Source organism: Serratia sp. EWG9, assembly GCF_019913725.1.
Taxonomy (GTDB): Bacteria; Pseudomonadota; Gammaproteobacteria; order Enterobacterales; family Enterobacteriaceae; genus Serratia; species Serratia ureilytica.
This window is the reverse complement of record NZ_JADNRO010000001.1, coordinates 1-54,435: the sequence shown is the minus strand read 5'-3', so window position 1 is coordinate 54,435 and position 54,435 is coordinate 1. Positions and strand designations below refer to the sequence as shown.

60 protein-coding genes, 2 pseudogenes and 1 riboswitch are annotated in these 54,435 nt (G+C 58.2%); of the genes and pseudogenes, 26 read left to right on the top strand and 36 right to left on the bottom strand.

Annotated elements, in window-relative coordinates:
- Positions 1-81: 81 nt before the first annotated feature.
- Positions 82-1,230 carry a MalY/PatB family protein gene (locus ITX55_RS00305; protein WP_108680915.1) on the top strand — a complete coding sequence of 383 codons (1,149 nt, stop codon included), beginning with the start codon at positions 82-84 and terminating at the stop codon, positions 1,228-1,230.
- Here the strand turns inward: ITX55_RS00305 and ITX55_RS00300 are convergent.
- Positions 1,227-1,793: a VOC family protein gene (locus ITX55_RS00300; protein WP_033643364.1), complete on the bottom strand. Its 567-nt coding sequence runs from the start codon at positions 1,791-1,793 to the stop codon at positions 1,227-1,229. The two genes, ITX55_RS00305 and ITX55_RS00300, sit on opposite strands and share 4 nt — an antisense overlap.
- Before the next feature lie 475 nt (positions 1,794-2,268).
- On the bottom strand, positions 2,269-2,427 hold the full coding sequence (locus ITX55_RS00295) for a hypothetical protein (protein WP_154219869.1): 159 nt from the start codon (positions 2,425-2,427) through the stop codon (positions 2,269-2,271).
- 200 nt (positions 2,428-2,627) lie between these two features.
- Between ITX55_RS00295 and argS the strand changes: the two genes are divergently transcribed.
- On the top strand, positions 2,628-4,358 hold the full coding sequence (gene argS, locus ITX55_RS00290; protein ID WP_033650942.1) for an arginine--tRNA ligase: 1,731 nt from the start codon (positions 2,628-2,630) through the stop codon (positions 4,356-4,358).
- A gap of 64 nt (positions 4,359-4,422) precedes the next feature.
- On the opposite strand, the gene murJ is transcribed toward argS, so the two are convergent.
- From murJ to rimJ, 4 genes are all read right to left on the bottom strand, one after another.
- Positions 4,423-5,958, bottom strand: a complete 1,536-nt coding sequence (murJ, locus tag ITX55_RS00285) for a murein biosynthesis integral membrane protein MurJ (RefSeq protein WP_033643367.1) — start codon at positions 5,956-5,958, stop codon at positions 4,423-4,425.
- Between the two features lie 106 nt (positions 5,959-6,064).
- Positions 6,065-6,985, bottom strand: coding sequence for a Gfo/Idh/MocA family protein (locus ITX55_RS00280; RefSeq protein WP_197752032.1), 921 nt, complete (start codon positions 6,983-6,985; stop codon positions 6,065-6,067).
- Positions 6,978-7,622: a YceH family protein gene (locus ITX55_RS00275; RefSeq protein WP_042784746.1), complete on the bottom strand. Its 645-nt coding sequence runs from the start codon at positions 7,620-7,622 to the stop codon at positions 6,978-6,980. The genes ITX55_RS00280 and ITX55_RS00275 overlap by 8 nt, the downstream gene beginning before the upstream one ends.
- 9 nt (positions 7,623-7,631) lie before the next feature.
- A complete protein-coding gene (gene rimJ / locus ITX55_RS00270) occupies positions 7,632-8,216 on the bottom strand; it encodes a ribosomal protein S5-alanine N-acetyltransferase (RefSeq protein ID WP_033644290.1) in 585 nt (194 codons plus the stop codon).
- Positions 8,217-8,562: 346 nt separating this feature from the next.
- Here rimJ and mdtH point away from each other — a divergent pair, with 346 nt between their 5' ends.
- The 5 genes from mdtH (at position 8,563) to ITX55_RS00245 (ending at position 13,256) form a co-directional block, all read left to right on the top strand.
- Positions 8,563-9,768 (top strand): multidrug efflux MFS transporter MdtH, encoded by a 1,206-nt coding sequence (gene mdtH, locus ITX55_RS00265; protein ID WP_033643370.1) that lies wholly within the window; start codon positions 8,563-8,565, stop codon positions 9,766-9,768.
- A gap of 73 nt (positions 9,769-9,841) precedes the next feature.
- On the top strand, positions 9,842-10,090 hold the full coding sequence (locus tag ITX55_RS00260; protein ID WP_033643371.1) for a hypothetical protein: 249 nt from the start codon (positions 9,842-9,844) through the stop codon (positions 10,088-10,090).
- Between the two features lie 127 nt (positions 10,091-10,217).
- A complete protein-coding gene (gene grxB, locus ITX55_RS00255) occupies positions 10,218-10,865 on the top strand; it encodes a glutaredoxin 2 (protein ID WP_187048123.1) in 648 nt (215 codons plus the stop codon).
- Positions 10,866-10,899: 34 nt separating this feature from the next.
- Positions 10,900-12,540 (top strand): AarF/ABC1/UbiB kinase family protein, encoded by a 1,641-nt coding sequence (locus tag ITX55_RS00250; protein WP_197755882.1) that lies wholly within the window; start codon positions 10,900-10,902, stop codon positions 12,538-12,540.
- Positions 12,541-12,692: 152 nt separating this feature from the next.
- Complete coding sequence (locus ITX55_RS00245; protein ID WP_016927416.1) at positions 12,693-13,256, top strand: lipoprotein; 564 nt, start codon at positions 12,693-12,695, stop codon at positions 13,254-13,256.
- A gap of 57 nt (positions 13,257-13,313) precedes the next feature.
- Here the strand turns inward: ITX55_RS00245 and yebF are convergent, their stop codons facing one another.
- From yebF to cspC, 5 genes are all read right to left on the bottom strand, one after another.
- Entirely contained in the window at positions 13,314-13,673 is a 360-nt protein-coding gene (yebF, locus tag ITX55_RS00240) for a protein YebF (protein WP_033643374.1), read from the bottom strand.
- Between the two features lie 70 nt (positions 13,674-13,743).
- Positions 13,744-14,052: a N(4)-acetylcytidine aminohydrolase gene (gene yqfB / locus ITX55_RS00235; RefSeq protein ID WP_004927562.1), complete on the bottom strand. Its 309-nt coding sequence runs from the start codon at positions 14,050-14,052 to the stop codon at positions 13,744-13,746.
- 39 nt (positions 14,053-14,091) lie between these two features.
- The gene (locus ITX55_RS00230) at positions 14,092-14,415 is read right to left on the bottom strand and encodes a YebG family protein (protein WP_108680921.1); all 324 of its coding nucleotides are present in this window, start codon (positions 14,413-14,415) and stop codon (positions 14,092-14,094) included.
- Positions 14,416-14,503: 88 nt separating this feature from the next.
- Positions 14,504-15,886 carry an ATP-dependent RNA helicase DbpA gene (gene dbpA / locus ITX55_RS00225; RefSeq protein WP_069100687.1) on the bottom strand — a complete coding sequence of 461 codons (1,383 nt, stop codon included), beginning with the start codon at positions 15,884-15,886 and terminating at the stop codon, positions 14,504-14,506.
- A gap of 147 nt (positions 15,887-16,033) precedes the next feature.
- Entirely contained in the window at positions 16,034-16,243 is a 210-nt protein-coding gene (gene cspC / locus ITX55_RS00220; protein WP_004927572.1) for a cold shock-like protein CspC, read from the bottom strand.
- 246 nt (positions 16,244-16,489) lie between these two features.
- On the opposite strand from cspC, the gene purT reads away from it, so the two are divergent.
- Positions 16,490-17,668, top strand: coding sequence for a formate-dependent phosphoribosylglycinamide formyltransferase (gene purT / locus ITX55_RS00215; RefSeq protein ID WP_117187797.1), 1,179 nt, complete (start codon positions 16,490-16,492; stop codon positions 17,666-17,668).
- 34 nt (positions 17,669-17,702) lie between these two features.
- Here purT and ITX55_RS00210 read toward each other — a convergent pair whose 3' ends face one another.
- Together ITX55_RS00210 and ITX55_RS00205 are read right to left on the bottom strand one after the other, a co-directional pair.
- A complete protein-coding gene (locus ITX55_RS00210; RefSeq protein WP_033643378.1) occupies positions 17,703-17,942 on the bottom strand; it encodes a YoaH family protein in 240 nt (79 codons plus the stop codon).
- A 70-nt stretch (positions 17,943-18,012) separates the two neighbouring features.
- Entirely contained in the window at positions 18,013-19,014 is a 1,002-nt protein-coding gene (locus ITX55_RS00205) for a glycosyltransferase (protein WP_033643379.1), read from the bottom strand.
- Between the two features lie 525 nt (positions 19,015-19,539).
- On the opposite strand from ITX55_RS00205, the gene pabB reads away from it, so the two are divergent.
- The 4 genes from pabB to ITX55_RS00185 all read left to right on the top strand — a co-directional run bounded on the left by pabB (position 19,540) and on the right by ITX55_RS00185 (position 25,155).
- A complete protein-coding gene (gene pabB, locus ITX55_RS00200; protein ID WP_197755881.1) occupies positions 19,540-20,913 on the top strand; it encodes an aminodeoxychorismate synthase component 1 in 1,374 nt (457 codons plus the stop codon).
- The gene (locus tag ITX55_RS00195) at positions 20,910-21,488 is read left to right on the top strand and encodes a CoA pyrophosphatase (protein WP_033644292.1); all 579 of its coding nucleotides are present in this window, start codon (positions 20,910-20,912) and stop codon (positions 21,486-21,488) included. Before pabB ends, ITX55_RS00195 begins: the two co-directional genes overlap by 4 nt.
- A 448-nt stretch (positions 21,489-21,936) precedes the next feature.
- Positions 21,937-23,301, top strand: a complete 1,365-nt coding sequence (sdaA, locus tag ITX55_RS00190; RefSeq protein WP_033650934.1) for an L-serine ammonia-lyase — start codon at positions 21,937-21,939, stop codon at positions 23,299-23,301.
- A gap of 267 nt (positions 23,302-23,568) precedes the next feature.
- Positions 23,569-25,155: an EAL domain-containing protein gene (locus ITX55_RS00185; protein WP_033643382.1), complete on the top strand. Its 1,587-nt coding sequence runs from the start codon at positions 23,569-23,571 to the stop codon at positions 25,153-25,155.
- A 16-nt stretch (positions 25,156-25,171) separates the two neighbouring features.
- On the opposite strand, the gene ITX55_RS00180 is transcribed toward ITX55_RS00185, so the two are convergent.
- Positions 25,172-26,716, bottom strand: a complete 1,545-nt coding sequence (locus tag ITX55_RS00180; RefSeq protein ID WP_089191908.1) for a TerC family protein — start codon at positions 26,714-26,716, stop codon at positions 25,172-25,174.
- Between the two features lie 562 nt (positions 26,717-27,278).
- On the opposite strand from ITX55_RS00180, the gene manX reads away from it, so the two are divergent.
- The 5 genes from manX (at position 27,279) to mntP (ending at position 31,448) form a co-directional block, all read left to right on the top strand.
- The gene (gene manX, locus ITX55_RS00175; protein ID WP_042784756.1) at positions 27,279-28,238 is read left to right on the top strand and encodes a PTS mannose transporter subunit IIAB; all 960 of its coding nucleotides are present in this window, start codon (positions 27,279-27,281) and stop codon (positions 28,236-28,238) included.
- 56 nt (positions 28,239-28,294) lie between these two features.
- Positions 28,295-29,095: a PTS mannose/fructose/sorbose transporter subunit IIC gene (locus tag ITX55_RS00170; RefSeq protein WP_033634888.1), complete on the top strand. Its 801-nt coding sequence runs from the start codon at positions 28,295-28,297 to the stop codon at positions 29,093-29,095.
- A gap of 15 nt (positions 29,096-29,110) precedes the next feature.
- The gene (locus tag ITX55_RS00165; protein ID WP_033634889.1) at positions 29,111-29,953 is read left to right on the top strand and encodes a PTS mannose transporter subunit IID; all 843 of its coding nucleotides are present in this window, start codon (positions 29,111-29,113) and stop codon (positions 29,951-29,953) included.
- 54 nt (positions 29,954-30,007) lie between these two features.
- Positions 30,008-30,466 (top strand): DUF986 family protein, encoded by a 459-nt coding sequence (locus ITX55_RS00160; protein WP_033643385.1) that lies wholly within the window; start codon positions 30,008-30,010, stop codon positions 30,464-30,466.
- A 218-nt stretch (positions 30,467-30,684) separates the two neighbouring features.
- A riboswitch (yybP-ykoY riboswitch) is annotated at positions 30,685-30,871 on the top strand.
- A gap of 7 nt (positions 30,872-30,878) precedes the next feature.
- Positions 30,879-31,448 (top strand): manganese efflux pump MntP, encoded by a 570-nt coding sequence (mntP, locus tag ITX55_RS00155; RefSeq protein WP_025159822.1) that lies wholly within the window; start codon positions 30,879-30,881, stop codon positions 31,446-31,448.
- Between the two features lie 62 nt (positions 31,449-31,510).
- On the opposite strand, the gene rlmA is transcribed toward mntP, so the two are convergent.
- Positions 31,511-32,329, bottom strand: a complete 819-nt coding sequence (gene rlmA, locus ITX55_RS00150) for a 23S rRNA (guanine(745)-N(1))-methyltransferase (RefSeq protein WP_223084690.1) — start codon at positions 32,327-32,329, stop codon at positions 31,511-31,513.
- A gap of 161 nt (positions 32,330-32,490) precedes the next feature.
- Here rlmA and pgeF point away from each other — a divergent pair, with 161 nt between their 5' ends.
- Positions 32,491-33,207 (top strand): peptidoglycan editing factor PgeF, encoded by a 717-nt coding sequence (pgeF, locus tag ITX55_RS00145; RefSeq protein WP_033643387.1) that lies wholly within the window; start codon positions 32,491-32,493, stop codon positions 33,205-33,207.
- A gap of 52 nt (positions 33,208-33,259) precedes the next feature.
- Here the strand turns inward: pgeF and cspE are convergent, their stop codons facing one another.
- The 3 genes from cspE to ITX55_RS00130 form a co-directional block, all read right to left on the bottom strand.
- Positions 33,260-33,469, bottom strand: coding sequence for a transcription antiterminator/RNA stability regulator CspE (gene cspE, locus ITX55_RS00140; RefSeq protein ID WP_002221949.1), 210 nt, complete (start codon positions 33,467-33,469; stop codon positions 33,260-33,262).
- 41 nt (positions 33,470-33,510) lie between these two features.
- Complete coding sequence (locus ITX55_RS00135; protein WP_002211058.1) at positions 33,511-33,627, bottom strand: DUF2627 domain-containing protein; 117 nt, start codon at positions 33,625-33,627, stop codon at positions 33,511-33,513.
- Positions 33,628-34,309: 682 nt separating this feature from the next.
- Positions 34,310-35,347 carry an MBL fold metallo-hydrolase gene (locus tag ITX55_RS00130; protein ID WP_223084669.1) on the bottom strand — a complete coding sequence of 346 codons (1,038 nt, stop codon included), beginning with the start codon at positions 35,345-35,347 and terminating at the stop codon, positions 34,310-34,312.
- Between the two features lie 221 nt (positions 35,348-35,568).
- On the opposite strand from ITX55_RS00130, the gene ITX55_RS00125 reads away from it, so the two are divergent.
- A complete protein-coding gene (locus ITX55_RS00125) occupies positions 35,569-35,859 on the top strand; it encodes a hypothetical protein (RefSeq protein ID WP_033643389.1) in 291 nt (96 codons plus the stop codon).
- 40 nt (positions 35,860-35,899) lie between these two features.
- Here the strand turns inward: ITX55_RS00125 and ITX55_RS00120 are convergent, their stop codons facing one another.
- From ITX55_RS00120 to ITX55_RS00110, 3 genes are all read right to left on the bottom strand, one after another.
- Positions 35,900-37,261, bottom strand: coding sequence for an amino acid permease (locus tag ITX55_RS00120; protein WP_033643390.1), 1,362 nt, complete (start codon positions 37,259-37,261; stop codon positions 35,900-35,902).
- A gap of 175 nt (positions 37,262-37,436) precedes the next feature.
- Positions 37,437-37,673: a DUF4060 family protein gene (locus tag ITX55_RS00115; RefSeq protein WP_025303167.1), complete on the bottom strand. Its 237-nt coding sequence runs from the start codon at positions 37,671-37,673 to the stop codon at positions 37,437-37,439.
- Positions 37,674-37,748: 75 nt separating this feature from the next.
- Entirely contained in the window at positions 37,749-38,018 is a 270-nt protein-coding gene (locus ITX55_RS00110) for a phage protein NinX family protein (protein ID WP_223084668.1), read from the bottom strand.
- 201 nt (positions 38,019-38,219) lie between these two features.
- Between ITX55_RS00110 and fos the strand changes: the two genes are divergently transcribed.
- Positions 38,220-38,627, top strand: coding sequence for a fosfomycin resistance glutathione transferase (gene fos, locus ITX55_RS00105; protein WP_089191911.1), 408 nt, complete (start codon positions 38,220-38,222; stop codon positions 38,625-38,627).
- A gap of 38 nt (positions 38,628-38,665) precedes the next feature.
- Here fos and ITX55_RS00100 read toward each other — a convergent pair whose 3' ends face one another.
- Both ITX55_RS00100 and ITX55_RS00095 read right to left on the bottom strand, forming a co-directional pair.
- A complete protein-coding gene (locus ITX55_RS00100; RefSeq protein ID WP_033643394.1) occupies positions 38,666-38,941 on the bottom strand; it encodes a YebO family protein in 276 nt (91 codons plus the stop codon).
- A gap of 81 nt (positions 38,942-39,022) precedes the next feature.
- Positions 39,023-39,181, bottom strand: coding sequence for a PhoP/PhoQ regulator MgrB (locus ITX55_RS00095; protein WP_004927688.1), 159 nt, complete (start codon positions 39,179-39,181; stop codon positions 39,023-39,025).
- Between the two features lie 161 nt (positions 39,182-39,342).
- Between ITX55_RS00095 and ITX55_RS00090 the strand changes: the two genes are divergently transcribed.
- A complete protein-coding gene (locus tag ITX55_RS00090) occupies positions 39,343-39,576 on the top strand; it encodes a YobH family protein (RefSeq protein ID WP_033643398.1) in 234 nt (77 codons plus the stop codon).
- Positions 39,577-39,616: 40 nt separating this feature from the next.
- Here ITX55_RS00090 and ITX55_RS00085 read toward each other — a convergent pair whose 3' ends face one another.
- Positions 39,617-39,856, bottom strand: coding sequence for a DUF2766 family protein (locus ITX55_RS00085; RefSeq protein WP_033643399.1), 240 nt, complete (start codon positions 39,854-39,856; stop codon positions 39,617-39,619).
- Between the two features lie 188 nt (positions 39,857-40,044).
- Here ITX55_RS00085 and ITX55_RS00080 point away from each other — a divergent pair, with 188 nt between their 5' ends.
- Positions 40,045-40,257 (top strand): YccJ family protein, encoded by a 213-nt coding sequence (locus tag ITX55_RS00080; protein ID WP_004927694.1) that lies wholly within the window; start codon positions 40,045-40,047, stop codon positions 40,255-40,257.
- 444 nt (positions 40,258-40,701) lie between these two features.
- Positions 40,702-41,088, top strand: a complete 387-nt coding sequence (locus ITX55_RS00075; RefSeq protein WP_004927697.1) for a helix-turn-helix domain-containing protein — start codon at positions 40,702-40,704, stop codon at positions 41,086-41,088.
- A 25-nt stretch (positions 41,089-41,113) separates the two neighbouring features.
- Here the strand turns inward: ITX55_RS00075 and ITX55_RS00070 are convergent, their stop codons facing one another.
- From ITX55_RS00070 to lysM, 5 genes are all read right to left on the bottom strand, one after another.
- Positions 41,114-41,467 carry a DUF1304 domain-containing protein gene (locus ITX55_RS00070; RefSeq protein WP_046687262.1) on the bottom strand — a complete coding sequence of 118 codons (354 nt, stop codon included), beginning with the start codon at positions 41,465-41,467 and terminating at the stop codon, positions 41,114-41,116.
- 427 nt (positions 41,468-41,894) lie between these two features.
- Complete coding sequence (locus ITX55_RS00065; protein WP_197752104.1) at positions 41,895-42,836, bottom strand: pirin family protein; 942 nt, start codon at positions 42,834-42,836, stop codon at positions 41,895-41,897.
- A 106-nt stretch (positions 42,837-42,942) separates the two neighbouring features.
- Positions 42,943-43,107: a hypothetical protein gene (locus tag ITX55_RS00060; RefSeq protein ID WP_162837199.1), complete on the bottom strand. Its 165-nt coding sequence runs from the start codon at positions 43,105-43,107 to the stop codon at positions 42,943-42,945.
- Positions 43,108-43,130: 23 nt separating this feature from the next.
- On the bottom strand, positions 43,131-43,286 hold the full coding sequence (locus ITX55_RS00055) for a hypothetical protein (RefSeq protein WP_162882310.1): 156 nt from the start codon (positions 43,284-43,286) through the stop codon (positions 43,131-43,133).
- Positions 43,287-43,549: 263 nt separating this feature from the next.
- Positions 43,550-43,996: a peptidoglycan-binding protein LysM gene (gene lysM, locus ITX55_RS00050; RefSeq protein WP_015378169.1), complete on the bottom strand. Its 447-nt coding sequence runs from the start codon at positions 43,994-43,996 to the stop codon at positions 43,550-43,552.
- A gap of 226 nt (positions 43,997-44,222) precedes the next feature.
- Between lysM and ITX55_RS00045 the strand changes: the two genes are divergently transcribed.
- Both ITX55_RS00045 and ITX55_RS00040 read left to right on the top strand, forming a co-directional pair.
- Positions 44,223-44,414, top strand: coding sequence for a YebW family protein (locus ITX55_RS00045; protein ID WP_004934567.1), 192 nt, complete (start codon positions 44,223-44,225; stop codon positions 44,412-44,414).
- 121 nt (positions 44,415-44,535) lie between these two features.
- Positions 44,536-44,760 (top strand): biofilm development regulator YmgB/AriR family protein, encoded by a 225-nt coding sequence (locus ITX55_RS00040; protein ID WP_033643403.1) that lies wholly within the window; start codon positions 44,536-44,538, stop codon positions 44,758-44,760.
- Between the two features lie 80 nt (positions 44,761-44,840).
- Here the strand turns inward: ITX55_RS00040 and ompC are convergent, their stop codons facing one another.
- The 6 genes and pseudogenes from ompC to ITX55_RS00010 all read right to left on the bottom strand — a co-directional run bounded on the left by ompC (position 44,841) and on the right by ITX55_RS00010 (position 52,651).
- Positions 44,841-45,923, bottom strand: a complete 1,083-nt coding sequence (gene ompC / locus ITX55_RS00035; protein WP_046896651.1) for a porin OmpC — start codon at positions 45,921-45,923, stop codon at positions 44,841-44,843.
- A gap of 568 nt (positions 45,924-46,491) precedes the next feature.
- Positions 46,492-47,475, bottom strand: coding sequence for a succinylglutamate desuccinylase (gene astE / locus ITX55_RS00030; protein ID WP_213587640.1), 984 nt, complete (start codon positions 47,473-47,475; stop codon positions 46,492-46,494).
- Positions 47,476-47,485: 10 nt separating this feature from the next.
- Positions 47,486-48,826 (bottom strand): N-succinylarginine dihydrolase, encoded by a 1,341-nt coding sequence (astB, locus tag ITX55_RS00025; RefSeq protein WP_147880038.1) that lies wholly within the window; start codon positions 48,824-48,826, stop codon positions 47,486-47,488.
- A gap of 52 nt (positions 48,827-48,878) precedes the next feature.
- Positions 48,879-50,351, bottom strand: a complete 1,473-nt coding sequence (gene astD, locus ITX55_RS00020; RefSeq protein WP_046896729.1) for a succinylglutamate-semialdehyde dehydrogenase — start codon at positions 50,349-50,351, stop codon at positions 48,879-48,881.
- A pseudogene (astA, locus tag ITX55_RS00015) lies at positions 50,351-51,384 on the bottom strand (arginine N-succinyltransferase). Before astA ends, astD begins: the two are co-directional and overlap by 1 nt.
- A gap of 52 nt (positions 51,385-51,436) precedes the next feature.
- Positions 51,437-52,651, bottom strand: a complete 1,215-nt coding sequence (locus ITX55_RS00010; RefSeq protein WP_015378175.1) for an aspartate aminotransferase family protein — start codon at positions 52,649-52,651, stop codon at positions 51,437-51,439.
- 675 nt (positions 52,652-53,326) lie between these two features.
- Here ITX55_RS00010 and ITX55_RS00005 point away from each other — a divergent pair.
- Entirely contained in the window at positions 53,327-54,301 is a 975-nt protein-coding gene (locus tag ITX55_RS00005; RefSeq protein ID WP_033643407.1) for an alpha/beta hydrolase, read from the top strand.
- Positions 54,302-54,303: 2 nt separating this feature from the next.
- On the opposite strand, the pseudogene ITX55_RS23935 reads toward ITX55_RS00005, so the two are convergent.
- Positions 54,304-54,435 (bottom strand): annotated as a pseudogene (locus ITX55_RS23935) (oligopeptide/dipeptide ABC transporter ATP-binding protein); the annotation flags it as partial.

Genomic DNA, 54,435 nt, shown 5'->3' with positions numbered 1-54,435 from the left:
CAACATACGGCGGCAATTGTTCATTTCTTCATTTCTCACGTAGGCTCATGCTTAGGCATAAACCGGCTCAGGGTTGTAACTATGGCATTCAATTTTGATCAATGGGTAGACCGCAGTCACAGTGACAGCGTTAAGTGGGATAAATATCGCGACCGCGACATCATTCCACTGTGGGTCGCCGACAGCGACTTCGCCTCCCCGCCGGCGGTCATCGACGCCTTGCAGCGGCGCGTGGCGCACGGCGTGTTCGGCTACACGCACCCATCCCCCGATCTTCTTGAGGTTTTTACCCGCCGCATGGTAGAGCGCTACCGCTGGCACATCAAGCCTGAATGGATCCTTTTCCTGCCCGGCCTGGTGTGCGGCTTGAACCTGTGCGTGCGCGCCTTCACCGAAGACCATCAGAGCACGCTCGCGCCCAGCCCCATTTATCCGCCATTTCGCAAAGCGGCCAAATTCGCCGGGCGCAAGCACCTCTCGGTACCGCTGGCGGCAACAGGCCAACGTTGGGTGCTGGATTTTTCCGCGCTGCATGGGCAGCTCAGCGGCAATGAGAAGCTCCTGCTGCTGTGCAACCCGCAAAATCCCGGAGGCACCGTTTATCGTCGAGAAGAGCTGTCGCAGCACCATCAGTTCGCCCGCGAGCACGATTTAATCGTCTGTTCGGATGAAATCCACTGCGAATTGCTGCTTGAACCCGGCGCACGGCATATTCCTTTCGCCACCCTGAACGAAGACGCGGCCCAGCGCAGCGTAACGCTGATGTCGCCGTCAAAGGCGTTTAATCTCGCCGGGCTGGGCGCCTCGATGGCGATCGTCCCTAATGAGGCGCTGCGACAAAAGCTGAAACGCGCGCGCAGCGGCATCGTGCCGGAGATCAATCTGCTGGCGCTGGTCGCCGCCCAAGCGGCCTATCAATACGGGCAACCCTGGCTGGACGAGCAGTTGATTTATCTGCGCGCCAATCGCGATCGGGTGACAGAGCGCATCAACGCCATGCCGGGATTGAAGTTGTTGCCGATTGAAGCCACCTATTTGGCCTGGATCGACTGCGGGGCGTTGCCGGTGGACAATCCGCATCAGTTCTTCGAGCGAGCGGGCGTTGGATTAAGCGCCGGTTTGGATTTCGGCGATCGGCGCTTTGTACGACTGAACTTCGGTTGTCGGCGGGCCCTGCTCGATGAAGCGCTCGATCGCATGGCGCGGGCCTGCGCCACGCTGTTCGACTAGCCTTGCTCGCTGGCGACAATGTCCCGAATGGAGTAAGGATGAAACTTGATCGTGACCGTTCCATCGGTGATGGCCAACGTCGGGTTCGGCAACCGCTCGCCCTCGCCTTTTGGCGAGCTTTGCTTCAGCTTGATCCCCGGCGCCAGCAACGCTTCATCAGCGAGATGGCTCAACGCGCGGGCGTGCAACGTCTGCGGATCGCCGCTCAGCACTAGCTCGACATGTTCCCACCCTTCATGCGGATACCGTTTCTCCCCGGGATACGGCAGCTCGACGCAATCTATCCGCCACGGCCCCACGGCCAGCGGCTGCTGTAAATCAAACAGACAGATAGGCCGCCCGTTGATCATCGATTCGGACAACAGTGTCCCGCACTGCATCAATCCCTGGCGCCAGCGTTCGGCGGTAGCGTTCTGGTGACAGCGCAAGGAAATGTGATCGGCGGTAAACGAGGACAGGTCAAGCTGCAATCTGGCGGCGAATTGTTGCAACGCCTGCTCGAAACGCGGCAGGTCGAGCCTCAGATCGTCAAGCTCGGCAATGGCCTGCAAGGGATTGGTCATAGAAACCTCAAAACAACGAGCGCAAAGTTAAACGCCGTAATTTACACGGTGGCGACGGCGCTCGCCAGAGTGGCGAGATTTTTCAGCGGCAGTACAGCATAATTTTCGGTTCTGGATGGAGGACGAAAAACCCAGCGCTTATTAAGATGGCAGCTTATTAATTCGGCAATTAAATAAAAAATAGGATTTTTCGCAATCCATTATATCATTTCCTTATGACAGTAAAATTTAAGTTATTTTGCACAAAACCCTCCGCCACCTGCGGGCCAAATCGATTGATTTTTTGCGCTTAATCAAACCTCGCCCACTTATATAAGTCACACAAAACCACAAGCTTAACCAATTGTAAACAAAGAGAATGCCGCACAAAAAATGATGAAAAAGTAAGGATTATCTTAATTTAATGCCGGGCAATTGATTCACCCACTCAACTCGGCTACTTTGGGGGAAATTTAAATTAGAGATGATCATTATGTTATTGCTGACGATATCCTTGGTGTTGATAATTATCGCCGTATACGCCATCTACCGTCATTTTAAATCTCGCAGCACCAATACGCTGGATTCCGGTCGCCGCAATAAAAAACGCTAGCCCCTCATTTTTTCCACCGTATATCTTCTCTCGGTTGTCCATCTTTTACCCCCACGGCAATAACGCGCGCCTCCGCAACTGTTTCATCGCTGCGGTCGCGCCAACTGCTGACGGGCTCCCTCAGATCGGTTACAATTGCAGGCTGTTTTGTGGAGGTCGCCGCCGCCCGCGCGCCGTTGACCACCACCGTTGAATCCCTCGGGGGCTGGTTTCGGCCCCTCGTTCGTCATTAAGGTAACCCGGTGAATATTCAGGTTCTTCTTTCAGATAAAGTCAGCCAGGCGCTGATCGCCGCTGGCGCGCCAGCCGATTGCGAAGCGCAGGTCCGCCCATCCGCCAAGGCGCAGTTTGGTGATTACCAGGCCAACGGCGTGATGTCAGTCGCCAAAAAGCTGGGCATGCCGCCCCGTCAACTGGCGGAAAAAGTGGTGCAACTGCTGGATCTCGGCGACGTCGCCAGTAAAGTGGAAATCGCCGGCCCCGGCTTTATCAATATCTTCCTGAACAGCGACTGGGTCGCCCGCCAGGCCGACCAGGTGCTGAACGCACCGAAATTGGGCATTGCGCCGGTTGAACCGCAAACCATCGTTATCGACTATTCCGCGCCGAACGTGGCGAAAGAAATGCACGTCGGCCACCTGCGCTCCACCATCATCGGCGACGCCGCAGCGCGTACTCAGGAGTTTCTGGGCCATAAAGTGATCCGCGCCAACCACGTCGGCGACTGGGGCACCCAGTTCGGCATGCTGATTGCCTACCTGGAAAAAATGCAGAATGAAAACGCCAGCGATATGGGCTTGTCCGATCTCGAGCAGTTCTACCGCGAAGCCAAGAAGCATTACGATGAAGACGCCGAGTTCGCCGAGCGCGCACGCGCTTACGTCGTGAAGCTGCAGGGCGGCGATCAATACTGCCTGAAAATGTGGCGCAAGCTGGTCGACATCACCATGGCGCAAAACCAGCTGACCTATAACCGCCTGAACGTCACGCTGACCGAAGACGACGTGATGGGCGAAAGCCTGTATAACGCGATGCTGCCGGGCATCGTCGCCGATCTGAAAGCCAAAGGGCTGGCGGTGGAAAGCGAAGGCGCCACCGTGGTGTTCCTCGACGAATACCAGAACAAGGACGGCGACCCGATGGGCGTCATCATCCAGAAAAAGGATGGCGGCTACCTCTATACCACCACCGATATCGCCTGCGCCAAGTATCGCTACGAGACCCTGGGCGCCAATCGCGTGCTGTATTACATCGATTCCCGCCAGCATCAGCACCTGATGCAGGCCTGGACCATCGTGCGCAAAGCCGGTTATGTGCCGGAGTCCGTCTCGCTGGAACATCACATGTTCGGCATGATGCTGGGCAAAGACGGCAAGCCGTTCAAAACCCGCTCAGGCGGCACCGTGAAGCTCTCCGATCTGCTGGATGAAGCCATCGAACGCGCCGAACAGTTGATCGCCGGCAAAAACCCGGACATGCCGGAAGACGAAATGAAGACCATCGCTCGCGTGGTCGGTATCGGCGCGGTGAAATACGCCGATCTGTCGAAAAGCCGCACCACCGACTATGTTTTCGACTGGGATAACATGCTGGCCTTCGAAGGCAATACCGCGCCTTACATGCAATACGCCTATACCCGTGTGGCATCGGTATTCAAACGCGCCGGGATCGACGAAAGCAGCCTGACGCTGCCGCTGACCCTGACCGAAGAGCGTGAAATTGCGCTGGCCACTCGCCTGCTGCAGTTCGAAGAGGTGCTCACCGCCGTCGCGCGTGAAGGCACGCCGCACGTCATGTGCAGCTACCTGTACGATCTGGCCGGCTTGTTCTCCGGCTTCTACGAGCACTGCCAGATCCTCAACGCCGACAGCGAAGAAGCCCGTCAGAGCCGCCTGAAGCTGGCGCTGCTGACCGCCAAAACGCTGAAAACCGGCCTGGATACGCTGGGGATCGAAACCGTCGAGCGCATGTAAACCGCGCCGCGCAGAAAAGCAAAAAGGTCGCCGTGGCGACCTTTTTTTTACGCTTTCACTCGGCTCAGACGACCCGGCGCGCGAAATCACGCGGGCGGAAACCCAACCCGGCCAGCACGCCGAAGTAGGCTACCACACCGGCCACCACCACCGCCGCCAAGCGCAGCAAACGCTCCAGCATGTTGCCCTGATCCCAGGCCGGCATCAGCCACATCAAGCCAATCAGCACGGCCGACATCACCAGTACGGCAATCACCAGCTTGGTGAGGAACAGCGCCCAACCCGGCTGTGGCTGGAAGATTTTCTGCTTGCGCAGCTGCCAATACAGCAGCGCGGCGTTCAGGCAGGCCGCCAAACCGATCGACAGCGCCAGGCCGGCATGCTTCAGCGGACCGATAAACGCCAGGTTCATCACCTGCGTCATGATCAGCGTAATGATGGCGATCTTGACCGGCGTTTTGATGTCCTGACGCGAATAAAAGCCCGGCGCCAGCACCTTAACCACGATCAGCCCCATCAGCCCCACCGAGTAAGCCACCAGCGCGCGTTGCGTCATCGCCGCGTCAAAGGCGCTGAACTTGCCGTACTGGAACAGCGAGACGGTCAACGGTTTGGCCAAAATACCCAGCGCGATGGCGCTCGGCAGCGCCAGCAGGAAGCACAGGCGCAGCCCCCAATCCATCAGGCGCGAATACTCGTCGTGGTTGCCGCTCGAGAAGCTTTTGGCCAGCGACGGCAGCAGGATGGTGCCCAATGCCACCCCCAGCACGCCGGAAGGAAACTCCATCAGGCGGTCGGCATAGTACATCCAGGACACCGAGCCGGACACCAGGAACGATGCGAAGATCGTGTTGATGATCAGCGAGATCTGGCTGACCGACACCCCAAGGATCGCCGGCCCCATCTGGCGCATCACCCGCCAGACCCCGGCGTCACCCAATTTGATGCGCGGCAGCACCAGCATGCCGATCTTGCGCAGGTGCGGCAGCTGATAGCCCAGTTGCAGCACGCCGCCGACCACCACCGCCCACGCCAGCGCCAGCACCGGCGGGTGGAAATACGGCGCGGCGAACAGCGCGAAGCCGATCATGCTGACGTTAAGCAGCGTTGGCGCAAAGGCCGGGATCGAGAAACGGTTCCAGGTATTGAGGATCGCCCCCACCAGCGAGGCCAGCGAAATCAATAAAATATAGGGGAAGGTAATGCGCAGCAGCGCCGACGTCAGCGCAAACTTGTCGGGCGTATCGGTAAAGCCCGGCGCAGTGATATAGATCACCCAGGGTGCGGCCAGCATCCCCAGCACCGTCACCACCGCCAGCACCAACGTCAACAGCCCGGAGACATAGGCGATAAAGGTGCGCGTCGCTTCCTCGCCCTGCTGGCTCTTATATTCCGCCAGGATCGGCACGAAAGCCTGCGAAAATGCGCCTTCGGCAAAGATACGACGCAGCAGGTTAGGAAGTTTGAACGCCACGAAGAAGGCGTCCGTTGCCATGCCGGCCCCAAACACGCGCGCGACGATCGCATCGCGGGCAAAGCCCAACACCCGCGAAAACATCGTCATCGAGCTGACGGCAGCCAAGGATTTGAGTAGGTTCATGTGGTTGTCTGATAGGTACCGTAAATATCAACGCCTGCAACAGCAGGCGTCAGTGAAACAATCGGCTCAGTTTACGCATTCGGAAAAGAATAGCTACCGCCATATGTTACATAGAGTTATCGCGTAACAAACGCTCGACCACACGCTGCGCAACCAGCGCCTGCTCGCCGCCGGTTTCCGGCGCGCTCTGATTGGCGACGGCGCAGAGGAAATGCCGCACCGCCCCGTCGAAACCGCGTTGCACCAGCGTGCTTTGCCAACCCGGCACCGGCTGTTCCAACTCGCCCTGCGCATCTTCGCGCAGCCAGTGGCGCATATCGGTCAATTGATACCGCGCGCCGTCGGTCACCGCCTGCACGCTTTCGCGCTGGCTGCCGCCGCGGCGATGCATGCTGGTCGTCACCTGCGTATCGCCACAGGCGAAGTGGTGCTCGGCGTACAGCATTTCGCCTGCAGCGTTGGCGCGCACGCTGCCGCTCAGCAGTTGCTCGCCTCCGCCCGCCAGCCACAGGGCGGTGTCCACCACGTGCAGATAGTCATCCAGCAGGGTAAAGCGCAGATCGTGAGGGCCGACGCTGTCCGCCCGATGTTTATCCATGCGAATGGAGGCGGGCTGATTCATTTGCTGCTTGAGTTGGCGGTAAAGCGGCGCGAAACGGCGGTTGAACCCCACCATCAGCGTTTTGCCCCGCCGCTCGGCCAGCTCAAGCAACTGCTCGCCCTGCTCCAGCGTTTCCGCCAGCGGCTTATCGACGTAAACATGTACGCCACGGTTAAGCAGCTCGCTAATGACCGAAAAATGGCTGGCGGTGCTGCTGTGGACAAAGACCGCATCGCACTGTTCGGCCAAGCTGTCCAGCCGAGGGAAACAGGCCATGCGGTAGCTGTCGCACAGCGGCTGCGCTTTCTGTTGATTAGGCGAGAAGCCGCCCACCAGCGTCCAGTCCGCCGCCTGACTGAGGATCGGCAGGTAGGCCTTCTGCGCGATGCTGCCCAGCCCCACTATGCCCACGCGCAATTTAGTCATGCGTTTCCCTCGCCAACAGTTGCTGCACCTGCCGTTTCAGCTCCGCCACGTCGTTTTCCAACGCGCTGACTCTGGCGCTCAATTCACCGTCGATCTCCGACTCGAGCGCCGGCGGCGCCTCATCGATTGGCCCGCTGAACAGATGCATGAAGCGGCTTTCGCGCTTGCCCGGCTCGCGCGCCAGGCGCACCACGAACGGGCCGTCTTCGCGCGTGGTCAACTGCTGCAGCACCTGTTCGACCTCGCTGACATCGCTGAACTCGTGCATTCGGTTGGTGCGCGTGCGCAGCTCGCCCGGCGTTTGCGCGCCGCGCAGCAGTAAGGTGGCGATCACCGCCAGTTCGGCGGGAGAGAGCTTCAGCTGGCCAAACTCGGAATTGCAAAACCGCTGCTCGTATTTCACGACCCGATTGCCGAACCCGCTGAGGGTGCGCAGGAAATGTTTGCGCAGCAACAGATCGAGGAGTTGCTGCACCTCGCTTTCACTCAGATCCATCACCGGCTCGCGGTTGGTCTTTTGGTTACAGGCCAGGGTAATGGCGTTAAGCGAAAGCGGGTATTGGTCCGGCGTCGTCACCTGTTTTTCCAACAGGCAGCCGATGACCCGGGCCTCTTTGGCGTTCAATTCATATTTCATCGTTTGGCCTCAACGTGGGGGTAGCCACTCTTTATTGGTGTATGCCGTCAAAACGTGGTCTTGCCACTTGCCGTCGATCAGCAGGTAATCTTTGGCGTAACCTTCGCGTTCGAATCCCAGACGCGTTAGCAATGCGCCGCTGCGCTGGTTATGCGGCATATAGTTGGCCATGATGCGGTGCATGCGCTGTTGGCGCAGCATATAGCGGATGGCGGACTGCAAGGCTTCGAACATCAACCCCTGCCCCTGCCATTTCTCCCCCAGCGAATAACCGAGGAAGCAGGCGTGAAACGAACCGCGCAACACGTTGCTGAAGTTCGCCACGCCGCGGACTTCCTGCTCTTCCGGATCGAGCAGGATAAAATAGTAGGCGCTGCCCTGCTTTTGCATTTCAGCGATCATCCCCAGGCGCGCCTGCCAGCCGGACGGATAACAATGGCTTTCATCGCGCACCGGCTCCCAGGGTTTGAGAAAGGTCCGGTTCTCGGCATAATAGTCCGCCAGACGATAGGCGTCCCGTTCATGCACTAAACGGACCACCATCCGGTCGGTAGTAAGACGTACTTTTGGCGATGCAGAGCGGTAGCCGAACATCATTTCCCCCGCGGTCAAAACGGTTCGATAAGAAGTATTTATTAGGAAGCGTCGTGGATAATTATCCGACGCCGATCTGAGGCCATGACTTTATGTTGCCAATAGCGCCTCAGAACCGCGCTCCCTTGCATTCAATATAACCGTAGGCCGCCCCCGAGGTAAAATACCGGCCGCTCAGTAAATCGCCGAATACGCGTTTTACGGCGTTTTTCCGCCAATTTTGCAGTTCAGGTAACACCTTGACGATAAAAAAATATTATCTACTCCGCCCCTGTCGCCGTCCGCCAATTGGGTAGAGAATGGTGGGGTTGCCTTCCCCCTCTCTCTTAATTGCTCATGGTGATGCATGTCTCTGGTGTCGCAAGCGCGCAGCTTGGGTAAATATTTTCTGTTGCTCGACAACCTGCTGGTGGTTTTAGGCTTCTTTGTCGTGTTCCCGCTTATTTCGATCCGCTTCGTCGATCAGCTGGGATGGGCGGCACTGATCGTCGGCATCGCGCTGGGTTTGCGTCAGTTGCTGCAACAAGGGCTCGGCATCTTTGGCGGCGCGGTCGCCGATCGCTTTGGCGCCAAGCCGATGATCGTCACCGGCATGCTGCTGCGCGCCGCCGGTTTCGCCACCATGGCGATGGCCGATGCGCCGTGGATCCTGTGGTTCTCCTGCGCGCTGTCGGCCCTCGGCGGCACGCTGTTCGATCCGCCGCGCACCGCTTTGGTGATCAAACTGACCCGTCCGCACGAACGCGGCCGCTTTTTCTCGCTGTTGATGATGCAGGACAGCGCCGGCGCGGTAGTCGGCGCGCTGATCGGCAGTTGGCTGCTGCAATACGATTTCCACTTTGTCTGCTGGGTCGGGGCGGCGATCTTCGTGCTGGCCGCAGGCTGGAACGCCTGGTTACTGCCGGCTTATCGCATCTCCACCGTGCGCGTACCGATGAAAGAAGGCATGTTGCGGGTCGTGCGCGATCGCCGCTTCCTCACCTATGTCCTGACGCTGACCGGCTACTATATGCTGGCGGTACAGGTGATGCTGATGCTGCCGATCGTGGTCAATGAAATTGCCGGCTCACCGGCGGCGGTGAAATGGATGTACGCGATCGAAGCGGCGCTGTCGCTGTCGCTGCTCTATCCGCTGGCGCGTTGGGGTGAAAAACATTTTCGGCTTGAACAACGCCTGATGGCGGGCCTGCTGCTGATGACGCTCAGCCTGCTGCCGATCGGCCTTGCCAGCAGCCTGCAAGGCGTGTTCACGCTGATCTGCTGTTTCTATCTGGGTTCGATCATCGCCGAGCCGGCGCGCGAAACGCTCAGCGCGTCGCTGGCCGATCCGCGGGCGCGCGGCAGCTACATGGGCTTCAGCCGCCTCGGGCTGGCGTTGGGCGGTGCGTTGGGATATACCGGCGGCGGTTGGATGTACGATACCGGGCGGATGATGAACATGCCGGAGCTGCCCTGGCTGCTGCTCGGCGCCGTAGGCTTCGCCACGCTGCTGGCGCTGTACTGGCAATTCAGCCCGCGGCGCAACGCGTCGGTGATACTGCGCGGCGGCTAACGCCATAGAAATCCGGCCGAATCGGCAACAGCTGCTATCCTGTTAGTAAAAACACCCACAGGAGCCCGTCGGCATGAGCGAAGAAGCCAAATTACCGCAACTACTCGAACATATGATACTGAACTTGCGCATGATTTATGCGCGCTCCACCCTGGTGGAAAAGGCGCTGGCGCATATCCTCGCCAGCGACGCCGGCCTGAAAAACGATATTATCAAACAGCTGCAGGTCGTTACCGCCGCCAACGAACGCGATCAGATCGATTTGGAACAAGCCCGCATTCACCTGATCGATGTGCTCAACTCGGTACCGGTCAAGAAATAGCACTCCTCGCCCGCGCCTGTTGCGCGGGCAATATCGCAATAACGCACCATCCAACACACGCGTTTCAAGACAGCCTCGATAAGCTGTGGTAACTATTGCTGTTAAAACCTGACAACCCGGAGCAAGCATGAAACTGTTCATTTACGATCATTGCCCATTCTGCGTTAAAGCCCGCATGATTTTCGGCCTGAAACATCTGCCGATTCGCCTGGTAACGTTGCTCAACGACGATGAGACGACCCCGTTCAATCTGATTGGCAAAAAAATGGTGCCGATCCTGATCAAAGACGACGGCGAAGCGATGCCGGAAAGCCTGGATATCGTGCGCTATGTCGATGGCTTGGACGGCAAACCGGTGCTGACCGGCCGCACCAACCCGGCCATCGCCGAGTGGTTGCGCCGGGTCGACAGTTATGCGGCCAAATTGCTGTTGCCGCGTATTGCGCATGCCGATTTCGAAGAATTTGCCACCGACAGCGCCCACCGTTACTTTATCGATAAAAAGCAGGCGTCAATCGGTGATTTCGCCGAGCATCTCGCCAACAGCGCCGATCTGATCGCCGAACTGGAGGCCGACCTGCAAACGCTGTCACCGCTGATCGTCTCCGCCGACGCCGTGAACGGCGAGCTTTCTGAGGACGATATTCATCTGTTCCCGCTGCTGCGCTCATTGTCGATCGTCGCCGGGGTTGCCCTGCCGGACAACGTGGAAGCCTACCGCAACCGCATGGCGCAGCGCAGCGAAGTGCCGTTGCTGCTGGATATGGAACAATAACGTTCGACAGTCACAAAAAGGATATGGCGTACTGATGCTGAAAATGGTGCTCGCCACCGCTCGCGATCGGGCGCGGCTGAAGGAAATTACTTCCGTTCTGATTCGTTATGGTTTGCAAGACGTTCTGCGCCTGCTGGGCCTGGGGGCGTTGCTGCATGGCGCCCGCGGTGAGCCCGCACGGCAGAGCGCGCAGCCCCTCCCTCAGCGGCTGCGCGAAGCGCTCGAGGCGCTCGGCCCAACCTTCGTCAAATTCGGCCAGATCCTGGCCACGCGTTCTGACCTGCTGGATCCGGCCTGGACCGACGAACTGGAGCGTCTGCACAGCCAGGCGGCGGTGTTGCCATGGGAAATGCTGGCGCCGCAGATCATCGCCGATCTCGGCGATGATCCCGAGCAGCTGTTTGCCGAATTCGATCGCACACCGCTGGCCGCGGCGTCGATGGCGCAAATTTACCGCGCGCGCCTGCACAGCGGCGAACAGGTAGTGGTGAAAGTGCTGCGCCCCGGCCTGGCAAAAACCATTCACGCCGATCTGCGGCTGCTGGCCTCGCTGGCGGAAACCGTGGAGCAGCAGAGTCAGGCGCTGGCGCGCTATCGACCACGGCAGATGGTCAGAGCGCTGGCGACGGCGCTCAATCATGAACTGGATTTGACCCATGAAGGGCATAACTGCGATCGCGTCGCCGGCATGTTTGCGCGTGAACCCGACGTGGTCGTGCCGAAAATCTATTGGCAATGGTCTTCCCCGCGTCTGTTAGTGCAGGAATACTTGCCCGGCACCGCGCCGGAGAACCCCCGGCAGTTGGCGGAAGCGGGATTTGACGGCCCGCTGCTGGCGCAGCGCGGCGCCCGCGCCTTTATGAGCATGGTGCTGGAGCACCGGCTGTATCACGCCGATCCGCACCCCGGCAACGTGATGGCGCTGAGCGGCGATCGCGTCGGCTTCATCGACTTCGGCATGGTGGGTCAGTTGTCCGAACGGCGGCGCAACCAGTTGCTCCTGCTGCTGCAGGCCATCGCCGATCGTCAGTCCGAAGGCATCGTCAACACGCTGATCGCCTGGTCGGACAGCGAACCGCTGGATCTGATGGACCTGGAGCTGGCGGCGCAAAACTTTCTCGACAAGCAGGCCGCCGCCACCCTGACGCTCGGCAAAGCCCTCACTGACCTGTTGGTGATGGCGCGTGAGCACCAGCTGGCACTGCCGCCGGATCTGGTGCTGCTGTTCAAGGCCTTAATCACCGCCGACGGCGTGCTGCACCGGCTGGATCCGGCCTTTGACATCGTCGCCACGCTCAAACCGATGCTGCAACAAACGGTGCTGCAACGTTATGCCCCAGACGCCGTGCGCCAACGGCTCTTGACCCTGGGCGGGGAAGCGCTCGACGCCGGAGAGGAGCTGCCGCAAACCCTGCGGCTGTTGGTGCGCCGCCTGAAACGCGGGCAGCTCAATGCCGATATTAACGTCAAGAACCTCGGTCAGTTGAGCAAAGCGCTGGAGCGCAGCGCCGTTACCCTGGCCATCGCCATCGTCACCGCCGCTTTTGCCCTGGGGCTGGCGCCTTATCTGATGCATTCGTCGCTGCGGCTGTGGGGCATTCCGCTGTTCCCGCTGTTGGGAGGCGCAGCCTGCCTGGCCGGCGTGATCCTCTTGGCGCTGCGATTACGGCGCTGACGCTTTCGGCGTTATCCGATAGGTCTCGCCCTGTTTTACGCGCACTATTCCCGCCATACCTCCGCCTGCCGTTTTCACGCGCAGGCGGAGCGTTTATAATGATTAATCAATTATCTGCAGCACTTTTCGCCAGCAGTCGCAATGAGGCATTAATGAAGAAGATCCTGATGGGCGCAGCCGCCCTGCTGTTCGCCGGCGTATTGGCCGGTTGCAATCAACTGACCCAGTACACCCTGAGTGAGCAGGAAGTGAATGACTACCTGCAGAAACATAACGACTATCAGAAGCAAATCGGCGTGCCCGGCCTGCTGGACGCCAACATCGTGCTGACTCAGTTGCAAAGCCAGATCGGCCGCAGCGAACCGGGTAAAGTCACCCTTTCCGGCGACGCCAAGGTCAACATCACGTCGATTCTCGGCCCGCAGACCGCTGATCTGAAGCTGACGCTGAAGGCGCAGCCGGTTTATGACCGGGCGCAGGGCGCCATTTTCCTGAAGGACATGGAGCTGACCGATTACAGCGTGCAGCCGGAAAAAATGCAGACGGTGATGAAAGCGCTGACGCCGTATCTGAACCAGTCGCTGAAATCCTACTTCGACCAAAAGCCGGCTTATGTGCTGAATCCTGACAACAGCAAAACCGAAGCGCTGGCGAAAAAACTGGCGAAAGGGTTGGAAGTGAAACCGGGTGAATTGGTGATTCCGTTCAGCGACTGACGCCGCCTGAGAACATCAAGCCCGCCGCTCGGCGGGCTTTTTACTGCCGGGAAAGCGTTACTGTGGGGCGCTGTAGGCGATTTCGCCGGTGTTGCAGTTGAGCGTCACGTTGTAGGTTTTATCTGCCTTGGTGCCACGCACCGTCAACGGCACCTGCCATACCTGATCCTTGCCGCTGATGGCATCCGGGCTAACCCAGGCAATCGGCGTTGCGGTACCCAGCAGCTTTTTGTCCGACTCCCAGCGCGTAATGCGGTTCTGCAAGAAGTCGCGCTTGACCTGGGCGGCGATATCCGCCGGCTGCAGGCCCGCACACTGCCCCACCTTGGCGGCGCGCTGTTCGTGATCCTGCGCCCACACCGTCGTCGATGCTCCCATCATGGCCAACAAGGCGATAGCCAAACCCGTTTTTTTCATATGTCCTCCCGTTGTGATTAGCGCTATCCGGGCGCCCATCCCTGGCTCACAACAGGGCTTCGGCAAAGGGTTACCGTTTGACGAACTCAATGACAAACAGCGCATCCAGGCCCGGATAGATTTCCTTGATCACCTGCTTCAGTTCGCCGAGCGACATGTTCTCCTGCTGTGCGTGGCGTTCGGTCAGCGCATCCAGGCGCACCGGCGTTACCGACAGCACTTCGATAAAGCAGAAAAATACGCCGTCCTCATTGCGGCTGACGCGCAATACCTCGCCCGGTTCAAAATGCGATTCACTGGCATCCCGAATGGTGATGGTTTTACGCCCGGCCAGAATGTCTTGCTCAAAGCGGCTGAAGAAAGTTATTTCACGGCTCATTTTAGATCCTTTTTCATCACAACACCGCAACATAAGTCATTATGCCGCCTGCTTTTCTGACGCAGATCCCTCTTTTGGGGTAGAGGCCGCTTTTTTCGCTTTGCTTTCCGCCGGTTTCTTGAGGGTTTCCGCCGGCGATGCGCCGCGCAGAATCAGACCCAGCACATCCTTGTTTTCCGCCAGGAAGAAGCTCAGCCCTTCGCGCTGTTCGTCATCCAGGTTCAGCGGCGCCTGCTGCAGCCACTCCCCAAGGTTGTCCGCCAGATCCAGCATTTTGTCGTAGGCGTCGGCTTCTTTCTTGCTCGCGAAAGTCATTTTTTCCTCACCGTTTCTCACCACCACATATTTAACTTCAACCGCCATGCGTGCGTCCTCAAATACTCAAATTACTGTGATTATATACAGTATAAATAGATCGTGGCGGGAAGGCAAACCGCCGCCCGCCCTTGGCTTATTTCAGCAGCCGCACCTTGCAGCTTTTGCCTTTGATTTTGCCCTGCTGCAACTGTTGCAGCGCCTTGCGCGCGCTGGCTTTGCGGATCGCGACATAGGCATGCACCGGGAACATATCGATCTTGCCCACTTCCGCCGCCGTCAGCCCGGCATCACCGGTCAGCGCCCCGAGAATATCGCCGGGACGGATCTTCGCCTTGCGGCCGCCGTCGATGCACAGCGTCACCATTTCCGCCTCCAGCGAGCCGTTGGCCGCCCCGCTCAGCTCGGACACCGGCGACCAGTCGACGTTCATCTGCAGATAGTCTTCAATCGCGTGCGCACGCGCCATTTCCTGCGGCGTGCACAGGCTGATCGCCAACCCGCTCATGCCGGCGCGGCCGGTACGGCCAATACGGTGCACATGCACTTCGGGATCGAACGCCAGCTCGTAGTTGACCACCAGCTCCAGCTCTTTAATATCCAGCCCGCGTGCGGCGACGTCGGTCGCCACCAATACCCGGCAACTGCGGTTGGCGAAACGCACCAACACCTGGTCGCGGTCGCGCTGTTCCAGATCGCCATGCAGCGCCAGCGCGCTGATGCCGCGGGCCTCCAGGGCCTCAAGCACCGTCTGACAGTCGCGCTTGGTATTGCAGAACACCACGCAGGACGCGGGTTGATGATAGCGAATGGCCGACACCAGCAGCGCTGGGCGCTGATCGCGCGTGGTCTCATAAAAGCGTTGTTCGATGGAGGTCTGCGCTTCGCCATCGTCCACCTCGACGCTCAGCGGCTGGCGTTGAACGCGCGCGCTGATGCGCTCGATGCCTGCCGGGTACGTGGCGGAAAACAGCAGCGTCTGACGTTGCGGCGGCGTATAGCTGATCACATCGTCGATGTCGTCGGCGAACCCCATGTCCAGCATGCGATCGGCCTCATCCAGCACCAGCACCTTCAGCTCGTCCAGCTGCAGCGTTTTCTTGCGCAGGTGTTCCTGGATACGGCCCGGCGTCCCCACTACGATGTGCGGCGCATGCACCAGCGAATCGAGCTGCGGCCCCATCGGCTGGCCGCCGCACAGCGTCAGGATCTTGATGTTTTGCGTAAAACGCGCCAGGCGACGCAGCTCTTTGCTCACCTGATCGGCCAGCTCGCGGGTGGGACAGAGCACCAGCGCCTGCGTGGCGACCTGACCGACGACGATACTGTTCAGCAGACCAATGCCGAAGGCCGCCGTTTTACCGCTGCCGGTTTTCGCCTTGGCGCGCACGTCCCGCCCTTGCAGGATGGCGGGCAATGCGGCGGCCTGTACCGGCGTCATTTCGGCGTACCCCAGTTCGTTGAGGTTGGCCAACTGTTCGGCTGGCAGCGGCAGGGAAGAAAAAGAAACTGTGCTCACGGCGATAACTCTTATATGGCGAATGGAATGGCGGCGCGCCCGCAGGTAAGCGCCGAATCAGCGGTAAATGATAACAGAGATGGGCGGCGTTACGGGGTGCGGGCATAAAAAAACCCGCCGGCGGCGGGTTTCTCGGCAACGCAGTCGTTAAATCGCAACGACGTTGGCTGCGGCTGGGCCACGTTGGCTGTCCTGGATGGAGAACTCAACCTGCTGGCCTTCAGCCAGGGTCTTGAAACCATCGCTGACGATAGCGGAGAAATGAACGAAAACGTCTTTAGAGCCGTCGGCAGGGGTAATAAAGCCGAAACCTTTGCTTTCGTTGAACCATTTAACGTGACCAGTGATCTTGCTCATTTGTGTTTCCTTTACTTGATAAACCTGCCTTGACGGCACGAGACGCGAAAACCTTTCGATAAGTAGGCCTTCTTTCGCCGTCGGTTATTAACGCACAATCGCTCATACAGGGCAAATATTTCTGTTTGTTATAAAAACAGCCAGTTAGCAACAAAACCGGCGCGGCGGCTGCGCGCGCAATCGTTTTCGTATATACTGCCCGCCGATCATCAATCCGCTTACTTTCACCGATCCAGGTACGAAACTATGTTAACGATTGGAACCGCCCTGCGCCCTTCCGCCACCCGCGTCATGTTGCTCGGCTCCGGCGAGCTGGGTAAAGAAGTCGCCATTGAATGCCAGCGCCTCGGTCTGGAGGTGATCGCCGTCGATCGCTACGCCGATGCGCCGGCCATGCATGTGGCGCACCGCAGCCACGTCATCAATATGCTGGACGGTGACGCGTTGAAAGCCGTCATCGAACACGAGCGGCCGGACTATATCGTTCCCGAAATCGAAGCGATCGCCACCGCCATGCTGGTCGAGCTTGAACGCCAGGGCCACCGCGTAGTGCCCTGCGCCGAAGCCACACGCCTGACCATGAACCGTGAAGGCATCCGCCGTCTGGCGGCGGAAGAGCTCGGTCTTCCCACCTCCAGCTACCGCTTTGCCGACAGTGAAATCGCTTTCCGCCAGGCGGTTGAGCATATCGGCTACCCGTGCATCGTCAAACCGGTGATGAGCTCTTCCGGCAAAGGCCAGAGCCTGATCCGCACGCCCGAACAGCTGCAAAGCGCCTGGGATTACGCCCAACAGGGCGGCCGTGCCGGCGGTGGCCGGGTGATCGTCGAAGGGCTGGTAAGATTTGATTTTGAAATTACGCTGCTGACCATCAGCGCCGTGGATGGCGTGCATTTCTGTGAGCCGATCGGGCACCGTCAGGAGGATGGGGATTACCGCGAATCCTGGCAGCCGCAACGCATGTCGGCTACGGCGCTGAGCCGGGCCCAGGCTATCGCCGAGAAAGTGGTGAAGGCCCTGGGGGGCTTCGGGCTGTTCGGCGTGGAGCTGTTCGTTTGTGGCGACGACGTGATCTTCAGCGAAGTGTCGCCACGCCCGCACGATACCGGCATGGTCACGTTGATTTCACAGGATCTGTCTGAGTTCGCCCTGCACGTGCGCGCGTTTCTCGGTTTGCCGATCGGCGCTATCCGCCAGTTCGGCCCTTCCGCTTCAGCGGTGATCCTGCCACAGCTCACCAGCACCGATGTGCGCTTCAGCGGATTGGAAAACGCGCTGCGCGGGCACAACCAGCTGCGTCTGTTCGGCAAGCCGGAAATCGCCGGCCAGCGCCGCCTGGGTGTAGCGCTGGCAACGGCGGACACCACGGAACTCGCGGTGGAGCTGGCGAAACAGGCCGCCGCCGCCGTGGCGGTCAACCGCTAAAACTGACGGGGCCGCTTGCGCGGCCCCGATAACATCAATAGTCTTCGTCTTCTTCAGCATCGTCATCCCGCGACGCCTCCGGCGCGGCATCCTGCTGTTCGTCTTCGTCATCGAACAGCACCGCGACATGCGCGCCCTGATGCTTCTCACGAATTTCCTGCGCAACGCGAGCAATGGCCTCACCGCTGCTCATGCCCTGTTCCATCAGCTGATGGATGCGATCCGCCGCTTCCTGCTGCTCCGCGTGGCTCAGTAATGGCATACCTGCATGCATGTGTCGTTCTCTCCGGCAAAAGGGAGAAGGAGTATACGCGCTAACGCGGCGGATCCCAACGTCTTGTGCCTCAGGCCGGCTGTGAACAGCCGTTATCGTTGCGCCACTGCTTTAAACGGTGCCGCCACAGCATGACATGCCACCCCTGCTTCACGCCGCGCGCATTGGCGAGCATCGCTCTGTCGATGCCACGTTGGTAAAACTCTTCGGTAATCTGATTCTGAGCGGCCGGATCCGGCTCACGGCGAATGCTGTGGCAAATCCCCAGCGCTTCGCGGGTGATCTGCCAATGAAACGCCGGCCGAATGGCGATGGTGCTCGCATAACGCAGGTTGAGCCGCTCCAGCATTTCGACGATTTTCATATAGTGGCGCTGATAATCCACGTTAGCCTTGCCGGTGCGGCGGCGATTGCTGATCGACTTGTCGTGCACCCGTTGGCGGTACAGCGGCGTGCTTAAATATTTGACCCGCTTGGCATTAAACATGACCTCCGTCGTCCAGGGAATATCCTGGTGATGTAAGCCCGGTTCAAAATAGAGCCGATGCTGGCGGATAAAATCGAGACGATATATCGCCAACCACACAACGTGAATAAACTTTCGCGATTTCAACGCGCGTTCGAACCATTGAACGCCAGTGATAACATCAGTGGTGCGTAAACGCTCCTGAGGAAAAATCGGCTGCAATTCGTCCTGGCTGGCAAAATAGCGTTCGCCATTGCATTGCATCACGTCTAATTGGTGCCGTTCGGCCTGCTCCAGCAGCGTGGAATACATTTCCGGCGCCAGCAGATCGTCAGCGTCGGGAAACGCCACGTATTTTCCTCGGGCAACGGCGAGCCCGGCATTACGCGCATTGGAAACGCCGGCGTTCGCCTGATCGATAACCCGAATATGCGGATGCGCCGCCGCATAGCGGTGGGCGACCTCCCCCGAACCGTCGGTGGAACCATCGTTAACGATGATCACCTCCAACCGCTGTTCTCGTTGAGCAAGCAACGAAGCCAGGAAAGGTTCTAACAGTTCTCCCGCATTGTGCATCGGGACGATGACGCTCAGCATTAACGACATAGGCAGCTCTTCAATAATAATGTAACAAAATGATAATTTTATTTTTTTGAAAAATAGAAATCGCTTCAGCGCCCGAGCGAAATATGACGCAAACATTCACATTTCCGCCGCGAGCTAAATAAGATTCATCTTGTTTGTCTTTTCATGCTTTCTACAAGAAAAGCGTTCCACAACAAGGAATAACTTTCACAAGACGGCCACCTTAAAAAACACAGGCAAAACCGTTTCGCATCGCCCGCTTAATAACAGCGAGCAACAATAAAAGTGTGAAATTAACGAGTTGTCTTTATATTTCTCGGGTCTTGCGCCCTCGGTGAAAAATGCTTCCAGTTATTTTGACGTTAAATTTTTAACATAGAGAAGTAAGATGAATGGCGCAAAAAATGCCTTATTTCAGGTTTATTGAACTGCCGTTTATGTGAGGTGTGCTGCATGTCTCGCATGGCAAAACATGCATGCCATGGCCGTCTATGGCACACTAGCCGCTAGATATTGCCGTCTTCACAGCCAGGTTTATTGACGTTCATGAGCGTAACCGCCCCAAACATAAAGTCTTTGCCCTACCATCGCAGCGCCCTGATGACGCTTTTTGCCCCGCTTTCATCGCAGCCTTGGGCGATGCTGCTGCACTCGGGCTTTGCCGACCATTCGCACAACCGCTTCGATATTCTGGTCGCGCAGCCGCGCATTACTTTCACGACTCACGGCGCCACCACGGAAATCATAAGTGACGACGTAACAATACGGTCGCAACAAGATCCGTTTGAGTTGTTGCAACAGCAGATGGTGGCGCAAGGTTGGCAACCGGCCTTTAATCCGGATCTGCCGTTTCAGGGCGGCGCCCTGGGGCTGTTCGGCTACGATCTTGGGCGGCGGGTGGAAAGCTTGCCGCAGTTGGCCGAAGCCGACCTCGCCTTGCCGGACATGGCGGTGGGTATTTATGACTGGGCGCTGATCGCCGACCACCGGCTGCAAACGCTGACGCTGCTCAGCTATGGCGACGTGGAACAGCGCTGGCGCTGGCTCAATAGCCAAACCGCGCCTGCGGCACGCCCTTTCACACTGGTGAGCGATTGGCGCGCCAATATGAGCCGGCAGCAGTACGGCGAGAAGTTCCAACGCATTCAGCACTACCTGCGCAGCGGCGACTGTTACCAAATCAATCTGGCGCAGCGATTCTCCGCAGACTATCAGGGAGATGAATGGCAGGCGTTTTGCCAATTGAGCGCCAGCAACCGCGCGCCGTTCTCCGCGTTCTTGCGTCTGCCTCACAACAGCGTGTTGAGCGTTTCTCCCGAGCGCTTCCTGTGGCTGGAGCAGCAGCGCATCCAAACCCGCCCGATCAAGGGCACGCTGCCGCGGCTGGCGGACGCGGAACAAGACGCCGCACAGGCTCGTCGTTTGGCCGGTTCACCCAAAGACCGCGCTGAAAATCTGATGATTGTCGATCTGCTGCGCAACGATATCGGCCGCGTCGCCCAGCCCGGCAGCGTGCGCGTGCCGGAGCTGTTCGTCGTGGAGCCGTTCCCGGCGGTGCACCACCTGGTGAGCACCATCACCGCAACCCTGCCGGACACCGCCTCGGCGACCGAACTGCTGCGTGCCTGCTTCCCCGGCGGCTCGATCACCGGCGCGCCCAAGGTGCGGGCGATGGAAATCATCGAAGAACTGGAGCCGCAGCGTCGCAACGCCTATTGCGGCAGCATCGGTTACCTGAGCGCCTGCGGCACCATGGACACCAACATCACTATTCGCACGCTCGTCACCGAAAACGGCCGCATCCATTGCTCCGCCGGCGGCGGCATCGTGGCGGACAGCCAGGAACAGGCGGAATATCAGGAGACCTTCGACAAGGTTGGCCGCATTCTGCCGCAGCTCGGGGAGTGCGCCCAATCGTGATCCCACCAAATGCACCGGCCTCACTGCACGCCTTTATCAGCCGTTTCCAACTGCAGCTGCCGCAGGCGGCGCAGATCTCGCACAATGTGCGCCCGGCCGCGGTGCTGATCCCGATCGTCTGTCGCGCCGAGCCGACGCTGCTGTTGACCCGCCGCGCCGACTCGCTGCGCAAACATGCCGGCCAGGTGGCCTTCCCCGGCGGTAAAACCGACGCTGAAGACGGGTCGGCGATCGTGACGGCGCTGCGAGAAGCGCAGGAAGAAGTGGCGATACCGCCGCAGGCGGTTACCATACTCGGCCAAATGGCGCCGCTCGACAGCAGCACCGGATTTCAGGTCACGCCTATCGTCGGCCTGGTCTCGCCGGACGTGCAGTTCCGCGCCAACGAAGGCGAAGTGGCTGACGTGTTTGAAATGCCTTTGCGGGAGGCGCTGACCCTGTCGCGTTACTACCCGCTGGACATTCATCGCGCCGGCCATACGCACCGGATTTACCTTTCCTGGTACCACAGCCAGTTTATCTGGGGGCTGACCGCCGCCATCATTCGCCGCCTGGCGCAGCAAGTCAGTATTTAGAGCCGGCATTGCGTGATCTGACTCGCAATCTGGCACGGTTGCCGGCCTCCGCTGCGGGTAAAGCGATCGAAATCACTTCATTTGATCGCTTTTTCAACTACCGTTCCGGTTGAATGGTTTTAAAAAAACTGTAAACCCTCTCTTAAACCTTACGAAATACCTGTAAAATACCACCGTCCGAGATAAACCACTGTAGAAACAGGGATTAAGCCGGCGGCGTTCAGCAAGGAAAGCTGGCGCGATTACCGTTAATGGAGCTTGGGCGAAAGCGGATGCCCCGCACAAGGGTTCGCCCCGGGTAATCAGTAAAAAAAGCGACACCACGGATTATTTAATTTCATGCGAAAAAGGCAGCCGAACCCGCACGGCCCTTTTACAATATCGCTGTTCCCTGCGCGGTTTTTAACCGCCGCAGCCATAACAATACGTCTCTTTAAGGAGTTTTAGCGTGATTAGCGTTTTCGACATGTTTAAGATCGGCATCGGCCCGTCCAGCTCTCATACGGTTGGACCGATGAAAGCCGGCAAACAGTTTGTCGACGATCTGGTAAATAAAGGCCTGATGCCTTCTATCACGCGTGTTGCCGTAGACGTTTACGGCTCACTCTCATTGACCGGCAAAGGTCACCATACCGACATCGCTATCATTCTCGGCCTGGCCGGCAACATGCCGGACACCGTCGATATCGATAGCATTCCGGGTTTTATTCGCGATGTAGAACAACGTCAACGCCTGATGCTGGCCAACGGCCTGCATGAAGTCGATTTCCCGCGCGACGGCGGCATGGTCTTCCGCAGCGACAACCTGCCGCTGCACGAAAACGGCATGCAGGTCCACGCCTTCGCCGGTGATAAAGAAGTGTACAGCAAGACCTATTACTCTATCGGCGGCGGCTTCATCGTCGATGAAGAGAACTTCGGCAAGGCCGCCGAGCAAGAACTGCAAATGCCTTATCCGTTCAATTCCGCGCGCGAAATGCTCGACCACTGTCGCGATACCGGTCTGTCGCTGTCCGGCATGGTGATGCAGAACGAACTGGCGCTGCACAGCAAGCAAGAGATCGACACCTACTTCGGTAACGTCTGGCAAACCATGCGCGCCTGCATCGATCGCGGTCTGAACACCGAAGGCGTGCTGCCGGGCCCGCTGCGCGTGCCGCGCCGTGCCTCCGCGCTGCGCCGTATGCTGGTGGCGTCGGACAAACTGTCCAACGATCCGATGAACGTGATCGACTGGGTCAACATGTTCGCGCTGGCGGTTAACGAAGAAAACGCCGCCGGCGGCCGCGTCGTCACCGCGCCGACCAACGGCGCCTGCGGCATCGTGCCTGCCGTGCTGGCTTACTACGATCACTTCATCGAGTCCGTCAGCCCGGACATCTATATCCGCTACTTTATGGCGGCGGGCGCCATCGGCGCGCTGTACAAGATGAACGCCTCCATTTCCGGCGCCGAAGTCGGCTGTCAGGGTGAAGTCGGCGTTGCCTGCTCCATGGCGGCGGCCGGCCTGGCCGAACTGCTGGGCGGCAGCCCTGAGCAGGTATGCGTGGCGGCGGAAATCGGCATGGAACACAACCTGGGTCTGACCTGCGATCCGGTCGCCGGCCAGGTGCAGGTGCCGTGCATCGAGCGCAACGCCATCGCCTCGGTCAAGGCGATCAATGCCGCCCGCATGGCTCTGCGCCGCACCAGCGAACCGCGCGTTTCGCTGGATAAGGTGATCGAGACCATGTATGAAACCGGCAAAGACATGAACGCCAAGTATCGAGAAACATCACGCGGCGGCCTGGCTATCAAGGTGCAATGCGACTGACCGACAACCCCGCCACCCGGCGGGGTTTTTTATGGGTAATCAATTCATTGAGCGTTTTTGTGACAATGTCACCAGAAAAAATCCTGCATTTTTCTCATCGATCCGGCGGTTAGCCTGCAAATTGACCTTCTGTTTTGCCAAATCGAAATAATTTACTGAGTTACCATCAATCTTGTATAACCTCAGGCTAGAATTAGCCGAGCGCAACTTAAGGATCTATGGCCTGACCGTGACTCGGAGCTGGATTACCGAACAAGGATTTACCGGATGTTGATGACCCACCTCGCCGCGTCCCAATATCGTTACTACCGTTGGCTGCTGGCCGGAGCGGTGGGCGCGGCTATTCTGTTGGTATCGCTGTATACCCGTTACTATCAAGAGGTCAAAAGCATCGAGCAGAGCCAGCAAACGTTGGCCACCCGCACCGTCGGCAAGATTGACCAGCTGCTGTCCCCCGCGCAGCTGCAGGCGGAACGCAGTATGGACATGCTGGAACAACCCTGCGAGAACGTCTCATCGACCCTGCGCTTTCGCGCCGCGCAAAATCAGGCGCTGCGCGCCATGCTGCTGGTAAAAAATGGCGTCATCTACTGCTCCAGCCTGTTTGGCGCCCGTCATTATCAGTTGGCCGCCGTGCTGCCGATTTTCGTCAACAGCAACGTCAAGCTGGCGCTGCGCCCTTCGTTGGCGGTGAGCAAAGGACTGCCCACGTTGGTGATGTGGACACCCTCCCCCGGCGATAGAACCAGCGGCGTGCTGCACGTCTTCAATATCGAGCTGTTATCGAACTTTTTACTCGAACCGCAGGAGCCTTATGTTCAGCGAATGGTGCTGAACGTAGCTGACAGCAGCCTGGAATACGGACGCCGTGAAATCCTGCGCCGCGACACTCTGACCAACGATCTGCGTTACACCGCCGGTTCCGAGCGATACCCGTTCTCGATTTCGCTGTTTGGCCCGCAGGTCGGCATGCTGGCGTTTTCCGCACTGCCGCGCCATATTCCTCTGGCGCTGTTGATCAGCCTGCTGGCGGCCTATGTGGTCTACCTGCTCACCGCTAACCGTATGAGCCTGTCTTATCACATCGGTCATGCCATTACCCACCGGGAGTTCCGCGTTTACTGCCAACCGATCATTCACAGCGATACCGGCCGCTGCGCCGGCGTCGAGATGCTGCTGCGTTGGAAAAAGAAACGGCAGGGATGGATATCGCCAGACGTGTTTATCCCGCTGGCCGAGCAGCATGAGCTGATCATTCCGCTGACCCGCTATCTGATGAACACCGTGACGGAAAATCTGCAGCTGTTCCCGCCGCGGCCGTCGTTCTACATCAGCATCAACGTCGCGGCCGAGCATTTTAAAACGCTCAACATCATCGACGATATCCGCCAGATTTGGCTGCCGGCGCACCCAATGCCGTCACTGATGCTGGAGCTGACCGAGCGCACCGCGCTGTCGGCCATCCAGCATGACCAGATCCGGACGCTGAAAGACATGGGTATCATGCTGGCCATCGACGATTTCGGTACCGGCCACAGTTCGCTGAGCTACCTGAAAAACCTCAGCCCGGACGTGTTGAAGATTGACCGCGGGTTTACCGCGGCCATCGGCACCGACGCGGTAAACGCCACGGTGACCGACACCATCATTACGCTGGCGCAGCGGCTGAAGCTGAAGTTGGTGGCTGAAGGGGTAGAAACGGCGGAACAAGCTGACTACCTGCGCTCACGCGAGGTCAATGCCCTGCAGGGGTATTATTTCGCCAAACCGATGCCGATCCACGTTTTCCCGCTGTGGTTGCAGCAGTACGAATCGCGCGTCAGGCATGCGCAAGAGGATCCGCCGGAGGCCTGAGCCTCCGGCGAACGGGTTACGACTGCGTCGGCTCGTTAAAGACGACGCGGGTGACACGCACCAGTTCGATGCGGTATTCGGAGACGTCGACGATATCGAAACGCAGGTGGTTCAGCTCGATAGTATCCCCCACCACCGGCATCTGGCCGTAGTGGGCCAACAGCAGCCCCGCCAGGGTGGCGTAGTCCGCGGTTGGGCTCACCAGGTCATCGCAGGCCAGCGCCTGTTCCAGCGAGTGCAGGTCGGTCCCGCCCTTCACCAGCCAGCCGTCGCCTTCCGCCACAATGTCCGGGGTTTCATCTTCGTCCGGGAATTCACCGGCAATCGCTTCCAGCACGTCCAGCGGCGTCACCAGCCCTTGCACGACGCCGAACTCGTTGGTGACCACCACCAGACGCCCTTTGGCGCGACGCAGCACCGCCAACAGCTTGATGACGTCCATGGTTTCCGGCACCACGATCGGCGGCGTGCGGGCGGCGAACTCGGCGATATCTTCACCCTGCTCCAGCGCCACCAGCAGATCCTTGGCGCGCACCACGCCAACAATCTCATCCACCGAATCGCGGCACACCGGGAACAGGCTGTGCGGCGTGTCCAGCAGCTGTTCGCGCACCTCTTCGCGGGAGCGCTCGCAATCGACCCAGGAAATCTCGGTGCGCGGCGTCATCACGCTGCGCAATGAGCGCGAGGCCAGCGTCAGCACGCCGCTGATCATATAACGCTCTTCCTCCGCAAAGGTTTCATCCCGCGGCAAGGCGACCGCATCGTCCGTCTGCTGCGCGCGCTGCAGCCCCATCAGGCGCATGATCGCTTCCGCAGTGCGCTCGCGCATCGGGCGACGCGCCTGATGCTTGATGAAGTTGCGACGCGCGATCTGGTTGAACAATTCAATCAGGATCGAGAAGCCGATCGCGGCGTACAGATAACCTTTAGGAATATGCAAGCCGAAGCCTTCGGCGATCAGGCTCAGGCCGATCATCAACAGGAAGCTCAGGCACAGCACCACAATGGTCGGATGCGCGTTAACGAAGTTAGTCAACGGTTTGGACGCCAACAGCATCACCGCCATCGCGATCACCACCGCCGCCATCATCACCGGCAGATCGTTCACCATGCCCACGGCGGTAATCACCGCATCGAGCGAGAACACCGCGTCGAGGATGACGATCTGCACCACCACCGCCCAGAACTTGGCGTAACCGCGGTTGGCGCCGTCCTGGTGCGTCTGCCCTTCCAGCCGTTCATGCAGCTCCATGGTGGCTTTGAACAACAGGAACACCCCGCCGAACAGCAGGATAAGATCGCGGCCCGAGAAGCTGAAATCGCCGACGCTGAACAGCGGCGTGGTCAGCGTCACCATCCAGGAGATCACCGACAACAGGCCCAAACGCATCAGCAGTGCCAGCGACAGGCCGATGATGCGTGCTTTATCACGCTGCTTCGGCGGCAGCTTGTCGGCCAAAATGGCAATGAACACCAGGTTGTCGATGCCCAGCACGATTTCCAGCACCACCAGCGTAAGCAACCCCGCCCAAATAGAGGGGTCCATTAAAAATTCCATATCAGACTCCAGAGAAAAGTGGGAATGAGCGCAGGAGGCTCAGACGTGACGATGCCGCCGCTGCATGGGCGCAGTCGACAATAGCAAGGTGACGGGATGGGATTACCGGGTGGTGGCCGAGCGGCCGAACAGCATATGTAACGCCAGCAGGTGGCGGGTGAAACCTGGAAAAACAGTAACTTCGGTGACAGTCCATAGGGAGGGCTGAGGCCCTTCACTCCTTAGTGATGAAAGAGGAAATTACTGTATCAGGATTTTTCTGGCGGACAAAGCGGCTTTTTCAACGGCGGTTTAAGGTTGCGCCCTGTCATCTCGCCCACGACCGCTAAGATTTATCCGAGCATTCAATAGCGGAGCAACGTCACAAAAAATATTTTTTCACTCACTAAAATAAATGACGCGTTCGTGAAGTATCGCGCACAGGCATTTGAAACTGCGTGAGAAATGTTAGGCGTGCGTTTCTTTTTTTCTACCATAATGTATCTGAACCGCGGAAGTGACTGCCAAGACGGCACGGAAGAACGATATACACCGTGCCTGGAGTTCAACGAGGAGGTAGCGAGTGGCAATAGCTATTATCATCGGCACACACGGGGCTGCAGCGGAACAACTGCTGAAAACGGCGGAGATGCTATTGGGCGAGCAGGACAACGTCGCCTTTATAGACTTCGTTCCCGGTGAGAATGCCGAAACGTTAATCGTCAAGTACAACGAAAAAATCAGTGGATTGGATACCAGCGGCGGCGTGCTGTTCCTGGTGGATACCTGGGGCGGCAGCCCGTTCAACGCCGCCAGCCGCATTGCGGTCGATAAAGACAACTATGAGGTCGTCACCGGTGTCAACATTCCGATGCTGGTGGAAACCTTCATGGCGCGGGACGATAACCCCGCTTTCGATGAACTGGTGGCGCTGGCGTTGGAAACCGGCCGTGAAGGCGTGAAAGCGCTGAAAAAACCGCAGGAAGAACCCGCAAAACCCGCAGCACCCGCCCCGAAAGCCGCTGCTCCTCAGGCGCCGTTGGGGCCGAACGATCACATGAAAATCGGCCTGGCGCGTATCGACGACCGCTTAATCCACGGCCAGGTCGCCACCCGCTGGACCAAAGAGACCAACGTCAGCCGTATCATCGTCGTCAGCGATGAGGTCGCCGCCGACCATGTGCGCAAGACCTTGTTGACCCAGGTTGCCCCGCCGGGCGTCACCGCTCACGTGGTGGACGTGGCGAAGGCCATCCGCGTCTGGAACAACCCGAAATACGCCAACGATCGCGTGATGCTGTTATTCACCAACCCGACCGACGTTTGGCGTCTGGTGGAAGGCGGCGTGGAGATTACATCCGTCAATATCGGCGGCATGGCGTTCCGTCAGGGGAAAACCCAGGTGAACAACGCCGTTTCCGTCGATGAAAAAGATATCGAAGCGTTTAAGAAGCTGAACGACCGCGGTATCGAGCTGGAGGTGCGTAAGGTCTCGTCCGACAGCCGGCTAAAAATGATGGACCTGATTAACAAACTCAATTAGTGGCGCCAGCCGCTGATTATTTTACTCAGAGCTTTTTTGGTCATAGGAGAAGTGCAATGGAGATCACCACTCTTCAGATTGTGCTGATATTTATCGTTGCCTGTATCGCCGGGATGGGTTCCGTCCTCGACGAGTTCCAGTTCCACCGCCCGCTGGTCGCCTGTACCCTGATCGGCTTCATCCTCGGCGACATGAAAACCGGCATCATCATCGGCGGTACGCTGGAAATGATCGCCCTCGGCTGGATGAACATCGGTGCGGCAGTCGCGCCGGATGCCGCCCTGGCGTCCATCATCTCTACCATTCTGGTCATCGCCGGTGGGCAGAGCGTCGGCGCCGGTATCGCGCTGGCCATTCCGCTGGCGGCGGCCGGCCAGGTGCTGACCATCATCGTGCGCACCCTCACCGTGGCCTTCCAGCACGCGGCGGACAGCGCGGCGGAGCGCGGCAGCCTGCGCGCCATCACCTGGATCCACATTGGCGCCCTGCTGCTGCAGGCGATGCGTATCGCCATCCCTGCGGTCATCGTCGCCATTTCGGTCGGCACCGCCGGGGTACACGCCCTGCTCAACTCGATCCCGGAAGTGGTCACCAGCGGCCTGAACATCGCCGGCGGCATGATCGTCGTGGTCGGTTACGCAATGGTGATTAACATGATGCGCGCCGGCTACCTGATGCCGTTCTTCTATCTCGGTTTCGTTACCGCCGCCTTCACCAACTTCAACCTGGTGGCGCTCGGCGTCATCGGCGTGGTGATGGCCGTGCTGTATATCCAGCTCAGCCCGAAATACAACAAATCTCAGGTTGTCCAGGCCGGCCCGGCTAACGCGAACGATCTCGATAACGAACTCGACTAGGAATAGGTGAGAGAAATGGTTGATACAACTGCTCAAAAGAAACTCACGCCGGCCGACATTCGCGGCGTATTCCTGCGCTCTAACCTGTTCCAGGGGTCATGGAACTTCGAACGCATGCAGGCGCTGGGTTTTTGCTTCTCGATGGTGCCGGTGATCCGTCGCCTGTATCCGGAAAACAATGACGATCGCAAACAGGCGATCAAACGCCACCTCGAGTTCTTCAACACGCACCCTTACGTGGCGGCGCCGGTGCTCGGCGTGACCATGGCGATGGAAGAGCAACGCGCCAACGGCGCGCCGATCGACGACGGCGCGATCAACGGCATCAAGGTCGGTTTGATGGGGCCGTTGGCAGGCGTCGGTGACCCGATCTTCTGGGGCACCGTGCGGCCGGTGTTCGCCGCGCTCGGCGCCGGCATCGCCATGAGCGGCAGCCTGCTCGGACCGATCCTGTTCTTCGTGCTGTTCAACCTGGTGCGCCTGCTGACCCGCTACTACGGCGTGGCCTACGGTTACCGTAAAGGGGTGGATATCGTCAACGACATGGGCGGCGGTTTCCTGCAAAAACTGACGGAAGGAGCGTCCATTCTCGGCCTGTTTGTGATGGGGGCGCTGGTCAACAAGTGGACGCACGTGAATATCCCGCTGGTGGTGTCCAAGATAACCGACCAGACCGGGCATACCAACGTCACCACGGTGCAGACTATCCTCGACCAGTTGATGCCGGGCCTGGTGCCGTTGCTGCTGACCTTCGCCTGCATGTGGCTGCTGCGCAAGAAAGTCAACGCGCTGTGGATCATCATCGGCTTCTTCGTCATCGGTATCTTTGGCTATTGGATTGGCCTGCTGGGCCTGTAATCGTTCGGAACGGCCGGGGGGCAACCCCCGGCTTTTTTATGTGTGGAGCACGAGATGTCACTGACCGACGCCGTACTGATGCTGTTCATCGCCCTGCTGTTGCTGTATTCGCTGTATGACGAATTCGGCATGGATCTGCTGAAAGGCAAAACGCGGCTCAAAGTGCCGCTCAAACGCCGCAACCGGCTCGACAGCCTGATTTTCGTCGGCCTGATCGCCATTCTGATTTACCGTAACGTCACCACCAACGGCGCGGCATTAACCACTTACCTGCTTATTTCTTTGGCGCTGCTCGCCATCTATATCGCTTATATTCGCTCGCCCAAAATGGTGTTTAAAGCGCACGGTTTTTTCTTCGCCAATGTGTTTGTCGAATATAACCGCATTAAAGCCATGAATTTATCGGAGGATGGCATTCTGGCCATCGACCTGGAACAGCGCCGGCTGTTGGTTCAGGTAACTCACCTGGACGACCTGGAGAAGATTTATCACTTTTTCGTTGATAATCAATAAATAAAAATAAATCCATTCCGTTATCGCTCAAACCCCGCGCTGCTTGTGGACAATTAATCGGCAGCGCCATTTCCTTTCTGACTATTATTTCCGCAACATTGTTACCCCCGGCTACATTATATTCCCGCATGAACTCAGATTAATGAAAACGAGTCTCAATTAAGAGCCAATATTGCCAAAGAATAAGGTTGTCGATGGCTGAAATAATATGGTATGGTTGCGCCGTCATTGGGGAGTAGCCGGTTTCTGGAGAATAAAAACCAGAAACGCCCGTATCAACATACTCGTTTCGCCGTATGAAACGTGGTGCGGGCAGCCAGGTAAGGTTGGCGAGACCATAGACACGTAACTCCGTCGTTTGGTTGGGGGTGGGTTACGTGTATATGGAGCCACCCGGCCGAGGCTATTTCACATGAACCTTTCAGCAACGCTTATTCTCGCTTTCGGCATGTCCATGGATGCTTTCGCTGCTTCAATCGGCAAAGGCGCCAGCCTGCATCAACCCCGTTTTCGCGAAGCGATCCGCACCGGCCTGATCTTCGGCGTGGTGGAAGCGATCACCCCGCTCATCGGTTGGGCCATCGGCCTGTTCGCCAGCCAATACATCATGGAATGGGACCACTGGGTCGCCTTCTCGCTGCTGTTCATTCTCGGCATGCGCATGATCGTCGAAGGGGTGCGCAACAGGCCCGACGAAGAAGAGAAGGTCAAACGCCATGGTTTCTGGTTATTGGTCGCCACCGCCATCGCCACCAGCCTCGACGCCATGGCGATCGGCGTCGGCCTGGCCTTCCTGCAGGTGAATATCGTGCACACCGCGATGGCCATCGGCTGCGCCACCATGATCATGGCGACGCTGGGCATGATGATCGGCCGCTTTATCGGCCCGCTGCTCGGCAAACGCGCCGAGATCCTCGGCGGCGTAGTGCTGATAGGTATCGGCGTCAACATCCTGCTGGAACACCTCGGCTACCTGGCCTGAGGCGACCGAACTGCAAAAAAAACCTGCCGCGGCAGGTTTTTTTGTTTCTGGACGCGCGCCTTTTAAGCACGACGTCGGTACAGCGCCAGGACGAAATCCGTCTCGCACACAAACTCCCCGTCCTCGGCCAACCGCTGTTGCACCTCCGGCGTGGCGCGCCAGGCGAACGGCGTCATCTGCAGCAGGTTGGCGGCCTGCGCGCCCGGCAAGGTCATCGTATAGGCCAGCGCCTCTTTGCGCTCGCAGTCGAACCCATCGAACTGTTCGTCCTGTTCGGCATGCAGCTGCACCTGCTGGTACACCCGCTCTTTCAGCTGGTACAGATGACGTGGGCCCGGCGAAACCGTCACTACCACGCCGCCCGGCTTCACCACCCGCGCCAGCTCCTGCGCCTTGCAAGGGGCGTAGATGCGCAAGACCGCATCCAGCGCCCCGTCGGCGAACGGCAAACGGTGGCTGGAGGCGACGCAGAACGAGACCGCCGGATAACGTTTAGCGGCATAGCGGATCGCCACCTTCGCGACGTCCAGCCCATAGACCGCCATATTGCGCCCCAGGGCCAGCCGTGAGGCCACGGCGGCGGTGTAATACCCTTCCCCACAGCCTATGTCCAACAACGCGCCAGCATCGGCCGCCAGCGCCACATCCAGCCACTCGGCCACCTGCGCTTGCAGCGGCTGATAATATCCGCCGTCAAGAAACACGCGCCGCGCCTGCATCATTTCCGCGCTGTCTCCCGGCTGCTTCGATCGCTTGTGCTGTACCGGCAGCAGATTGACGTAGCCCTCTTTGGCCTGATCGAACTGATGATTGCCGTCGCAACGCCATTGTTGAGATGAAAAATGCAGCGGCTGATGACACAGGGGACATTGATAAGACATGAATGGGCTTCCAGAGAGACAGGGCGCGGCTAGTCTAAAGAAGGCGCCGGTTTGATGCAAGGCGCATCCCCGCTCGCTTTCATCGCCAACAACACCTGGCCAAGCGGGGAAAAAGCTGGCTACACTGAGAGTCTGTTTTCTCACGCAGGTGAAAATAATTTATGAGCGATCGTTCCGCGCTGCTCGATGCGGTGCCCCACATTCAGCACGGCTTCGGCAGCAAACTCGCGCTGCTGCCGGGGCATCTGCTGCCCTACAGCGCCACATTGCCGGAAAAGAAGCAGGTGCATGGCACCCGCATCGTCGATGTGCTGCAACCGGCGCAGACGTGCGGTGAGGCCGATGGCTTCTACACGCGCCAGCCCGGCATTCTGCTCAGCGTGCTGACGGCGGATTGCCTGCCGGTGCTGTTCAGCCGTCGTGACGGCGGCGCCATCGCGGCGGTGCACGCCGGCTGGCGCGGGTTGCTGGACGGTATTCTGGAACAGATGGCGGCCCGCATTCGCCAGGACGGCGACACCGCCGATTGGGTGGCCTCCATCGGCCCCGCCGCCGGCCCGTGCTGTTACGAAGTTGACGAAGCGCTGGTGGAAAACTTTAAACAGCGTCTGCCGCTGCCCGCTACGCTGATCAGCCCGCACTATCGGCATCTGGATCTGGCCGCGATCGCCGAATACAAGCTGACGGCGCTCGGCTTCGCCGCCGTTGACCGCTCAGGCAGTTGCACTATCTGCACGCCGGACGTCGATCCGCAGCGGCCGCAGCGCTTCAAATACACCAGCTATCGCCGCAACAGCCATCGGCGCGCGCAGGATCCGACGCATCCGGGCATTAAAGGCCGCAACCAGTACGCCGGCATCGTCATCGTCGCCGAATGACGGAAACGAAAAAGCCCGCGCGAAGGCGGGCTTTTTGTACAGCTGACGCTGATTAGATAGCAGTAACGTTTACTGCAGATGGGCCTTTCTGGCCATCTTGGATTTCGAACTCAACGTTCTGGCCTTCAGCCAGGGTTTTGAAGCCGTTACCCTGGATTGCAGAGAAGTGTACGAACACGTCTTTGCTGCCGTCAGCCGGGGTGATGAAACCGAAACCTTTAGACTCGTTGAACCACTTAACTTGACCTTTGATCTTTGCCATCTTGAGTATTTCCTTTGGATTGTTTAAACCGCCCGTAGGCGTTACATAGACAAACTAGAGTCGTTACTGCTTGAGGCACTAAGATAAGGATCGGCAGAGAAGCGGTATTCAACGCTAACGTCTTTACTCAGAACTTCTTTACTGAAAATGCCACACATATACAGAACTGTACCTCGTTTTACCCAGATGCGTTATCACATACTCTGTATGCGATGGCAAGCCATTTTTAATCACTGAACGACATGTCGCACATATTTGAAACGGTCGAGAGCCACATTTGCTTAAATAGGCCAAAAGATGTTGAAGCATCGGCTATTTTCTGCTTGCCAAAATCACTGCGCCAGACCCCGCATTCTGCTGGCGTTTTAACAAAACTTTCATCGTATTGACGCCTATCTGCCTCATCATTTCCGCTTTTTTGCCGCTTATAGCGTTAAAAAATTTGAATCTTTATGGAATTTGATATGCAACATTTGAATATCGATGAACGGGGGCCAATTTATTCATCGCTCCTCCGACCATTTACCGCCGGAAAGCCCATTCATCATCGGCTTTCAGCCCTGCCGCCAAACGGCGCGGGCGAGCACGGCGCACGGGCCAGTGGTGACGCATCCGCCCTGCACAACGGATGCATAAACATGCAAAGCGCCGGCACCTCTCCCGCTTGCCGGTGGGTTCATCATAAATAATCCGAATATCATTAACCTCAATAGCCGGAATAGTCTTATCAATAACGAAAGTTCAACGTTGAATTAAATCCTGAAAACAAGGGGGTTATTTGAATCACCACCCGCGCTTATCAATTCGGCTAATTACAACCGCGCTTTCAAACCGTTGGTTTTATTCATCCCGCAGCGCCGCCGGGTGGTGATGAGGTAACGCAGACGGTGAGTCCTGCAACGCGATGCGCTCGCCAATCTTCAGCGGATGGAATTGATGCTGTTCCAGCCCCGCTTCACTCAACGCCAGGTTCAACTGCTGCGGCGGCTCGTCCAGCGATTCATCCGCCAATTCGAACACCCCCCAATGAATGGGAATGGCGCGCGGCTGATTCAGTTGACGGTACAGCGTCACCGACTGCTGCGGATCCATATGCTGCTCCTGCATAAACCAGCGCGGCGCATAGGCGCCGATGGGCAGCGCCGCCACGTCGAACGGCCCCAGCCGTTGACCGATCTCCGCCAGCCGTTCCGAATAGCCGCTGTCGCCGGAAAAATAAAACCGCAGCGCCGGATGGTGGATCACCCAGCCGCACCACAGCGAGCGATTGCGATCCCACAGCGTGCGCATGCTCCAGTGCCGCGCCGGCGTGGCGTAGACCGTCAGCTCGCCCAACGGCAGACTCTGCCACCAGTCCAGCTCATGCACCTTCAGCCGATAACGGCGGAACCAGCGCTTCAAGCCGAGCGGCACGATGAACTCGGCCTGAGGGAAACGCCGCGCCAATTGCCGCACCGTGCGCCTGTCAAGGTGGTCATAATGGTTATGGGAGATCAGCACCGCATCCACCGCCGGCAGTTGCTCCACCGTCAGCGGCGGCGGCGTTCTGCGCTTCGGGCCGTAAAAGCTCAGCGGCGATGCGCGTTGGGACAACACCGGATCGATCAGGATATAGCGCCCGCTCAACCGCAGCAGCATCGAGGCATGCCCCAACCACCAGACGCTGTCGCCACTGCCGCTGAGATCGGCCGGCTGCCACCAGCGTTCGGTAAATTGCGCGTAGCCCTGCTGCGGCGGCTTGGGCAACCCCTGGCGCTTGCGCTCATCTTGCCAACGTTGAAGATCCCCCTCCTGACGCCGCGAAGGTTCCGGGTTGCGAAATCCCTCCGGCGTGTGATGCGCCTTGGCCGCGTCGTAATAACGGTTGATTCTTTTCATCCAGCGTCTTCTCCCGACCCTCAGCGCCCTGCACGGGCATGACTTTCAGTGTAACAAACCCGATGAAGCTCGCACTTCGTCAGCCGTGCGCTGCATTGAGGGAGCTTTTGCCGTATGCTGTTGTCTCACTTCGGTGAGACAGCCAGGGCCGCCAAGAGCCCGTTAAGACTCTCTTAAGAACTTTGTGATTGACTTGTAGGGCATACAGAAAAGGAGAAGTTATGAGTCGTTCGACATCCCGCAAATCAGGCGCAGGCCTGGGGCGCCGTATTCGCAGCGCGCTGCTGGCGCAGAAGCAATACTGGAAAATGTATTTCGCCATGAAGCTGCGCCGCGTGCGCGTGCCTGCACCGCTGGTGCTGCTTGGCGGTTCGCTGCTCGGGTTCTTCATGCTGACCCTGCTGATGCTCAGCGTGGTGACCATCGACGTCATCAGCACCCTGCTGCTGCTGTGCCGGAAACTGCTGGGACGGGGTGACGGTGAGGGGCGCGCCTTTATGCCGCGCAGCTGACGAGAAGAGCGCGGAGGCGCAATACGCCTCCGCGCGCAGATTAACGCTTGGCGCCTTTGCGGCGCGTCAGCATGAACCCGCCCCACAGCACTGCAACCCACACCGGCATCAGCAGCACCGAAATGCGGATCCCTTCGCTGAAATACATAATCACTAAAATCAGGCCGAGGAACGCCAGGCACAGATAGTTGCCGAACGGATACCACAGCGCCTTAAAGCTCGGAATGACGCCCTGACGGTTCTTCGCCGCACGGAATTTCAGGTGCGCCAGGCAGATCATCACCCAGTTGATCACCAGGGTGGACACCACCAGCGCCATCAGCAGCTCAAACGCCTTGCCGGGCATCAGATAGTTGATCAGCACGCCGATCGAGGTAATCAGCGCCGACAGCGCGATGGACAGCACCGGCACGCCGCGCTTGTTGACGCGCGTCAGCGCTTTCGGCGCATTGCCCTGGCTGGCCAGCCCGAACAACATGCGGCTGTTGGCGTAAACGCCGCTGTTGTAGACCGACAATGCGGCGGTCAGCACCACCACGTTGAGCACCGTCGCCACCAGATTGCTGTTCAGCGCATGGAAGATCAGCACGAACGGGCTACCGCCCTCCACCACTTGCCCCCACGGATAAAGCGAGAGCAGTACGGTCAGCGAACCGATATAGAAAATCAGAATGCGGTACACCACCTGATTGGTCGCTTTAGGAATGCTGCGACGCGGATCGGCGGCTTCCGCCGCGGTGATGCCCACCATCTCCAGCCCGCCGAACGAGAACATGATCACCGCCATCGCCATCACCAGCCCCGAGAAGCCGTGCGGCATAAAGCCGCCCTGCTGCCACAGGTTGGTGATGCTGGCCTGTGGCCCGCCGTTGCCGCTGGCCAACAGCCAGGCGCCAAACACGATCATGCCGACAATCGCCACCACCTTGATGATGGCGAACCAAAACTCGGTTTCGCCGTACAGGCGCACGTTCACCAGGTTGATCAGATTGATCAACACAAAGAACAGCGCGGCGGACGCCCAGGTGGGGATCTCTGGCCACCAGTACTGAATGTAGATGCCGACGGCGGTCAATTCCGCCATGCCGACCAGAATGAACATCGCCCAGTAGTTCCAGCCGGAAAGGAAACCGGCGAAATCACCCCAATATTTATAGGCAAAGTGACTGAAAGATCCGGCGACCGGCTCCTCCACCACCATTTCGCCCAGCTGGCGCATGATCAAAAACGCGATAAAACCGCCGATGGCGTAGCCCAACAGCACGGCGGGGCCGGCCATTTTAATGGTTTGCGCAATGCCGAGAAATAAACCGGTGCCGATGGCGCCCCCGAGGGCAATAAGCTGTATGTGTCTGTTTTTTAATCCGCGTTTTAGCGGGGTATCCTGATGCTGACCGCCCATCTTATCCTCATATGGCGTACCTCATTGCCGTTATCGGCCAAGATTTCACCAATCAATAAATGTATCTGCGGGCGGCTTTTTAACACTTAACCCCGTGAGCATCAAGGAGTAGCGCCCCGAGACGGCAGACCGGAGCGCGATTTTTTAACCGAGGGAGAGCGGGTAACGTCGGCGTTCAGCCAGGCATACCGCACAGTTTGGTCAGGTTGCGCGCGCCGATCATCAGCGTGGCGACATAAGATTGGCGACGCGTAACCACTTCCACCGCCACGCGATCGTTTTGATATTTTATCAGATAGGTCGAGGGCCAGCCCTGACGGCGCTGGCCGAAGCTTTCGGCATGACGATCGATCGCCGCATGGGCAATCACCAGATGAGACAAGTTTTTATCACCTTTGATAATGCGCTTCATAAACAGCCTCCGCCAACGACAGCTCTGTTATTAGAAAAAGGAGAAACTCTTACCAATCACCGGTATTTTTGCGAATCAGTTAGCCTGTCGGCTCATCAGAAAACAGATCATCGCCGCGCGCAGCGGGCTGGCGCTGTCGGCCTGCCATTCACCGCCCTGGGTGCTCATGCGCGCCTGCCACTGTGGGCTGTCGCTGTGGTTGTCGGGGTTCAGACTGATTTTGTTGGCGCAAATGATCGGCCAGGCGTCGGAGGGATTCTTGCAGTAATCTTTACCTTTCACGCCGCCGTAGGGATACCACTTGTCCGGGTTCTCCCCGGTCAGCAGCGCAATGCTGCGGTTCACTTCGGCATCGCTTTCTTCGTACCATTAATCATCGGCTTTATCCATCTTTTGTAAGGTTCGCGCTACATTACGATGTCTGTAAGACAGTTTTATGACAGCGTCGCCGGTTTTCACATTATCTGCACTAATGTTTCGCCCCCTTTAACTTTTCTCCCCTTCTGCGTACACTTTTCGTCTGTTTAGCGCCCAGGAAACGCACGCATGTTGACCGGCCTCAACCACCTGACGCTCGCCGTCAGCGATCTCGATCGCAGCTTCGATTTTTACCGTCATCTGTTGGGGTTTACCCCTCACGCCCGCTGGCAAGGCGGCGCCTATCTGTCGTTGGGGGCGTTGTGGCTGTGCCTGTCATTGGATGAGGCCCGCACGCAACCACGGGCGCGTGATTACACCCATTACGCCTTCAGCGTCGCGCCGGAACACATTGAACGGGTCAGCGAGCGGCTGCGCCAGAGCGGCGCAGAAGAGTGGAAAAACAATCGCAGCGAGGGCGAGTCGCTCTATTTTCTCGATCCTGATGGGCATCAGTTGGAGATCCATGCCGGCGATCTGGCCAGCCGCCTGGCGGCATGCCGGGAAAAACCGTATCAGGGCATGGTATTTTACTGAAGCGCCCCGGCGGCGCAGCGCCGGCCGGAGCAGGGTGTTCAACGTTCGGGGATAAAACCTTTAAAATCCAGCGCGGGGCTGAGATCGTCGTCATCAGCATCGCCGCCGTCGGCGCGAGCGCTGTGCGCCAAACGCTTCAACAGCGCCGTTTGTTGACGTTGCTGCTCGGCAATTTCCTGCAGCAGGCGAATCTGCTCGTTGGCGCGCACGCTGGCGCGGTTCACCAGGAACCAAACCCAGAGCCCCACCAGCAACGCCACGGCGGCGAGAGCCAACGACAACAGGCCGTTCTGGCCAAAACCTAAATCGTACATGGACAACCCTATCTACTGCGAAATTCAGGCCGCCATCTTAACACTCGCGGCGGCCGGGCGAACATCCCTGCCAAAAATTGCTTACCAGGGTACGAAGCGCGTCACCGAACAGATGCCCAGCGCAAAATTTCCACCATCGTCGCAATAGCTGTCCAGCGCCAACAGGTAGAAAAACAGGCAGGCAGCGACGGCCGTCATTATCACGAGGATTTTTTTTCGCAACAAATTTAGCAGCCTCATTGTTATCAGGATGGTCTATCGCGCATGTTATCACAGCAAAGTTAAACGAAGTTTAACTTGTCGTTTAGATTTCTGGCTATCGCCCGGTTTTCAGACTGTTACCCTTGCCCTCGCGCTGGCGCCGTGGCTAGATGAACCCTCAGGGATAACGAGGAAACGCAATGAGCAGACTGATTAAGTGGGTACTGGTATTGGCGGTCATTTACGGCGGCTTTTTGATCTCGGGCTACGGCGTGCTGATCGGCAGCAACAAGAACGTCGGCGGATTGGGATTGCAGTGCAAATACCTGACGGCGCGCAACGTGGCGATCGCCCAGTACGTCAATGGCGACAACGGTTTCATCGGCGTGACCGACTGCCCGCTGTTCAAGAAAATCGAAACGGTGGTGGATTAACCGCCACCGCCCGACGCCGTCGCTCTGCGGCGGCTCCGCCTCAATCGCGGGTAAACTTCAACTCGATCAGCGCAATCGCCTTGTCAATCGCTCTGCGGGTCACCGGATCGGCGCCGGCGGGATGCGTGGAGAAATCGATGCTTTTGAGCTGGCCCGCCATCTTGTCGCGCACTTCGGTCGGCGCAATCACGTCGATAACGTCCAGAATCTGTTTAATGACCAGTTGGCAAGCGACCAGATCGGAAGCCAATTCCTGCTCGTTGCTCAGCATGTCAGACATAATAACTTTCCCTCTTGATTCAAACGCCGCACAGAATAGCATGCCGCCTGCGCCATTGCCCGCCCTCCCCGCCTTTTTCCCCATTCTGCGCACCGCCGGGCAAAAGCCCGCGGCAGATTAGCCTATACTTGCAGCATGACGGTGATAAAAACATCCGTAACCTAAGCCACAACCAACAGGAGATAGTTATGGCGAATCACAATGTGAAATCCTGGGCAACAGTGCGTGAAACTTCGGTGGAAATTGCCGAAGCTATTTTTGAACTGGCAGGGAACGATGAAGTGTTGGCGCAGAAGATCTGGGAAGAAGGCAGCGATGAAGCGCTGGAAAAGGCTTTTGCCAAAACCACCGCAGACCAGCTTTATTGGGGAGAGGAAACCGTCGAGCGTAAAAACGTTTAAGCCGCCAGGCAACAAAAAGCCCGGGTTTCTGGCCCAGGCTTTCCCGATTAGCGCTCACCCCGCTCAGCGGCGTGCATCTCTGCTTGCTCTCACGGTTCTTCACCTCCCACACCTTCCGCATTTTTCATGCTCATCACCGGCGTCGCCATAAAAGCGCCGACGCCCACGATTACAACCAGAGTAATAACCACTGTCATTAACATGCGATCACCCCATCAACGTTGAGTTGTTACGGCTGACTCTGTTTTGGCGGTTCTTGCTGCGGTCTGCTCCGCGTCACCCACCGCGGCGGCGACAGTCTCAGATTAGCCGTTTTTCCTTTCGGCTGACAAGCGGCGGTTCAACGGTTTTTCCGAATCATGCCCCGTCATCGGCGGCGTTTTTTGTCCGCGGCGGCAAGTTGTGTATACTTCACCGCTATGTAGATCTCACACTGACGCACTGATGATACAAGAACACCATCTCTCATTGGTCTGCGCCCTCAGCAAATGGGTCGAAACTCACCTCGGACGAGTGATCCATCTCGAAGAGCTGGCCGAGTACTCCGGCTACTCGCTGTGGCACATGCAGAAGCTGTTCAAAGAAGCGACAGGGATTTCGCTGGGCAAATACATTCGTGAACGCCGTCTGGCCGGCGCGGTCTATCAACTGCGCAGCAGTGAAGCGTCGATTTTCGATATCGCCCTGGACTTTGGCTTCGGCTCACAGTCCCACTTCACCTACATGTTCAGAAAGCGTTTTAATATCACGCCTTACGATTTCCGCCAGGATCTGAGCGTCGATCTGCACATCGATCCGCCGCTGCACGTCATTCACCAAAAATCCGCCTGATTTTCGCCCGCCGTCAACCGGCGGGTTAACGCGCGCCCCAGACCGCCAGCAGCGCGATCGCGGCCGGCAACGCCTGCACCCACAGGATCTTGCGGCTGGCGGTCAGCCCGCCGAACACGCCGGCCGCCAGCACGCAGCCGAGAAAGAACAGCTGCAGCGCCACATCTTCACGCCAATAGCCCCATACCAAGCCCAGCGCCAGAAAACCGTTATACAGCCCCTGGTTGGCGGCCAAGACCCGCGTGGCTGCGGCGAACTCCGCCGTCGTCCCGAATGCTCGCCTGCCGATCGGCGCGCGCCACAGGAACATTTCCAATACCAGGATATAAAGGTGGAGCGCCGCGATAAGCAGCAGAACAATGTCGGCAATGAGCTTCATGATTATCCAAATAGCGAAATGGGGATGCCGTCAAGTATAAGTGATGAGTGAATATCGCTCACCATCCAAGATAAAAAAACCCGCCGAAGCGGGTTTATGCAGGAGTCATTTTTTGAGGTTAGTGTAATACGGCAACCAACAATGCCGCGACAGAGACCCAAAACAGCGCCGTGGCAACCACGACATGGGACAGTCTTGCACGATAAAGAACTTGGCTCATAATGACCTCACTGACATCAGACTAACGGGAGACAACCTGACTTCCTGAGGATTATCCTAATCTTCTTCCGTTTATCATTATATGCGTCAGATCACTATTTCGTTGAGAAACTTTATATTGTCGTGAAGCTGGAGCCGCGATCACATTTATTGCGCGTTATTAGAGCGAAATAAGTCGAATAATCTCGGCGATTATATCCTAACGCTATCAAACACCGCTCCACGGCAGGCGTGGCGCGGCCATGCGCTCACCGGAATAACCGCTGACCGCCGGAAAACGATCCGTTTCCTGCTCCCACTCGCGCTGAGCCTGAATAATTTCCGCTTTGGTATGGCCAACGAAGTTCCACCAGATAAGGATCTCTTCATTTAACGGCGCTCCACCGATTAATAATCCCCGGCTGCCCTTCTCTGCATTTAACTCAATAGAGTTATTACCCATGCCTAAATAGGCGAATGCGTCAGGTGAAAATGTTTCACCATTAAGTTCAAATGCACCAATTAGGGGCAAAAAGCCGATTTCATAATCATCGCGCAGCGGCAATTGCGCCGTCGCCGCCTCTTGCCATTCCATTTCAATGGCGATTAATGGCGAAAGAGTAAACACCGGTGAACGATAAGCGCCAAATTCCCCGACCAGCAAACGGTGATTCACGCCGTTATTCCGCCACTGCGGCAAATCGGGATAATGATCGAATCGCGGCGCCATGTCGGCATATTCGGCCGGCAACGCAATCCACAATTGTGCGGCGTGCAGTCGTCGGTCCTCGCCCACCGACTGTTCCGTATGCGCGATGCCGTGCCCTGCGGTCATCAGATTGACCTGCCCCGGACGGATCAACTGTTCGCTGCCGAGGCTATCGCGGTGCAGCACCTCACCCTCGATCATCCAGGTAAAGGTTTGCAGACCGGTGTGCGGATGCGGCCCTACGTCCATGCCGGGCGCGGTGCCGTTGAATACCGTCGGGCCGGCGTGATCGAGAAAACACCAGGCGCCGACGGTGCGCCGCTCCCGGGTTGGCAACGCGCGGTTGATAGGAATACCGCCCACTTCGGCATTGCGCACGGCAATGCGCTGGATCTGGCGCGCGCCGTCAACGACAGGGCACTCGCGTGAGGGTGAAAAATGCGCAGGACGTGACTGACTCATCGCAAAGACCTCCTGAATGGCGCCGATTCGCCAAGGATAATCGCCCCAGCTTAGCACAGGACAACGCCCCCTGGAGAGCGACGACGCTCAGCCGCGCTCACGCGGATTAAGGTGTTTTGATGTAGCAGCTTTTAATATCGATATCGTCGTGGGCATGCCTGAGATCGGAGAAATAAGTCACTCCGAAGAGAATCGACACGACCAGCAGTACAGAAACCAACAGGCCGATAATCGCCAACAGTTTGGTTTCATCGTGGAGATTGGGCTCCATTTTCTCTCCCCTAGTTAATGACGTCAGGTCAGCCACAACGTGACCGCCAACGTAAAAATGATCAGTGAGCAGGACGCAATCGCCAAAACGACGATCGCAAATTGCGCATCACCCAAGGTTTCTCTGTAGTTTTTATCCGTCAAGGCGTTACGCTGCTGTTTCACTAAATCGGCTTTCACTCGTTCAACTGCTGCATTGCTGTTTGATGGGGCAAGACACCCCCTCAGAATGGGGGAGCGAAATCCCCCTTCGGCTGCTCAGTCCGCAACCGGGCCATGACGCTACCAACTTTCCCCCCCAGGGTCAACACCGCCGCCGCGGGCCGGCGAGCGCAGGCACACGGTATGTGTAACTTTTATTTAGAGGGAAGGGAAATAAGAGATGCTTATAGCGGAAGCAAAAAAAAGCCCGGCACATCGCCGGGCCAGGGGAGACAGAGGCGTTATTGCGGGATACGCAGCACCTGTCCCGGATAGATCTTGTCCGGGCTCGACAGCATCGGCTTGTTGGCTTCGAAAATTTTATTGTAGAGATTGGCGTTACCGTACATCTCTTTGGAGATTGCGCTCAGCGTATCGCCCTTCTTCACGGTATAGAAGCGGCTCTCGGCGTCGGATTGCGCTACCGCCACCTTGTCTTCCACACCGCTGATGCCCGCTACGTTGCCGATAGCCACCAGAATCTTCTCTTTCAGCTCCTGGCTGACGGCATCGCCGGTCACCACCGCTTTCCCATCGACCACCTGCACATTGACTTTGTCGGTGCCCGGCAGGCCGCTCTTATCGAGATGCTCCTTGAGTTTGGCGCTTTGATCTTCGGCGGAGGCATTGCCGGTGACTGTGTCCCACAGTTTTTCGCCCGCTTCTTTGACAAAGTTAAACAAGCCCATATTCACTCCTTTTGATGGTTGCACTAATGCGTTGATGTAAGGCTTGTTAAGCTTAGCATCGTCAAAAGGATCTGCCATCCGCTCTCGCCCCCAGAAACGGCTGGAGAATTCCGAAAGTGCCGTCTGCGGCGCCTCGTTGGCGTTTTATCGCGCAATGATGCTGAAAAATCGCGCTTTTTTACCTACACTGTTGCAGACAAGGCGGCTCGACGAAGGAGGCTGCAAGATGTACGCATTGGTGATGTTTGTCTGTTATCTGGATGGCGGCTGCAGTGAAATGGTGGTAGACATATTGCGCGACGAACCGCAATGCCTGGTGGCGATGAAGGAACAGAACCTGCGTCACGCCGGCTGTTATCCCATGGAAGAATTTATTGACGGCTTCTGGTTGCCGGCCAGCGAATACTCGGATTTTTGATCCCCTCCCCGCCTGATGCTGAGGAATTTCTGATTTCATCGGAAACTGCATCTTCCTCCGAGGCACAAGGCCGCTGTTTTGCTAAATTGCGGCTCCCGAAGAAGAAAGACAGAGAAAGGTCATGTCAGCATCGGCTCATTCCAACGAGCAATATGAAATTCTGCTGCGCAACGTCAGTCTGGCGTTAGGCGACGCAGTGTTGCAGTTAATCAAAAACCATAAAAAGGTATCCGGCGGCAATATTCTTTCGCAGCTGGTGACAGAGATAGAGCGAGAGCAGGATCAGCAGCGGTTTGCCGCGCTGCGTTCGGCCATCGAGCTGGTGGGGTTGGCGCCAAAAGGCTGAGCGCGCGATACAAACGAAGGCAGGGCTTGCGCCCTGCCTGATTACCGATCCCGACACAGGATGAGGGTAATGAGAGAAACTTAGAAGCGATAGGTCAGGTTGACGGCAACGATGTCGTCGGTGTTCAGCTTCAGTTTGTTGTCGTCGTTCAACTGGTTGATCTTGTAGTCGACGTAGGTGTACATGTTCTTGTTGAAGTAGTAAGTCGCGCCCACTTCCACGTATTTCACCAGATCGACGTCGCCAATCCCTTCAATATCCTTGCCTTTCGACTGCACGTAGGCCAGAGACGGACGCAGACCGTTTTCGAACTGGTACTGGGCCACAACTTCGAAGTTCTGCGTTTTGTTGGCGAAGCCGGAAGTGCCATTGACGCTGATCGGCGTCATGTTGCGGGTATCGGCATACATGGCCGCCAGATAGACCTGGTTGGCGTCATATTTGATTGCGGTGGTCCAGGCGGTGGCCTTGTCGCCTTTACCGTACTGCAACGCTTTCTGATCGCCGGTGCGGCTGGAGTCGGAGAACGCCGCCGCAACGCCGATGCCGCTGCCGCCGATGTCCTGATAGTCCAGAGACATGCCGTAACCGTCGCCGTTTTGCTTGGTTACGCTGCGCTTGTCTTCGTTGTTTTTGCCCTGATACTGCAACGCCAGGTTCAGGCCTTCCACCAAACCGAAGAAGTCACGGTTGCGGTAGGTCGCCAGGCCGTTGGAGCGCGCGGTCATGAAGTTGTCGGTATAGCTGTAGGAGTCGCCGCCGAATTCCGGCAGCATGTCAGTATAAGCTTCAGCGTCGTACACCACACCGTAGTTACGGCCGTAGTCGAACGAGCCATAGTTGGCGAACTTCAGGCCGGCGAAGCCCAGACGGGTTTTGGTGCCGGTGGTGCCCTGCGCTTCATCGTGGTTGGCCTGAACGTTGTATTCCCACTGGCCGTAACCGGTCAGCTGATCGTTGATCTGGGTTTCGCCTTTAAAGCCCAGACGAACATACGTTTTATCTCCGTCTTCACTTTTATCTTTACTGAAAACGTGTTTGGCCGAAACGCGGCCGTACAGGTCGAGTTTATTGCCATCTTTATTGTAGATTTCAGCCGCGTTGGCGAAGGAGGTGACCGCCCCAAGGGCGACAGCTAAGGCTAATACACTGCGTTTCATCATTTATTTTCCTAGATATTATAATTAGAACCCTGCCCGTCACGCCCAATTTATAATTTGGGCTGTGATTTTATCTTTTGGTATTTTATGAGCTCCCCTAATGCTGGGGTGATGTGACATTAGCATCATGAATCAAAACTTAAAATCAAAAAGTTCATGAAACAACGAGGAGAAAGCATGTTTATTTGTAACCATATATTTCAAAAAAGAGAATGCATAAACCATTGAATATAAGAAATTTTTATCACATAACTTATAACCAAAACGGTGCAACGCACCAATTTAGTGCATTTTGGTTTCGTTTTGCGTGCTTTCTGCGCGATTCAAAAGTAACAACAACATTAGCATGGTTATTAAAAACGTTACTTATTTCACATTTTTATCTTAACAAAGTCACCAGGCAATTAAGGCTTTCCGATAACGGCTGAATACGGCCTTTATTCATTCACGTAAAGAAATCCCTATAGGACGAATAAAATTCGATTTATGGCCATTTAAATAGCGGGAAATAGCAGATTAAAATAATGAAAGGAATAAACGGCAGCGCGCTGACGGCGCCGCCGAGGATAAATCAATACAACGTAGAACGGGAAACTTCGCTCAACAGCATGCCGGCGCGCAGGCCCAGCGCCACAGTGGGGTTAGGAAACAGTATCCACGCGCCCTCTTCGCCAACGCGATACTCCTCCTGCGGCTGCTCGCACAGCAACATCCCCGGTTTCAACTCGGTGAAGTTGGCGGTGTCATCATCCAGATGCAGCTTGAAATCCTCGCTGTGTTTGATCAACGAGTGCATCACACGGAATACCCGGATCGCCTCGCCCGCGCGCTCCGGCAACGGCCCCTCGCTGACCGCCGCCCGCAGAGCGCGATCGATGGCGGCGAACTGCTGCAGCTCGTTGCTGCCGAACGGCCGCGCCTTGCCCAGCTCGAGCGTACAGCTCGCCGCATTGAGATGCTCGCTGGAATAGTGGCTGAAAGTCCCGCCCGGCGCACTGTGTACCACCAGCGCATCCAGATCGGCGGCATCCAGCAGCTTTAGCATCGGTTCGCTGTACGGGCGCTTCTGGAAGGGCAAAATGCCAAAGCGCGGCAAATGCGACTCGCGAATGGCGGTGTGCAGATCGTAATGGAAACGCGCCGCCTGTTCGCCATCAAAAAAGGCGGCGAGCGTGCGCTCCAACTGCTGGGCGCGCGCGGTTTCCCCGCTGGCGGCGAAGTTGCGGTAGCGGCCGCCGAACATGCGGTTCATGTCGCTGTGCAGATAGCGCTTGCCCGCCCGCATCGCCGCCGGGTTGCCCAGCACCACCAACAGCCGCACCGTCAGCGGTAACCGGCCGGCAAGGAGATCGCCGACCAGTTGATTGAGCAGTTCAATCGGCGCGGTTTCGTTGCCGTGTACGCCCGCCGACACCACCAACGCCTGGCGATAACGCTGCCGCGGCGTGAGCTCCAACACCCCTTCCCCCAGCCAACGCCAGCGCAGCTGCGGCGTTTCGCCCTGCCATTCGGCGGGTTCTTTCCCCTCCAGCGTCAGGGGCAGTAGATCGATCATGCAGCCTCCCTTAACGTTGGAACGGATAGATGGACCCGAGACCGAGGATCGACGTCAGCGAATCCAACGCCTCGCGCCCTTCGCGCAGCAGCAGCGGATCGGCCAGGTCATCCTGCGTCAGGCGATCGCGGTAATGACGATCCACCCACTCGTTCAGCGTCGCGAACAGCCGATCGTTCATCATGACGCGCGGGTTCACCGCCCGCAGCTCTTGATCGTTGAGCGCCACCCGCAGCCTCAGGCAGGCCGGGCCGCCGCCGTTGCGCATGCTTTCGCGCAAATCGAACACGCGGATTTCATCAATCGGGCCGCCACTGCCGACCATCTCGTTCAGATAACGCCACACGCCGACATGCTGGCGCGACTCTTCCGGCACCACGATCATCATCTTGCCGTTCCGCTTGGTGAGAATTTGGCTGTTGAACAGATAAGTCGCCACCGCGTCCGCCACCGAGACGCGCTCCGTCGGCACTTCGATCGCCACCAGCTCGCTGTCCAGCGTCGCCATCTTGCGGCGCACTTCATCCAGCGCCTGTTGCTGGCGGTAAAACGCCTGCTGGTGGTGGAACAGCACGTTCTGGTTGCTGACCGCAATCACGTCGTTATGGAACACGCCCTGGTCGATCACCGCCGGATTTTGCTGCACGAAGACCGTATGCTGCTCGTCCAATTGGTGCAGGCGAGCGATCGCCTCACCGGCTTCGCGCGTCTGGCGCGCAGGATAACGCGCCGGCGCCGTTTCGCCGCCAAACTCCTGGCGACCGTAAACGAACACCTGCACGCTGCGCCTGGCATAATCGCCGCCCAGCCGGTTATGGTTGGCCGCCCCTTCGTCCCCGAACAACGCCACCTGCGGCAGCGCTTCATGGTGGGCGAAATGCCGGTCGTCGTTAAACATCGCCCGCAAAACGTCGGTGGTCGTTTCCGCTTCAATGGCGCGGTGGAATTTATTGTTCAGGTTAGCGGCGGTGAAATGCACCTTGCCGTCTGCGCTGTCCGCCGAGGGGGACACCGTGGCCGCATTGGCGGTCCACATGCAGGACGCCGAGCTGAGCGCCGACAGCAAACGCGGCGATTGACGCATCGCCTGCGCCAGCACCGCCTCATCGCTGCCGCTGAAACCCAGGCGCCGAAGCATCGGCAAATGCGGCCGCTCCTGCGGCGGTAATACCCCTTGCTGGAAACCGAGATCGGCCAGCGCCTTCATTTTCAGCAGACCCTGCTTCGCCGCCAGCTTCGGGTTCGATACGCTGTTTTGATGCTGCGTAGAGGCCTCGTTACCGAACGACAGCCCGGCATAGTGGTGCGTCGGCCCCACCAAACCGTCGAAATTGACTTCATATCCTGACATGGCTATCCCCTGGGGATGGCCTGCGGCGACGCCATGACGCCGCCGCAGACGATTAACGGAACGACAAGCCCGGCGAGAGCGTCGCCGGCAGCGACAGGCTTTCGCTTTCCAGCGACGCCATCGGCCAGGCGCAATAGTCCGCCGCATAGAAGGCGCTTGGGCGATGGTTGCCGGAAGCCCCCACGCCGCCGAACGGCGCCGCGCTGGACGCCCCGGTCAACGGCTTGTTCCAGTTGACGATGCCGGCGCGCGCTTCCAGCAGCAGCCTCTCGAACAGCTCACGCTGCGGCGAGACCAATCCCACCGACAGGCCGTAGCGCGTTTGGTTGGCGAGCCGCAGGGCCTCGTCGAAATCGCGGTAACGCACGATCGTGGTCAACGGCCCGAAGTACTCTTCGTCCGGCACGCCGGCCACGCCGGTCAGCTCGATGATGCCCGGGCTGAGCAGCGAACTGCCCGGCTCCAGCAGACGCATGGCCAGCAGCGATTTACCGCCCAGCGCCAGCAAGCGCTGCTGCGCTTTCAGCATGTTTTCCGCCGCGGCCGCCGACACTACGCCGCCCATGAACGGCTGCGGTTCGGCATCCCAACGGCCGACGCGCAGCTCGCCCGCCACCTGAACCAAACGCGCGATAAAGGCGTCGCCTTCCGCCCCCTGCTTAACCAAAATGCGGCGTGAACAGGTGCAGCGTTGGCCGGCGGAGATAAACGCCGACTGGATAGCCAGGTTGACCGCCGCGTCGCGATCCTCGAAACCATCGACGATCAGCGCGTTGTTGCCGCCCATCTCCAGCGCCAGGATCTTCTCCGGCTGCCCCGCCAATTGGCGATGCAGGTGGTAACCGGTGCCGGCGCTGCCGGTGAACAACAGGCCGTCGATATCCGCACTGGCGGCCAGCGCCTCGCCGGTTTCCCGGCCGCCCTGCACCAGATTGATCACCCCGTCCGGCAGACCGGCCTTCAGCCACAGCTTCAGGGTCTCCTCGGCGGTCAGCGGCGTCAGTTCGCTCGGCTTGAATACCACGCAGTTTCCGGCCAACAGCGCCGGCACGATATGGCCGTTCGGCAGATGGCCGGGGAAGTTGTAAGGCCCGAACACCGCCAGCACGCCGTGCGGGCGATGGCGCAGCACCGAAGCGCCGTCGGCCATCGCCGTCTGGCTAAAACCGGTGCGCGCCTGATAGGCCTGCAGTGAAATGCCCACCTTGCCGATCATCGCCTGAATTTCGGTCAGGGTTTCCCAGCGCGGTTTGCCGGTCTCGCGGCTGATGGTTTCCGCCAGCGACTGTTTATGTTCTTCCAGCAAAGCGGCGAAGCGTTTCACCAGCTGTTCGCGCTGCTCGAACGGCGTACGTGCCCAGCCGGGGAATGCGGCGCGCGCGGCTTCGCAGGCGGCGGCGACGTCATCGGCGTCGGCGGCGTTGGCGCGCCACAGCGGCTGATTGCCGACCGGATCGGCCTTGCCGAACTCCGCGCCGCGGCCCTGCCGCCAGACGCCGTTAATCAACAGTGCAGGATGGGACATCATGCTTTCTCCTGTGCAATAAGGGGGAGTACCCGCACCGGGCTGCCCTGCTCGACGCCCAGCGCCGCAGCGGTGGCGGCGTTGATATGCAGGCGGTCGTCATACAGATCGGCATTGACCAGCAGTGCGCGGTAATTCTGATAGTTGTCGTTGGCGACCAGATGGACCGGCGCATTGGCGCACATCGGCGTGTCATCCAGCACCACTTTGACCAGGCGGCTCTGCTTCACCGCACGGATGTGGTCGATTTCGGCTTCCAGCGTCGGGCCACCGTCGAAGATATCGACGTAGCCCTGATAGCTCAGGCCTTCCGCCTCCAGCAGGCGCGCGCCGGCAGGGTTTGCGGGTGCACTTCACCGATCACCTTCTGCGCGTCTTCGGCCAGGAAATCGACATACAGCGGATGTTTCGGCATCAGTTCGGCGATAAACGCTTTTTGTCCGGTGCCGCTCAGGTAGTCCGCCTTGGCGAATTCGATGGAGAAGAAACGGTGGCCGACGCTCTCCCAGAACGGCGAACGGCCGTTTTCATCGGAGAAACCGCGCATCTCGGCGATCAGACGGCGGGAGAAGCGTTCACGGAACGCGGCGATAAACAGGAAACGCACCTTCGACAGCAGCTTGCCGTTCTCGCCGTGACGATAGTCCGGATCGAGGAACAGCGTGCACAGTTCCGAATGCCCGGTATGGTCGTTGCTGAGGAACAGCGTCGGCACCGATTTATAGACGTTCAGCTGTTTGGAAGCGTGCACCTGCGTGCCGACGCGGAAGCTGTACCAGGGTTCCGCCAGGCCGACGGCCACTTCGATCGCGCAGACCCCCACCGCCTGCCGGCGCTCGCTGTCTTCCAACACGAACAAATAACACTGGTCACTTTGCGGAAGTTCGCCTTGCCAGGTTTTTAACGCCCGCTCAATGCGTGCCGACAGGGTATCTTCATTTTGCGGCAGCGACGTGAGACCGATACCGGATTTGCCGGCAAGCGTCAGCAAATCCGCCAAATCGCGGCGCTCTATAGGGCGAATAATCATCATAATGCGAACCTCTTCTGAATCAGGCTGCGCCGATGAAGGCGCAGCCCGCTGATTAGCTGCAAATGCGCGCCACGGCGCGCGCGAATCGCGCCAGCCCCTCTTTCACATCCTGCTCAGGGATGATCAGCGACGGCGTGAAACGCACCACGTCCGGGCCGGCGATCAGCGCGATAACGCCTTCTTCGTTGGCCAGTTGGGTGATCTGCTTCGCTTTGCCGGCATAGTCTTTCTTCAGTTGGCAGCCGATCAGCAAACCGCCGCCGCGAATCTCGGCGAAGATCGGATACTGACGGTTGATGTCGTTCAACCCGTCGATGAACCACTGGTGGCGCTGCTTAACGCCTTCCAGCACTTCCGGGGTATTGATGATGGAGAACACTTCCCCCGCCACCGCCGTCGCCAGCGGGTTGCCGCCGTAGGTGGTGCCGTGAGTGCCGACACCCAGCGTTTTCGCCAGCGCATCGGTGGTCAGCATGGCGCCGATCGGGAAGCCGCCGCCCAGCGCTTTCGCGGTGGTCAGCACGTCCGGCACCACGCCGTACTGCATATAGGCATACAGGTGGCCGGTGCGGCCGACGCCGGTCTGCACTTCGTCGAAGATCAGCAGCGCGTTATGGCGATCGCACAGTTCACGCAGCCCCTGCAGGAAACTGGCTTCCGCCGGCAGCACGCCGCCTTCGCCCTGGATAGGCTCGACGATCACCGCGCAGGTGCGATCGTTGATAAGCTCGGCCGCCGCGGCCAGATCGTTATACGGCGTATGGGTGATACCGCCCGGCAGCGGCGCAAAGTCCTGCGAATATTTTGGCTGGCCGCCGGCGGACACGGTAAACAGCGTACGGCCGTGGAACGCGTTGTTGAACGCCACAATCTGATCTTTACCGGCGCCGTGCTGGTCGTGCGCATGTTTGCGCGCCAGTTTCAGCGCCGCTTCGTTGGCTTCTGCGCCCGAGTTACAGAAAAACACCTTGTCGGCGAACGTGGCGTCGATCAGTTTTTTGGCCAGGCGCAGCACCGGTTCGTTGGTATAGCCATTGCCCAGATGCCACAGTTTGCCCGCCTGCTCCACCAGCGCCGCCTTGACCGCCGGGTGCGCATGGCCCAACGCGTTAACCGCGATGCCGCCGGCGAAATCGATGTAAGACTTACCCTGTTGATCCCACACCTGCGATCCTTCACCCCGCACCAGAATAAAATCGGCAGGGGCATAAACCGGGACCATCCAGTCATCAAAAGACTGGCGGGTAACTGCGATTGGCTGTTCCATAGTGACCTCATAATCTCAGCAAAGGCTGAATTTTGACTGTAAGGACCGCGCAAGCCCGGCTAGGCCGCCACAATGCAAAAAAACCGCTGTTCAAAACCGACTTTCCCGGCGGAGAAAATGCTGTCTCTCACCGCTGATTTAGAAACAAATCTGTTACATAAAATCGGTTTTTCACTATTTATGGCGCTTATCCGGTCCCTGAGCGGGGAGTAAATGTTAACGAGCAGTTAAAATACATGTCGTTTGATAAAGAGTGTAGAGCAGCTATCGTGCCAAAACGGGATTTTTGCCGGATTTTGCTATTTTTTACGTTAAAACAACGGCTTATAATGCATATTTATTCATTTTATATGCATTTGCAATGCATAATTTAAAAAATAAGGCCTAAAATCATCATTGCTCGCGAAATCCTATTCAATTGCGAAAAACTTCAGGATTTCTGATCGCGCTCGCAAAAATAATTTCATCCGATTTGCTCGCCATCACACTTTTTGCCCCAACCCGGTGCAGCGCTGCGCCAGGATCGGGCAATGCGGCGACGAAACGCCTATTCCATCGGCAGCACCCCGGAAAACGAACCGCGCCGATCGCCGCCGGCCGTGGCTCCCGCTTTATGCGCCAACGACTACACTGTGATTCTGACCGCACTTTTTCTTCTGCGCACAAGGAGTCACCATGCCCAAACGAACCGTCGATCTCAGCCGGCCTCTCCTCCAGCACGACATCCGCGCGTTTCTCGAGACGCTGAATGCCGCCGGCGGTAAACCTATGGAACAAATGAAGCCCAAAGAGGCGCGCAGAGTTTTGGAAGCGGCGCAGCGCAGCGTAGACGTGCCGCTGCGCGAGGTGGAGATCAGCGAGAAAACCATTCACGTAGAGGGCCAGGATATTCTGCTGCAGCTGGTGCGGCCGGCCAGGGTCAAGGAGACATTGCCGGTATTCATGTTCTTTCACGGCGGCGGCTGGGTGCTGGGCGATTTTCCCACCCATGAACGGCTGGTGCGCGATCTGGTTTACAGCTCCGGCGCGGCGGCGGTGTTCGTCAACTACCCCCGCTCACCGGAAGCGCACTATCCGCAGGCGATCAATCTGGCTTACGCCGCCACGGAATGGGTGGCCGAATATGGCGAAAAAATCAACGTCGACGGTTCACGGCTGGCGGTGGTCGGCAACAGCGTCGGCGGCAATATGGCGGCGGTGGTCAGCCTGATGGCCAAAGAGAAAGGCCTACCGGCATTGCGTTGCCAGATCCTGCTGTGGCCCGTTACGCACGCCCATTTTGATACCGATTCCTATCATCAGTTCGCCGAAGGCCATTTCCTGACCCGCAATATGATGAAGTGGTTTTGGGACAGCTATGCGCCCGATAAGGCGCAGCGCAAAGACATCTACGCCTCGCCGCTCAACGCTACGCCGGAACAGCTGCGGGGCTTGCCGCCGGCGCTGGTGCAGACCGCCGAACTGGACGTGCTGCGCGATGAGGGCGAAGCCTACGCGCGTCTGCTCGACGCCGCCGGCGTCGAGGTCACCTCCACCCGCTACAACGGGCTAATCCACGACTACGGCCTGTTGAACCCGCTCGCCCACGTCCCGGCGGTGCATTCGGCGATCCACCAGGCCGGGCGCGCGTTGAAACACTACCTGTCCTGACGCTAACAGACCAGGTGGCAAGCCACCTGATGACCGGGCGCCACGCTGCGCAGCTGCGGCGCCTGTTCGCGGCACTGCGCCGTGGCCAGCGGGCAGCGGGGATGGAACGGCAGCGCGCGGCGGGTTGGCGGGGT

Excerpts from the sequence above, each read along its gene's own strand:
- ITX55_RS00305 (WP_108680915.1), top strand. The coding sequence starts at position 82 with ATGGCATTCAATTTTGATCAATGGGTAGACCGCAGTCACAGTGACAGC.
- ITX55_RS00300 (WP_033643364.1), bottom strand. The coding sequence starts at position 1,793 with ATGACCAATCCCTTGCAGGCCATTGCCGAGCTTGACGATCTGAGGCTC.
- ITX55_RS00295 (WP_154219869.1), bottom strand. The coding sequence starts at position 2,427 with ATGGACAACCGAGAGAAGATATACGGTGGAAAAAATGAGGGGCTAGCG.
- murJ (WP_033643367.1), bottom strand. The coding sequence starts at position 5,958 with ATGAACCTACTCAAATCCTTGGCTGCCGTCAGCTCGATGACGATGTTT.
- ITX55_RS00280 (WP_197752032.1), bottom strand. The coding sequence starts at position 6,985 with ATGACTAAATTGCGCGTGGGCATAGTGGGGCTGGGCAGCATCGCGCAG.
- ITX55_RS00275 (WP_042784746.1), bottom strand. The coding sequence starts at position 7,622 with ATGAAATATGAATTGAACGCCAAAGAGGCCCGGGTCATCGGCTGCCTG.
- rimJ (WP_033644290.1), bottom strand. The coding sequence starts at position 8,216 with ATGTTCGGCTACCGCTCTGCATCGCCAAAAGTACGTCTTACTACCGAC.
- mdtH (WP_033643370.1), top strand. The coding sequence starts at position 8,563 with ATGTCTCTGGTGTCGCAAGCGCGCAGCTTGGGTAAATATTTTCTGTTG.
- ITX55_RS00260 (WP_033643371.1), top strand. The coding sequence starts at position 9,842 with ATGAGCGAAGAAGCCAAATTACCGCAACTACTCGAACATATGATACTG.
- grxB (WP_187048123.1), top strand. The coding sequence starts at position 10,218 with ATGAAACTGTTCATTTACGATCATTGCCCATTCTGCGTTAAAGCCCGC.
- ITX55_RS00250 (WP_197755882.1), top strand. The coding sequence starts at position 10,900 with ATGCTGAAAATGGTGCTCGCCACCGCTCGCGATCGGGCGCGGCTGAAG.
- ITX55_RS00245 (WP_016927416.1), top strand. The coding sequence starts at position 12,693 with ATGAAGAAGATCCTGATGGGCGCAGCCGCCCTGCTGTTCGCCGGCGTA.
- yebF (WP_033643374.1), bottom strand. The coding sequence starts at position 13,673 with ATGAAAAAAACGGGTTTGGCTATCGCCTTGTTGGCCATGATGGGAGCA.
- yqfB (WP_004927562.1), bottom strand. The coding sequence starts at position 14,052 with ATGAGCCGTGAAATAACTTTCTTCAGCCGCTTTGAGCAAGACATTCTG.
- ITX55_RS00230 (WP_108680921.1), bottom strand. The coding sequence starts at position 14,415 with ATGGCGGTTGAAGTTAAATATGTGGTGGTGAGAAACGGTGAGGAAAAA.
- cspC (WP_004927572.1), bottom strand. The coding sequence starts at position 16,243 with ATGAGCAAGATCACTGGTCACGTTAAATGGTTCAACGAAAGCAAAGGT.
- purT (WP_117187797.1), top strand. The coding sequence starts at position 16,490 with ATGTTAACGATTGGAACCGCCCTGCGCCCTTCCGCCACCCGCGTCATG.
- ITX55_RS00210 (WP_033643378.1), bottom strand. The coding sequence starts at position 17,942 with ATGCATGCAGGTATGCCATTACTGAGCCACGCGGAGCAGCAGGAAGCG.
- ITX55_RS00205 (WP_033643379.1), bottom strand. The coding sequence starts at position 19,014 with ATGTCGTTAATGCTGAGCGTCATCGTCCCGATGCACAATGCGGGAGAA.
- pabB (WP_197755881.1), top strand. The coding sequence starts at position 19,540 with ATGAGCGTAACCGCCCCAAACATAAAGTCTTTGCCCTACCATCGCAGC.
- ITX55_RS00185 (WP_033643382.1), top strand. The coding sequence starts at position 23,569 with ATGTTGATGACCCACCTCGCCGCGTCCCAATATCGTTACTACCGTTGG.
- ITX55_RS00180 (WP_089191908.1), bottom strand. The coding sequence starts at position 26,716 with ATGGAATTTTTAATGGACCCCTCTATTTGGGCGGGGTTGCTTACGCTG.
- ITX55_RS00170 (WP_033634888.1), top strand. The coding sequence starts at position 28,295 with ATGGAGATCACCACTCTTCAGATTGTGCTGATATTTATCGTTGCCTGT.
- ITX55_RS00165 (WP_033634889.1), top strand. The coding sequence starts at position 29,111 with ATGGTTGATACAACTGCTCAAAAGAAACTCACGCCGGCCGACATTCGC.
- ITX55_RS00160 (WP_033643385.1), top strand. The coding sequence starts at position 30,008 with ATGTCACTGACCGACGCCGTACTGATGCTGTTCATCGCCCTGCTGTTG.
- mntP (WP_025159822.1), top strand. The coding sequence starts at position 30,879 with ATGAACCTTTCAGCAACGCTTATTCTCGCTTTCGGCATGTCCATGGAT.
- rlmA (WP_223084690.1), bottom strand. The coding sequence starts at position 32,329 with ATGTCTTATCAATGTCCCCTGTGTCATCAGCCGCTGCATTTTTCATCT.
- pgeF (WP_033643387.1), top strand. The coding sequence starts at position 32,491 with ATGAGCGATCGTTCCGCGCTGCTCGATGCGGTGCCCCACATTCAGCAC.
- cspE (WP_002221949.1), bottom strand. The coding sequence starts at position 33,469 with ATGGCAAAGATCAAAGGTCAAGTTAAGTGGTTCAACGAGTCTAAAGGT.
- ITX55_RS00135 (WP_002211058.1), bottom strand. The coding sequence starts at position 33,627 with ATGTGTGGCATTTTCAGTAAAGAAGTTCTGAGTAAAGACGTTAGCGTT.
- ITX55_RS00130 (WP_223084669.1), bottom strand. The coding sequence starts at position 35,347 with ATGAAAAGAATCAACCGTTATTACGACGCGGCCAAGGCGCATCACACG.
- ITX55_RS00125 (WP_033643389.1), top strand. The coding sequence starts at position 35,569 with ATGAGTCGTTCGACATCCCGCAAATCAGGCGCAGGCCTGGGGCGCCGT.
- ITX55_RS00120 (WP_033643390.1), bottom strand. The coding sequence starts at position 37,261 with ATGGGCGGTCAGCATCAGGATACCCCGCTAAAACGCGGATTAAAAAAC.
- ITX55_RS00115 (WP_025303167.1), bottom strand. The coding sequence starts at position 37,673 with ATGAAGCGCATTATCAAAGGTGATAAAAACTTGTCTCATCTGGTGATT.
- fos (WP_089191911.1), top strand. The coding sequence starts at position 38,220 with ATGTTGACCGGCCTCAACCACCTGACGCTCGCCGTCAGCGATCTCGAT.
- ITX55_RS00100 (WP_033643394.1), bottom strand. The coding sequence starts at position 38,941 with ATGTACGATTTAGGTTTTGGCCAGAACGGCCTGTTGTCGTTGGCTCTC.
- ITX55_RS00095 (WP_004927688.1), bottom strand. The coding sequence starts at position 39,181 with ATGAGGCTGCTAAATTTGTTGCGAAAAAAAATCCTCGTGATAATGACG.
- ITX55_RS00090 (WP_033643398.1), top strand. The coding sequence starts at position 39,343 with ATGAGCAGACTGATTAAGTGGGTACTGGTATTGGCGGTCATTTACGGC.
- ITX55_RS00085 (WP_033643399.1), bottom strand. The coding sequence starts at position 39,856 with ATGTCTGACATGCTGAGCAACGAGCAGGAATTGGCTTCCGATCTGGTC.
- ITX55_RS00080 (WP_004927694.1), top strand. The coding sequence starts at position 40,045 with ATGGCGAATCACAATGTGAAATCCTGGGCAACAGTGCGTGAAACTTCG.
- ITX55_RS00075 (WP_004927697.1), top strand. The coding sequence starts at position 40,702 with ATGATACAAGAACACCATCTCTCATTGGTCTGCGCCCTCAGCAAATGG.
- ITX55_RS00070 (WP_046687262.1), bottom strand. The coding sequence starts at position 41,467 with ATGAAGCTCATTGCCGACATTGTTCTGCTGCTTATCGCGGCGCTCCAC.
- ITX55_RS00065 (WP_197752104.1), bottom strand. The coding sequence starts at position 42,836 with ATGAGTCAGTCACGTCCTGCGCATTTTTCACCCTCACGCGAGTGCCCT.
- ITX55_RS00060 (WP_162837199.1), bottom strand. The coding sequence starts at position 43,107 with ATGGAGCCCAATCTCCACGATGAAACCAAACTGTTGGCGATTATCGGC.
- lysM (WP_015378169.1), bottom strand. The coding sequence starts at position 43,996 with ATGGGCTTGTTTAACTTTGTCAAAGAAGCGGGCGAAAAACTGTGGGAC.
- ITX55_RS00045 (WP_004934567.1), top strand. The coding sequence starts at position 44,223 with ATGTACGCATTGGTGATGTTTGTCTGTTATCTGGATGGCGGCTGCAGT.
- ITX55_RS00040 (WP_033643403.1), top strand. The coding sequence starts at position 44,536 with ATGTCAGCATCGGCTCATTCCAACGAGCAATATGAAATTCTGCTGCGC.
- ompC (WP_046896651.1), bottom strand. The coding sequence starts at position 45,923 with ATGATGAAACGCAGTGTATTAGCCTTAGCTGTCGCCCTTGGGGCGGTC.
- astE (WP_213587640.1), bottom strand. The coding sequence starts at position 47,475 with ATGATCGATCTACTGCCCCTGACGCTGGAGGGGAAAGAACCCGCCGAA.
- astB (WP_147880038.1), bottom strand. The coding sequence starts at position 48,826 with ATGTCAGGATATGAAGTCAATTTCGACGGTTTGGTGGGGCCGACGCAC.
- astD (WP_046896729.1), bottom strand. The coding sequence starts at position 50,351 with ATGTCCCATCCTGCACTGTTGATTAACGGCGTCTGGCGGCAGGGCCGC.
- ITX55_RS00010 (WP_015378175.1), bottom strand. The coding sequence starts at position 52,651 with ATGGAACAGCCAATCGCAGTTACCCGCCAGTCTTTTGATGACTGGATG.
- ITX55_RS00005 (WP_033643407.1), top strand. The coding sequence starts at position 53,327 with ATGCCCAAACGAACCGTCGATCTCAGCCGGCCTCTCCTCCAGCACGAC.